General features: G+C 69.1%; 60 protein-coding genes (1 of these 60 only partly in view). 33 read left to right on the plus strand and 27 right to left on the minus strand.

Going from position 1 to position 48,178, the window contains the following annotated elements:
- From ACTWQA_RS38980 to ACTWQA_RS39030, 11 genes are all read left to right on the plus strand, one after another.
- A protein-coding gene (locus ACTWQA_RS38980) for a hypothetical protein (protein WP_443163950.1) crosses the window boundary here: on the plus strand, positions 1–1,200 show its 3' portion. The gene continues 1,560 nt to the left of window position 1, outside the view; 1,200 of the gene's 2,760 nt are visible here — the last part of the coding sequence; the start codon falls outside the window, past its left edge; it ends in the stop codon at positions 1,198–1,200.
- A gap of 13 nt (positions 1,201–1,213) precedes the next feature.
- Positions 1,214–1,447, plus strand: a complete 234-nt coding sequence (locus ACTWQA_RS38985) for a hypothetical protein (protein WP_443163951.1) — start codon at positions 1,214–1,216, stop codon at positions 1,445–1,447.
- 3 nt (positions 1,448–1,450) lie between these two features.
- Positions 1,451–2,371, plus strand: coding sequence for a hypothetical protein (locus ACTWQA_RS38990; protein ID WP_443163952.1), 921 nt, complete (start codon positions 1,451–1,453; stop codon positions 2,369–2,371).
- Positions 2,368–2,832 (plus strand): hypothetical protein, encoded by a 465-nt coding sequence (locus ACTWQA_RS38995; protein WP_443163953.1) that lies wholly within the window; start codon positions 2,368–2,370, stop codon positions 2,830–2,832. The genes ACTWQA_RS38990 and ACTWQA_RS38995 overlap by 4 nt, the downstream gene beginning before the upstream one ends.
- Before the next feature lie 16 nt (positions 2,833–2,848).
- Positions 2,849–3,061 (plus strand): hypothetical protein, encoded by a 213-nt coding sequence (locus ACTWQA_RS39000; RefSeq protein WP_443163954.1) that lies wholly within the window; start codon positions 2,849–2,851, stop codon positions 3,059–3,061.
- Position 3,062: 1 nt separating this feature from the next.
- Entirely contained in the window at positions 3,063–3,212 is a 150-nt protein-coding gene (locus ACTWQA_RS39005) for a hypothetical protein (RefSeq protein WP_443163955.1), read from the plus strand.
- Positions 3,209–4,000, plus strand: a complete 792-nt coding sequence (locus ACTWQA_RS39010; protein WP_443163956.1) for a CHAP domain-containing protein — start codon at positions 3,209–3,211, stop codon at positions 3,998–4,000. Before ACTWQA_RS39005 ends, ACTWQA_RS39010 begins: the two co-directional genes overlap by 4 nt.
- Positions 4,001–4,060: 60 nt before the next feature.
- Entirely contained in the window at positions 4,061–4,300 is a 240-nt protein-coding gene (locus ACTWQA_RS39015; RefSeq protein ID WP_443163957.1) for a holin, read from the plus strand.
- Positions 4,301–4,320: 20 nt separating this feature from the next.
- Complete coding sequence (locus ACTWQA_RS39020; protein WP_443163958.1) at positions 4,321–5,118, plus strand: DUF6338 family protein; 798 nt, start codon at positions 4,321–4,323, stop codon at positions 5,116–5,118.
- Positions 5,119–5,607: 489 nt separating this feature from the next.
- Positions 5,608–5,916, plus strand: coding sequence for a hypothetical protein (locus ACTWQA_RS39025; protein ID WP_443163959.1), 309 nt, complete (start codon positions 5,608–5,610; stop codon positions 5,914–5,916).
- Positions 5,917–6,198: 282 nt separating this feature from the next.
- A complete protein-coding gene (locus ACTWQA_RS39030) occupies positions 6,199–6,453 on the plus strand; it encodes a hypothetical protein (RefSeq protein ID WP_443163960.1) in 255 nt (84 codons plus the stop codon).
- Between the two features lie 650 nt (positions 6,454–7,103).
- On the opposite strand, the gene ACTWQA_RS39035 is transcribed toward ACTWQA_RS39030, so the two are convergent.
- The 15 genes from ACTWQA_RS39035 to ACTWQA_RS39105 all read right to left on the minus strand — a co-directional run bounded on the left by ACTWQA_RS39035 (position 7,104) and on the right by ACTWQA_RS39105 (position 17,525).
- Entirely contained in the window at positions 7,104–7,586 is a 483-nt protein-coding gene (locus ACTWQA_RS39035; RefSeq protein ID WP_443163961.1) for an NUDIX domain-containing protein, read from the minus strand.
- Positions 7,583–8,581: a hydroxymethylbilane synthase gene (gene hemC / locus ACTWQA_RS39040; protein ID WP_443163962.1), complete on the minus strand. Its 999-nt coding sequence runs from the start codon at positions 8,579–8,581 to the stop codon at positions 7,583–7,585. The genes ACTWQA_RS39035 and hemC overlap by 4 nt, the downstream gene beginning before the upstream one ends.
- 134 nt (positions 8,582–8,715) lie before the next feature.
- Complete coding sequence (locus tag ACTWQA_RS39045; RefSeq protein WP_443163963.1) at positions 8,716–8,925, minus strand: hypothetical protein; 210 nt, start codon at positions 8,923–8,925, stop codon at positions 8,716–8,718.
- Positions 8,926–8,983: 58 nt separating this feature from the next.
- The gene (locus ACTWQA_RS39050; RefSeq protein WP_443163964.1) at positions 8,984–9,340 is read right to left on the minus strand and encodes a hypothetical protein; all 357 of its coding nucleotides are present in this window, start codon (positions 9,338–9,340) and stop codon (positions 8,984–8,986) included.
- A 68-nt stretch (positions 9,341–9,408) separates the two neighbouring features.
- Positions 9,409–9,738, minus strand: coding sequence for a hypothetical protein (locus ACTWQA_RS39055; RefSeq protein ID WP_443163965.1), 330 nt, complete (start codon positions 9,736–9,738; stop codon positions 9,409–9,411).
- Positions 9,735–10,589, minus strand: coding sequence for an SAM-dependent methyltransferase (locus ACTWQA_RS39060; RefSeq protein WP_443163966.1), 855 nt, complete (start codon positions 10,587–10,589; stop codon positions 9,735–9,737). The genes ACTWQA_RS39055 and ACTWQA_RS39060 overlap by 4 nt, the downstream gene beginning before the upstream one ends.
- The gene (locus ACTWQA_RS39065; RefSeq protein ID WP_443163967.1) at positions 10,586–10,855 is read right to left on the minus strand and encodes a hypothetical protein; all 270 of its coding nucleotides are present in this window, start codon (positions 10,853–10,855) and stop codon (positions 10,586–10,588) included. Before ACTWQA_RS39065 ends, ACTWQA_RS39060 begins: the two co-directional genes overlap by 4 nt.
- 60 nt (positions 10,856–10,915) lie before the next feature.
- On the minus strand, positions 10,916–12,142 hold the full coding sequence (locus tag ACTWQA_RS39070; RefSeq protein WP_443163968.1) for a helix-turn-helix domain-containing protein: 1,227 nt from the start codon (positions 12,140–12,142) through the stop codon (positions 10,916–10,918).
- An 89-nt stretch (positions 12,143–12,231) separates the two neighbouring features.
- On the minus strand, positions 12,232–12,537 hold the full coding sequence (locus tag ACTWQA_RS39075; RefSeq protein WP_443163969.1) for a hypothetical protein: 306 nt from the start codon (positions 12,535–12,537) through the stop codon (positions 12,232–12,234).
- On the minus strand, positions 12,518–12,823 hold the full coding sequence (locus tag ACTWQA_RS39080) for a WhiB family transcriptional regulator (protein WP_443164011.1): 306 nt from the start codon (positions 12,821–12,823) through the stop codon (positions 12,518–12,520). The genes ACTWQA_RS39075 and ACTWQA_RS39080 overlap by 20 nt, the downstream gene beginning before the upstream one ends.
- Positions 12,824–13,166: 343 nt before the next feature.
- The gene (locus ACTWQA_RS39085; RefSeq protein WP_443163970.1) at positions 13,167–15,344 is read right to left on the minus strand and encodes a hypothetical protein; all 2,178 of its coding nucleotides are present in this window, start codon (positions 15,342–15,344) and stop codon (positions 13,167–13,169) included.
- Between the two features lie 49 nt (positions 15,345–15,393).
- Positions 15,394–16,362, minus strand: a complete 969-nt coding sequence (locus ACTWQA_RS39090; protein ID WP_443163971.1) for a hypothetical protein — start codon at positions 16,360–16,362, stop codon at positions 15,394–15,396.
- Between the two features lie 325 nt (positions 16,363–16,687).
- The gene (locus tag ACTWQA_RS39095) at positions 16,688–16,951 is read right to left on the minus strand and encodes a hypothetical protein (protein WP_443163972.1); all 264 of its coding nucleotides are present in this window, start codon (positions 16,949–16,951) and stop codon (positions 16,688–16,690) included.
- Positions 16,948–17,106 carry a hypothetical protein gene (locus ACTWQA_RS39100; RefSeq protein ID WP_443163973.1) on the minus strand — a complete coding sequence of 53 codons (159 nt, stop codon included), beginning with the start codon at positions 17,104–17,106 and terminating at the stop codon, positions 16,948–16,950. Before ACTWQA_RS39100 ends, ACTWQA_RS39095 begins: the two co-directional genes overlap by 4 nt.
- Before the next feature lie 29 nt (positions 17,107–17,135).
- Positions 17,136–17,525, minus strand: coding sequence for a helix-turn-helix domain-containing protein (locus ACTWQA_RS39105; RefSeq protein ID WP_443163974.1), 390 nt, complete (start codon positions 17,523–17,525; stop codon positions 17,136–17,138).
- Between the two features lie 162 nt (positions 17,526–17,687).
- Between ACTWQA_RS39105 and ACTWQA_RS39110 the strand changes: the two genes are divergently transcribed.
- Entirely contained in the window at positions 17,688–18,008 is a 321-nt protein-coding gene (locus ACTWQA_RS39110; RefSeq protein WP_443163975.1) for a hypothetical protein, read from the plus strand.
- 31 nt (positions 18,009–18,039) lie between these two features.
- The gene (locus ACTWQA_RS39115) at positions 18,040–18,273 is read left to right on the plus strand and encodes a hypothetical protein (RefSeq protein WP_443163976.1); all 234 of its coding nucleotides are present in this window, start codon (positions 18,040–18,042) and stop codon (positions 18,271–18,273) included.
- Positions 18,274–18,428: 155 nt separating this feature from the next.
- On the opposite strand, the gene ACTWQA_RS39120 is transcribed toward ACTWQA_RS39115, so the two are convergent.
- Positions 18,429–18,806 carry a hypothetical protein gene (locus ACTWQA_RS39120; protein WP_443163977.1) on the minus strand — a complete coding sequence of 126 codons (378 nt, stop codon included), beginning with the start codon at positions 18,804–18,806 and terminating at the stop codon, positions 18,429–18,431.
- 335 nt (positions 18,807–19,141) lie between these two features.
- Between ACTWQA_RS39120 and ACTWQA_RS39125 the strand changes: the two genes are divergently transcribed.
- From ACTWQA_RS39125 to ACTWQA_RS39145, 5 genes are all read left to right on the plus strand, one after another.
- Positions 19,142–19,399 carry a GntR family transcriptional regulator gene (locus ACTWQA_RS39125; RefSeq protein WP_443163978.1) on the plus strand — a complete coding sequence of 86 codons (258 nt, stop codon included), beginning with the start codon at positions 19,142–19,144 and terminating at the stop codon, positions 19,397–19,399.
- 1,437 nt (positions 19,400–20,836) lie between these two features.
- Positions 20,837–21,220, plus strand: a complete 384-nt coding sequence (locus ACTWQA_RS39130) for a hypothetical protein (RefSeq protein ID WP_443163979.1) — start codon at positions 20,837–20,839, stop codon at positions 21,218–21,220.
- A 346-nt stretch (positions 21,221–21,566) separates the two neighbouring features.
- A complete protein-coding gene (locus ACTWQA_RS39135) occupies positions 21,567–22,112 on the plus strand; it encodes an STAS domain-containing protein (RefSeq protein WP_443163980.1) in 546 nt (181 codons plus the stop codon).
- Positions 22,069–22,401, plus strand: a complete 333-nt coding sequence (locus ACTWQA_RS39140; RefSeq protein WP_443163981.1) for an STAS domain-containing protein — start codon at positions 22,069–22,071, stop codon at positions 22,399–22,401. Before ACTWQA_RS39135 ends, ACTWQA_RS39140 begins: the two co-directional genes overlap by 44 nt.
- A gap of 226 nt (positions 22,402–22,627) precedes the next feature.
- Complete coding sequence (locus tag ACTWQA_RS39145; RefSeq protein WP_443163982.1) at positions 22,628–22,993, plus strand: hypothetical protein; 366 nt, start codon at positions 22,628–22,630, stop codon at positions 22,991–22,993.
- Between the two features lie 255 nt (positions 22,994–23,248).
- On the opposite strand, the gene ACTWQA_RS39150 is transcribed toward ACTWQA_RS39145, so the two are convergent.
- Positions 23,249–24,529 carry a helix-turn-helix domain-containing protein gene (locus ACTWQA_RS39150; RefSeq protein ID WP_443163983.1) on the minus strand — a complete coding sequence of 427 codons (1,281 nt, stop codon included), beginning with the start codon at positions 24,527–24,529 and terminating at the stop codon, positions 23,249–23,251.
- Positions 24,530–24,701: 172 nt separating this feature from the next.
- On the opposite strand from ACTWQA_RS39150, the gene ACTWQA_RS39155 reads away from it, so the two are divergent.
- The 5 genes from ACTWQA_RS39155 to ACTWQA_RS39175 all read left to right on the plus strand — a co-directional run bounded on the left by ACTWQA_RS39155 (position 24,702) and on the right by ACTWQA_RS39175 (position 26,773).
- Positions 24,702–25,139 carry a hypothetical protein gene (locus ACTWQA_RS39155; RefSeq protein WP_443163984.1) on the plus strand — a complete coding sequence of 146 codons (438 nt, stop codon included), beginning with the start codon at positions 24,702–24,704 and terminating at the stop codon, positions 25,137–25,139.
- 65 nt (positions 25,140–25,204) lie between these two features.
- Complete coding sequence (locus ACTWQA_RS39160; protein WP_443163985.1) at positions 25,205–25,399, plus strand: hypothetical protein; 195 nt, start codon at positions 25,205–25,207, stop codon at positions 25,397–25,399.
- 208 nt (positions 25,400–25,607) lie between these two features.
- Positions 25,608–25,877 (plus strand): hypothetical protein, encoded by a 270-nt coding sequence (locus tag ACTWQA_RS39165; protein WP_443163986.1) that lies wholly within the window; start codon positions 25,608–25,610, stop codon positions 25,875–25,877.
- Between the two features lie 306 nt (positions 25,878–26,183).
- Positions 26,184–26,318, plus strand: coding sequence for a hypothetical protein (locus ACTWQA_RS39170; protein ID WP_443163987.1), 135 nt, complete (start codon positions 26,184–26,186; stop codon positions 26,316–26,318).
- Positions 26,319–26,467: 149 nt separating this feature from the next.
- On the plus strand, positions 26,468–26,773 hold the full coding sequence (locus tag ACTWQA_RS39175) for a hypothetical protein (protein ID WP_443163988.1): 306 nt from the start codon (positions 26,468–26,470) through the stop codon (positions 26,771–26,773).
- A gap of 185 nt (positions 26,774–26,958) precedes the next feature.
- On the opposite strand, the gene ACTWQA_RS39180 is transcribed toward ACTWQA_RS39175, so the two are convergent.
- The 4 genes from ACTWQA_RS39180 to ACTWQA_RS39195 form a co-directional block, all read right to left on the minus strand.
- Positions 26,959–28,638: a tyrosine-type recombinase/integrase gene (locus ACTWQA_RS39180; protein WP_443163989.1), complete on the minus strand. Its 1,680-nt coding sequence runs from the start codon at positions 28,636–28,638 to the stop codon at positions 26,959–26,961.
- 2 nt (positions 28,639–28,640) lie between these two features.
- Positions 28,641–28,895: a helix-turn-helix domain-containing protein gene (locus ACTWQA_RS39185; RefSeq protein ID WP_443163990.1), complete on the minus strand. Its 255-nt coding sequence runs from the start codon at positions 28,893–28,895 to the stop codon at positions 28,641–28,643.
- Positions 28,896–29,191: 296 nt separating this feature from the next.
- On the minus strand, positions 29,192–30,088 hold the full coding sequence (locus ACTWQA_RS39190; protein WP_443163991.1) for a TRM11 family SAM-dependent methyltransferase: 897 nt from the start codon (positions 30,086–30,088) through the stop codon (positions 29,192–29,194).
- Positions 30,088–30,879 (minus strand): hypothetical protein, encoded by a 792-nt coding sequence (locus ACTWQA_RS39195; protein WP_443163992.1) that lies wholly within the window; start codon positions 30,877–30,879, stop codon positions 30,088–30,090. The genes ACTWQA_RS39190 and ACTWQA_RS39195 overlap by 1 nt, the downstream gene beginning before the upstream one ends.
- Positions 30,880–31,451: 572 nt before the next feature.
- On the opposite strand from ACTWQA_RS39195, the gene ACTWQA_RS39200 reads away from it, so the two are divergent.
- From ACTWQA_RS39200 to ACTWQA_RS39245, 10 genes are all read left to right on the plus strand, one after another.
- Positions 31,452–31,865 (plus strand): hypothetical protein, encoded by a 414-nt coding sequence (locus tag ACTWQA_RS39200; RefSeq protein WP_443163993.1) that lies wholly within the window; start codon positions 31,452–31,454, stop codon positions 31,863–31,865.
- Between the two features lie 350 nt (positions 31,866–32,215).
- Positions 32,216–33,151, plus strand: coding sequence for a hypothetical protein (locus tag ACTWQA_RS39205; RefSeq protein WP_443163994.1), 936 nt, complete (start codon positions 32,216–32,218; stop codon positions 33,149–33,151).
- A gap of 299 nt (positions 33,152–33,450) precedes the next feature.
- Positions 33,451–33,873: a pilin gene (locus tag ACTWQA_RS39210; RefSeq protein ID WP_443163995.1), complete on the plus strand. Its 423-nt coding sequence runs from the start codon at positions 33,451–33,453 to the stop codon at positions 33,871–33,873.
- Positions 33,870–35,636, plus strand: coding sequence for a hypothetical protein (locus ACTWQA_RS39215; protein WP_443163996.1), 1,767 nt, complete (start codon positions 33,870–33,872; stop codon positions 35,634–35,636). The genes ACTWQA_RS39210 and ACTWQA_RS39215 overlap by 4 nt, the downstream gene beginning before the upstream one ends.
- The gene (locus ACTWQA_RS39220) at positions 35,633–36,589 is read left to right on the plus strand and encodes a PrgI family protein (RefSeq protein ID WP_443163997.1); all 957 of its coding nucleotides are present in this window, start codon (positions 35,633–35,635) and stop codon (positions 36,587–36,589) included. The genes ACTWQA_RS39215 and ACTWQA_RS39220 overlap by 4 nt, the downstream gene beginning before the upstream one ends.
- Complete coding sequence (locus ACTWQA_RS39225; RefSeq protein WP_443163998.1) at positions 36,586–38,436, plus strand: VirB4 family type IV secretion system protein; 1,851 nt, start codon at positions 36,586–36,588, stop codon at positions 38,434–38,436. The genes ACTWQA_RS39220 and ACTWQA_RS39225 overlap by 4 nt, the downstream gene beginning before the upstream one ends.
- A complete protein-coding gene (locus ACTWQA_RS39230) occupies positions 38,433–40,979 on the plus strand; it encodes a type IV secretory system conjugative DNA transfer family protein (protein WP_443163999.1) in 2,547 nt (848 codons plus the stop codon). The genes ACTWQA_RS39225 and ACTWQA_RS39230 overlap by 4 nt, the downstream gene beginning before the upstream one ends.
- 41 nt (positions 40,980–41,020) lie before the next feature.
- Positions 41,021–42,052: a replication-relaxation family protein gene (locus ACTWQA_RS39235; RefSeq protein ID WP_443164000.1), complete on the plus strand. Its 1,032-nt coding sequence runs from the start codon at positions 41,021–41,023 to the stop codon at positions 42,050–42,052.
- On the plus strand, positions 42,049–43,002 hold the full coding sequence (locus ACTWQA_RS39240; protein WP_443164001.1) for a C40 family peptidase: 954 nt from the start codon (positions 42,049–42,051) through the stop codon (positions 43,000–43,002). Before ACTWQA_RS39235 ends, ACTWQA_RS39240 begins: the two co-directional genes overlap by 4 nt.
- Before the next feature lie 169 nt (positions 43,003–43,171).
- Complete coding sequence (locus tag ACTWQA_RS39245) at positions 43,172–43,885, plus strand: hypothetical protein (RefSeq protein ID WP_443164002.1); 714 nt, start codon at positions 43,172–43,174, stop codon at positions 43,883–43,885.
- An 87-nt stretch (positions 43,886–43,972) separates the two neighbouring features.
- Here ACTWQA_RS39245 and ACTWQA_RS39250 read toward each other — a convergent pair whose 3' ends face one another.
- The 6 genes from ACTWQA_RS39250 to ACTWQA_RS39275 all read right to left on the minus strand — a co-directional run bounded on the left by ACTWQA_RS39250 (position 43,973) and on the right by ACTWQA_RS39275 (position 48,098).
- On the minus strand, positions 43,973–44,443 hold the full coding sequence (locus tag ACTWQA_RS39250; RefSeq protein WP_443164003.1) for a hypothetical protein: 471 nt from the start codon (positions 44,441–44,443) through the stop codon (positions 43,973–43,975).
- Entirely contained in the window at positions 44,440–44,949 is a 510-nt protein-coding gene (locus ACTWQA_RS39255; protein WP_443164004.1) for a hypothetical protein, read from the minus strand. The genes ACTWQA_RS39250 and ACTWQA_RS39255 overlap by 4 nt, the downstream gene beginning before the upstream one ends.
- Positions 44,946–45,563 (minus strand): hypothetical protein, encoded by a 618-nt coding sequence (locus ACTWQA_RS39260; RefSeq protein ID WP_443164005.1) that lies wholly within the window; start codon positions 45,561–45,563, stop codon positions 44,946–44,948. Before ACTWQA_RS39260 ends, ACTWQA_RS39255 begins: the two co-directional genes overlap by 4 nt.
- A 101-nt stretch (positions 45,564–45,664) precedes the next feature.
- A complete protein-coding gene (locus ACTWQA_RS39265; RefSeq protein WP_443164006.1) occupies positions 45,665–46,123 on the minus strand; it encodes a hypothetical protein in 459 nt (152 codons plus the stop codon).
- A gap of 171 nt (positions 46,124–46,294) precedes the next feature.
- Entirely contained in the window at positions 46,295–47,299 is a 1,005-nt protein-coding gene (locus tag ACTWQA_RS39270) for a DUF932 domain-containing protein (protein ID WP_443164007.1), read from the minus strand.
- Positions 47,300–47,438: 139 nt separating this feature from the next.
- Positions 47,439–48,098 carry a hypothetical protein gene (locus tag ACTWQA_RS39275; RefSeq protein WP_443164008.1) on the minus strand — a complete coding sequence of 220 codons (660 nt, stop codon included), beginning with the start codon at positions 48,096–48,098 and terminating at the stop codon, positions 47,439–47,441.
- Between the last annotated feature and the right edge of the window lie 80 nt (positions 48,099–48,178).

Raw genomic sequence — 48,178 nt, forward strand, 5'->3', positions numbered from 1 at the left:
CCTGGCGCGACCACGGGCTTGTCGACGTCGGGCACGCTCACCGCCAACACGGTCGGCCGCGTCGGCGCGCTCATCATCTCGCCCGCCGGCGGCCTCACCAACGTCGCCATCGGCCACCTGTCCGTCCAGAACGTCGTGACGACCCTCTTCGATTTGGGCAGCCAGCTCGACGCGTGGCGCGGCGAGACCGCCGGCCGCCGCATCGAACGGTTGTGCGCCGAGGAGGGCGTCACCTTCCGGGCGATCGGCGACCTGGACGACTCCACGCGGCTCGGCGCCCAGCTGCCGGGCACGCTCGTCGACCTGATCCAACAGGCGGCCGAGGCCGACGCCGGCATGCTGTTCGAGCCGCGAGAGGTGCTCGGGCTCGGCTACCGCACCCGCACCAGCCTGTACAACCAGACTGCCAGCCTGGCGCTGGACTACGAGCAGCACGAGCTGGCCGAGTCGCCGTCGCCGGTGGACGACGATCGGGCGATCGTCAACGACGTCACCGTCACCCGGCAGGGCGGCAGCTCGGCCCGTGCGGTACAGGAGACGGGCGCGCTGTCGGTGCTGGCTCCGCCGAACGGCGTCGGCCGCTACCCGAGCGAGGTCACAGTCAACGTCGAGTACGACCTCGACCTGTTCGAGCAGGCCGGATGGCGGCTCCATCTCGGCACCACCGACGAGGCGCGGTATCCGCAGCTGGTCCTCAACTTGGCCAACTCGGCGTTCTCCGGCGACGCGACACTGACCCAGAACGCCCGCGAGCTCGAGGTCGGCGACCGGGTGACCGTCGCCAACCCTCCGGCGTGGCTGCCCCCCGAGACGATCAGCCTGTTGGTGCAGGGCTACAGCGAGGAGCTCGGTAACTACGAGCAGACGATCACGCTCAACTGCTCGCCGGAGTCGCCGTACCAAGTCGCCACGTACGGCGGCACCGCCCGCTACATGCCATACGACACCGTGCTGAACGAGGCCCTCGACACCACCGAGACCGGGGTGGACATCACCACACCGACCGGGCCGCTCTGGTCAGCCACGGCCAGTGGGTTCGACATCATGATCGGCGGTGAGCGGATGACCGTCACCGCCGTCGGCGCCGCCACCGGGACCGTGCAGACCCTCACCGTCGTCCGCTCGGTCAACGGCGTGATCAAGAGCCACAACTCAGGCACATCCGTCCAGCTGTTCCAACCGGCGATCTACGCACTGTGAAAGGGAGAAGGCCATGGCATACCAATGGAGCAACCAGACGATCACTCCGGCGGGGAAAGTCGGGTTCACCGTCTCCGATGGCACCTATTGCCTGGACTTCGTCGGCGGACCGTGCGGGGAGGGAGTCAATCAGGAGCAGGCGGCCGCCCTGGTGGGGGCGATGAAGGACGCTCTGGAGGCCGCGAACCTGACCGTGGGCACCATCGCGACGTGGGGCGGCGCCAGTTGGACGCTCACCGAGGTGTGACCGATGACGGACACCCTGGTCGGAGCGGTCATCTCGGCCCAGGACTTCCCGCCGGCCGTCTGGGCCAGCGATACCACCGCCAACAGCGACATCAGCAGCACGTCGTATATCGCCGGCACGCCCACGGTCAGCGTGACGTTCACCGCGCCAACGTCCGGCGCCGTGCTGCTATCCGTCGGCGTGGCCGCCAGCGACAACGGCGGCACCAACCGCGTCCACCTCTCCCCGGAGGTGCGCGAGAACAACGTGTCGGGGGCGGTCGTGCTCGCAGCCGACGTCACCAACCGCGGTGTCGGCACCCCCGGGGAGGCCTCGGCCAACACCCACCGCTCTCGGACGACGTTGCTGACCGGGCTCACCCCCGGCGGAACCTACTTCGCCCGCACCATGCACAAGGTGTCTGGCGGCACCACGGCGGACATCGCTGTCCGCGAGATCACCGTCATCCCGACCCCGCTCGGCAGCTCGTTCGCGGGCCGCCCGGTGCGGGCACTCGACTACCCGCCTGCGGTGTGGGCTCAGGACACGACCACGATCACCAACCCGTCAAACAGCTCCTACATCACGGGCACACCCGAGGTGTCGGTGACGTTCATCGCGCCGACGTCCGGCCGGGTGCTGATCGTGGTCGGGGGCGGCCTCGGCAACTCCGCCGGCGCGGACAGGATCTTCCTGTCGCCCGAGGTGCGGCTGACCAACAGCGGCGGCGCCCTGGTCCTGAGCCCGAGCGTGACCAACCGCGGGTTCGGCTCCGACAACAGCAGCTCCGGTTTCCATTACGGGTCGAGGGAGTCGGTCTTGGAAGGTCTTACGCCTGGTCAGGTGTACTACGCAGTCGTCAAATACGTCGTCGCCACGACGGAAGCCGGCGCGTCGGCAGCGGATATCGCGGCCCGTGACGTCACTGTGGTGTCGATCCCATGAGCGACATCGAATCCGGCGACCTGGTGCGCACATTGCCGCCGACGGCGTTCGTGCACGACGACACGACCCAGGCCAACCTGACCAACACCTCGTACGCGACCGGAAGCCCGGAGGTTGGGGTGTTCTTTGTCGCCCCACCGTCCGGCCGCGTGAGGTTGACGATCGGCGGCGGGTTCCGCGACAACGGCGGCTCTGCCGTCGACCGCGTATTCCTGGCACCGAACCTGTTCCGCGACAACAGCGGCGGCACCGAGGTCCTCGCCCCCAGCGTGACCCTGCGCGGCTACCTCAGCGTGGCTGCGGACACCGAGTTCCAGTACGGCTCCCGCGTCAGCCTGATCGAGAACATGACCCCGGGTCAGCTCTACTACATCCGCACCATGCACCTCACCTCAGGAGGCACCGACCCGGACACAGCCGACATCGCCGCCCGCGACCTGATCGTGATCCCGCTGCCATGACCGGAAGGAGGTCGATGTGACCGAGACCGCAGACACCGAGAGGCTCGCCCGTATTGAAGGCAAGCTCGACCTGATCGTGTTGCAGGTGACTCAGGTCAAGGACACCAGCAACGACCATGAGTCGCGGCTGCGTGTCCTGGAGCGGTGGCGCTACAGCCTGCCGCTGGGCCTGGGAGCTGCGGGCGGGGTGGGGTTCGAGCTGATCGCGAAACTGGCAGGAGGAGGGTGAGGTGACCGAACCGCGACCGGAAGCCGAGCTCGTCGCCGAGGGCGTCGACCGGCATGACTGGGGACCGACGGAGGGCGACGAGGAGGCCGTGCTGGAGGGCCTGTACGGGCCGCCCGACCCTGATGGCATCTACCGCGGGGAACCGGCGTGAGCGCCGCCGGGATGCTCGCTCAGATGCGCAAGGCGCTGGGCTGGGGCGAGCCGAATGCCGTGCACCGCTGGTACGGGGCGCGCAACGGCGCCGTGTTCGGCAAGGGGAGCACGCCGTGGTGCCAGATGACCGTCACGTGGGCCGCCTGGCACAGCGGCAACTACGCCGCGGTGTGCCCGCGCGGGGACCGGGCCTACACGGTGTGGTCGGCGGAGGACGGCGAGCGGCTGGGCCGCTGGTACGCCGGCACCGCGGAGAACATCCGCAAGTACGCCCGGCCGGGGGCGGTGGTCTACATCGACTGGGGCGGCAGCGACCGGATCGGCCGGATCGATCACGTCGGCATCGTCGAGGTGAATCTCGGCGACGGCAGGCTCCAAACGATCGAGGGCAACACCGCCGACGCCTGCAAGCGCAGGGTCAGAGGGCCGTCGGTCATCGCCGGCTTCTGGAACCCCGACTACGAGCCCAAGGAGGGCAAGAAGATGACCGGAGAGGCGCTGTTCAAGACGGTGTGGCACCGCGACGCCATCAAGGTGCCATGGGGCACGCCGGACAACCCCACGTGGCAGCCGCAGTCGATCCTCGTGGACAACGGCAAGCGGCTTCGCGCGATCGAGGCCAAGCTGGACGCGCAGAACGCGACGATCCGCGAGCTGGTGGCAGCGCTCGCGCAGCGCGACAGCGAGATCGACGTCGATGCGGTCGTCCAGCGTATCGAGACGGCGATCGCCGGGATCACGGTCCGGCTCGACGTCGGCGACCAGCCGCCGGTTCCGCAGCCCTGACGATCTTCCTATTTTCCGCCCTCAGATGAGGGCGGTCCGTCCCCCACCTGTGAGGTGATCATGAAGAGGCGGCTTTTGACTGGCCAGTTCTGGAGCGACGCCATCGAGCGAATGGTGCGCGCTGGAGCGTCGTCCGCACTGGCCACGATTGGCACCGGCACGATCGGCATCCTCGACATTGCCTGGCCCGCGGTCGGCTCGATCGCCGCTGGCGCGGCTGTGCTCAGCCTGCTCATGTCGATCGTCGCCGGCACCACTGGTGACCCGGCCACCGCCGGATTTACCGTCGACACCCGATAAGTCGCCGCTACCGTTGGCGCATGCCAACGTCATTGTCAGCTCTGCTGCTCTTCGTGGTGCTGCAACTGCCTGGACTCGTCTACGTGCTGGTTTGGGAGCGTAAGGCGCCGCACCGGCGGCCGTCGGCGTTCCGGGAGACGGCGCAGGTGGTGTTTGGCAGCGTGCTGGCCGAGTTGGCCGTCCTCGCGCTGTTCTTCGCCGTCCACGCGGTGGTGCCGGCTGCCACGCCGGACGTGGACAGGCTCGTGCGCGAGGGCAGCAAGTACGCCATCTCGCACTGGGTGTCGCTGACATGGTGGGGAATCGCTCTGCTCACCGCGGCGACGCTCCTAGCCGCGGCTGCCGCCTGGTGGACGGCGGCCCGACCTCACCCGTCCACCCAGTCGGCGTGGTTTCACCTCTTCGCGGATCGCCCGCAGAGGATGGCAGGTGAGTACGGCAAGCTGCCCGAGGCCCGGGTGTGCTGCTTGCTCGATGACGGTTCCCAAATGGAGGGGAAGCTGGCTTGGTTCAGCCGGCTCAGCAGCGACGTCACCGACCGGGACCTCATCCTCCTAGCACCACTGGTTCGCTGGGATGAGACAGGCGGTGAGCAGGCACTGACCAGCCACGCCGTGTGTCTGTCAGCGCGATCCGTGCGGGCCGTGCAGGTCCGCTACGAGTTCCCGGCCGCTCCTCAATCTCCGCTCGTGGCGGGGGCCGGCGAAGAGCCGTCCGTCGACGTCGGCGCCGGGGCTGGCGAGGACGAGGGCTTGACGATCATCGACCCGGGCGGCGCGGCAGGCTCAGGCGCTGGCCAGGCCACCGGTAGCGGATAACCTTCCTTGACCTGGGTCGGACCCGGGGTGGGCGGCTTGGGCAAGGTGGCTGGACGCTCAGCCTTGGGCGGCGGGGCTTGGGCTGTTTCGCGCTGGGTACCATCAGACATCGTCGATCTCCTATCCAGATCGGCCGCGCCCCGGACCGTTGCGAGCGGTGCCGGGGCTTTGTCGGTGCATCACCTTACTCGACGATCAGGCCGCGTACCGCGCTGTAGCCTGGCTTCTGGCACTGAGTGAGCACTCGTCCTGCGGCTACTTCGGGACCTTGCCCGTGCCGCCGCACTGGCGGCAGTTGACCCGCTTCTGCGTGGTCACGTCGACGCCTTCGCCGGCCCAGGTTGTACTCACCGCAGGTGGGAGTGGCCCGGCTTGTGGACGTCGTGGCAGGCGCGGTGTGCCTGCGCAAGTTCTGGCGACCCGAGGTGTTAACTGGCCGTGTCTGATCAACTTCAGACAGTCATAGTCCCGTGTCAGAAGGAGTGCGTTATGGGCATAGCCATAAGGATGACCATCATCGGGGGCGCGATCGCAGCAGCCCTCGCCACGGGGGCCGCTGCAGCCAGCGCGGACTCGGACTCGCCCAACGCCACCGCAAGCAACCAGGTGGGGACCTTCTACGGCAACAACCTTCAGATCCCGATTAGCTTCGCCGTCCCGGTCGGCCAGATGCCAGTCGCTGCGGCCGTCCCGGTCAACCAGGTCCCGGTTACCGCCGCCATCCCGGTCACCCCCTGGAGGGTTGGCATCCCCGTCCTCGGGACGTGGGTACCGGGACTCGGGGTCACGTCCCACTAGCCATAAGGTCGTGGCCCCTGGCGTAACAACGCGCCAGGGGCCTGGAGCAGGCCGGGGCCCCTGCCGGCGTCAGCAGAGCGACCGCGGCAAAGGGCCCTGGCCGTCCGAGGCGCTGACCGGCGCCGTCGGAACCATGCAGGAAACGGCATAACTACACGCATTGGAGAATTTGAGAGCCCGGGCCATGGGGAAGTGGCCCGAGCTGTGGGCGTGGCTTGATCAGGCACCGGGTACCGGTCGAAGGTCCCCCCTTCCGTTCGTTGGGGGAGGCGACCACGCGTCATGACCGCTGCCAAGGTGCCCGTGCATACGCTGGACACCGCCCTGGATGCGCTGATCCGCGCCTTTGCCGACGCGGCGACGGCAATCAGGGCCATCCCTGATGACCAGGCTGCCCTGTCCAGCGCCATCCAGGTCTGTGACGTGCTGAAGGAAGTGAGCACGGCCGCCTCCGGCCTGCGCACCACGATCAGGGTGCGCGTTCGGAGCCGGTTGATCGACTCGGCCGTATGTCGGAAATCGGCCCAGGCGTGGTGAGCTGTCGTTGATCATTGAAGCGACGAAATCAACCGTTGACGTGCCGGGGACGGCCTCCACCCTGAACACCGTCCCCGACTGTACCTCGCCCGGGTGCGAGGCGCTGAGGCCCCGGCAAGGTGTGATCCCGCCGGCGCGGTCTCCGTTTGGTGCGCCTTGGAGGCCGCATAAGCCATCATGCGAGTCGCGAGAGTCGATGTGTAGCAGCCTGGTCCTGTCGCGGTAGACCCTTGTCGAGTTTTGACCCGGGGCGGCTTGTTTCCGGCGCGCGGCTTGCCGATAGGAGGGGCGCGGCGGGAGGGCTGTCTGGCAGGCGCGCCCCCGGTCAGACAGCCCTCGTGCGGGCAAAGGCCCTCCAGCCGTTAGCCCGCCAGCTATACATATCAGTTACTTTCTGAACACGGAGGGCAATCAAGCGGGAAGCCGCACCAGTTCTCCTACTCCGGCACTGGTGCGGCACCCTCAACGAGGAGGCCGATACAGATATGCGTCTGCTGCTGGCCCTCACCTTGATCGCCATCGTGGGCGGCGTGCTGTTCTTCTTCGTCCTCGGGCTGTTGTACCGATAGCCCCCGCCCCTTCGCCGGCGAACGGGAGGCAGAGGGTGGCGGGGCTTCTTCGCGCCTGGACTCAGGTACAGGCCGAACCCACTAAGCGCACGGCTGCTGCTCGATGTAGCGGCCGGGTCCGAGTCTGGCGAGGGTAGACAGGCGTTCGGCCAGCAGCGGGTGCGCCGGGAGGTTCGCCGCTGAGGGGCTGATCAAGCGCCAGGCGTCCACCTCGCTGGTCTGGAGTTCGATCGCGTCCAGGTCGGCCAGCGTCAGCGTCCGCGTGGCGAACAGCAGCGCCAGCCGGTCACGCCTGCCGGGGCGGCCGGGGACCCAGGATGCGATCAGGAATTCGTGCGCCGGCAGGGCCAGGCCGATCTCCTCGCGGGCCTCGCGTTCGGCCGCGGCCCGGGGACGCTCTCCGGGGTTTGCTCGGCCGCCGGGGAGCTGCCAGCGGCTGTGATCGCCGGCAGTGCGGAGGATCAGCCAATGGCCGAGGCGATCGGCGGCCAGCAGATGCGCCGTGATGACGCATCCGTCCGGCCGCTGGTCGGGAGGGGGCTCGGCGGGTGGGCCGCTGCTCATTTCCGGGTGGCGGTGATCAGATGGCGGGCGCCCTGGTGGAGCAGGTCGGCTGCGACGCGAGAGCCCAGCGTGGCCGGATCGGAGGGGTTGCCCCACAGGTGAGCGCGGACGAAGGCCGAGCCGTCGCGGTTGAACACCATCCCGTACAGGCTCATCTGCCCGTCCGGGGTGGTGGAGGCGTGGCCGGCGATCGGGGAGTTGCAGTGGCCGCGCAGCATGTGCAGCATGGTGCGCTCGGCCAACATGTGCGCGGCCGTCGCAGGGTCGTTGAGCTCGTCCAGCAGCCGCATGATCGGGCTGTCGGCGGTGCGGGCCTGGATACCGATCACGCCCGCGCCGACGGCCGGCACCATGGACACGATGCCCTCGTCGACGGGGTGGAACTCGAGCGGCAGGACCTCGATGTGCCGGTCCAGGGCGTCGATGCGGCCCAGCCCGGCGCGGGCCAGGATCAGCGCCGCGTAGGCAGGGTCCTCGTCGAGCTTGGCCAGGCGGCTGTTGACGTTCCCCCGGATACGCTCGCTGCGCAGGTCCGGCCGGTGCATGTGGAGCTGGGCGCGCCGCCGCACGCTGCTGGTGCCGATGACCGACCCGGCGGGGATGTCAGCCAGCGGGGTGCCGTCGCGGGTGACCACGACGTCGTGCACGTCCTCGCGTTCCAGGTAGGCGCCGAACGCGGTCCCCTGAGGGAGCGGGACGTCGCCGGGCACGTCCTTCATGCAGTGCACGGCGATGTCCACCTGCGCCGACATCAGGGCGCGGTCGATCTCCTTGGTGTAGTTGCCCTTGCCGCCGAGCTCGGCCAGGTCGCCCGGCCACAGGTCGGCGCTGGTGGTCATGGGCACGAGCTCGACGTCCAGGCCGGGCACGCGCTTGCGGATCCGGTCGCGTACGTCGTTGGCTTGGTGCAGGGCCATGGGTGAGCTGCGGGTGCCGATGCGCAGCGGCCGGTCGACGAACGTGTCGCTGATGAGGTCGATCAGGGCGTCGGTCATGATGGGTTCTTCCGGTCGGTCGAGGTAAATGGCGAGCTTATGGCTCCTGGAGGGTGGGCGGCCGGCGAACGGCCGTGAGGCGGCACCCCCGCCCGGGCACCCCTCCACTTTCCTGTGGCGCCGGGCGGGGCGGTCTATGCGCCGGTGGCGAACACTCGCCGCAGTCGGATGACGCTGAGGACCAGGGCGACCGTGGTCATCGCCACAGCCCCGGCCGCCGCCTGCCAGGGGATCATCGGCACATGCCCGCTCACGACCCAGCCGAGTAAGCCGATGGCCAGGGCAAACATCGTCAGCATGCAGAAGAAGTCCACCTTCTCTCGCTGCTTGGATTTCTTTGCCACGATTACGTCCTTCCTATCTATCCGCAGGTGAATGCCCAGGTCCTGGAGGGGCCGGGGTTCATGCGCCGATTCTTCGGCGTCGCTCAGGCGAGCAGCGGTGCTGCGCGGTCAGCCCGTTCCACACCTCGACGGCCTGGGCGTACACGCCGCGCCCGGTCTCCTCCTGCTTGTCGCTGTCGCCGGTCCATCGCAGGACGAAGTACTCGCCGCCCTCGGCAGCCAGCTCGTACTCCCCGCAGCAGGACGTTGCGTGGATGCGCAGGCGCGCGGCTCGGGGAGCGTACGGCCTCCACTTGTACATGGCCACTCCTGATTGAAGGGCCGGGGCCGCGCGGGTGAGCGCACGGTCCCCGGCCGGGGCCAGGGGCGCGGCGGCGGGCACCAGGGCTGCGGAGTCACCGCCGCGCCAGCTCATGGGGTGGTGCCGGGGTGGAACCCCGGGCCCGCCGCGGTCCGCGCAGTCGCACGACGGGCCCAGGGGGCTCAGTACGGGCCGGTACGGGGCCGGGCGTCGTGCAGCAGCGCGAACTGCCAGGCCAGCGTGGCGGCGAGCGCGATGGCGTCGCTCTGCCGGATGGTCTGCCGGATTCCGGCCGCCGCTAGCTCTGGGGTCATCGGCCGGCGCAGCGCGGCTGTCCACCACGCCTGGCCGGACGCATCCTGCTCGCGGCCGATCTCCCACGCCGGGTAGGTGTTGCGCAGGACCGACTGCTGACGGCCGGCCACGTCCAGCAGGAGCGCCGCCTGCGCCAGGACCTGGCGCGCGTTCCGGTCGGCGGCCCGGACGAGAGCATGCACCTGAATCGCGGTCATCGCTCCTCCGGCAGGAGGCCGACACCCAAGCGTGGGACCGGCACGATGCGGGCCACGCCCGCGTACAGGTGCGGGGTGCCGTCGTCGTTGACCGCCCGCGTGATGTCGTCCGGGTCGTCGGGCCGCCAGGCATACGTCTTGACCAGCCCGGGCGAGATCAGGGCGCACCCGGTGAGCAACTGCAGGATCTCCTGCCGGGTGCGCAGCACGACTGGGCTGACGTGCTCGGTGTACACCTTGACCGCGGCCGCCACCTTCTCCTCCAGCAGACCATCGCGCCGGCCCACGCTGAACACCAGGTGGCTGCCGTGCGCCAGCCGCTTACGCAGCCGGCCGATGAGGTGGGTGACCTCCGCGTCGGTCATGAAGTGCCACACCGCGCCCATGATGACCGCGGTCGGCACGCGCGGCTTGATCACCGCGCGCAGCTCCGGGTCGTCCAGGACGGCGTCGATGTCACGCAGGTCGTGCTCGATGGTGACCACGCCGTCCCCCCGGCACAGGGCGCGCAGATGGCAGCACACGGTGGGGTTACGGTCGACGTAGGCGAAGCGCGCCCCGGGCTCGGCCACCGTGTCCAGGTGCGGTTCGGCCGGGTAGCCGGCGCCGAGGTCGACGAACTGGTAGATGCCCGCGTCGGCCAGGTGCCGCACCGCGCGCCGCAGAAACTCCTGGTTCGCTCGGGCGGCCTGCGGCGCCCCGGGGAAGATGCGCCGTATCTCGGCCGCGAGGTCGTGGTCGGGGCCGAGGTGGTCCTTGCCGCCGTACAGCGCGTTGTAGACCTCGGCCTGCCTGGCCGGCTGCACCGGGGCGGCGTCATCGGCGCGGCCCTGCGGGCGGGTGTCGGTCATGACCCGACCACCCGCAGAACGTGCAAGATGCGGTCAGCCACCGCCTGGACGTCGTCGGCGGGGCCGATCTCGGGACCCCAGACCCAGTGGTACCGCTCGCCGATGTGGGCGATCGAGTCGTTGAACCCTGCGTCGGCCGGATTGCGCACGTGCAGAAACGGCCGGGCATCGGTGCCGCGGTGGTCAGCGAGCCATCCGCGGCTCTCCAGTTCGGCGCGGAGCAGGTCAAGCTGCTCTCGGGCGCTGATCGCCGTGTCGGTCTCCATGACCACAGACGGTAAGGAGCATGTCACGGCTGGATTCCGCTGGAGCGGAATCACCTAGTGTCAGTGCGGGACGCCCATCCGCGCCGCCATCCCGCGCAGCTCCCGGCCCCCTGCGCTGCTGGTCGCCTGCTGGAGGAGAACGGCGACCGTCTCCCGCACACGGGCGTCGTTGCGGATGCGCTGAGGAGCGACGCCCTCGGCCCGCCGCAGGTACCTCACCGCCAGGTCCCGCGTCGCCCGATCGCGCGCCAGGCCCCGCCCGACGTCGGCCAGGAACGACGCCCGGCGCGACCCCACGGGCGCCAGCTTGGTCTCATCCACCCGCTGGGCGAGCTCGGCCACCGCTCGGCCCGACACCCCGGACTCCACCCCGACACCGACCCGCCACACGCCCACGTTCGTCGCCGAGAACTGCATCCACGCCGAGCTTGGCTGATCCTGCACCTGGCCGGCGAGCTCGTCGGCCTCGTCGAGCCAGTGAGCCGCCGCGGTGTGGTTGTTCACCGCGGCGGCGGCGAGCGACGCCGTCAGGGTGATCATGCCGAGCACGTGGATCCCGACTGGGCCCGAGGCGTGGGGAGCGAGCGCGTCCGCGGCCCTTTCGGCGGCGGTCAAGGACCTGGCCCACGACCCAACCGAACCGACCTTCGGCATGGTCAGCACGGAGACGAACGCGGCCTTGCCCTTCTCCACCGGCGCGTCCAGGCCGGCGGCGGCTTCCCAGGCCCGGCGGGCGGCCAGGTGGGCGAGGTCGCCGTATCCCAGGTTGCTAGCGAGGTGGGTGGCGGCCACGCAGGCGTCGACCATCGCCCTCAGCGCCAGGGCGTGAGCGGCTTCGTCCTCCGGGTCGGCGGTGTGGACGTGCAGCTCGTCGACGACGTCCGGCAGGCGCTCGCCCAGCGCATCGTAGTCGCACCGCACCCGCAGCCTCTCGATGACGCCCAGCTCGGCCACGAGCTCGGCCAGGGGGCGGGCGCGATCGCAGAGGGGGTTGTCGAGGCTGTTGGTCTGCAGCGCCATACGGAGGTGCGGGATCGCCACGTGGGGGCCGGCCTGGACGGGGTCGGCGGTCAGGTGGGGGCCGCCCACGATGTCGGTCTCGGAGACGCGCAGGGCGGCGGCGAGGCCAGCGATGTAGGAGCGCCTGTCGAGCGCTTTGAGGCCGCGTTCGATGTCGGACAGGTGGGTCTTAGAGAGTCCGGCCTGGCCGGAGAGTTCGACCAGGCTCATGCCGCGCCAGCGTCTAAGGGTCCTCAGCCGGGCCCCGATGGTAGTCTCGTCGTACACAGCCCTGCACCTCCTGAACGGGTCGCACCTTCAGGCTACGGTGTGGGGCTTTTACTGTGCCATGGGATGGCCGTATCTCCCGCGCACGACTACTTCGGGAGTCGCCCGGAGCCGCCGCATGGCCGGCAGCCAACCCACTTTCGGGTGACGACCTCTCCACCAGAGGGGGTCTTTACCTTCACGTCCTCGTACCAGCCGCCAGCGCCCCGGCACTGGCCGCACAGCTGCTTCGGGGTCTCTTCCTTCGCGGCGTCGATCTTCGGTGCCGGGTCGGCGGTCGGCCCGTACTGTTCGGCGATGTCCCGGGCTTCGTCCTGGGTGAGGAAGGGGAAGTGCACGGTGCTGCCTCGCGGCGTGGTGATCGTAGCGAAGTGATCACGCTCTGTGGGGTCCATGACTCGACCGTAGAAGCGTGAACGCGGTTCGGCCAGCGACTCCTGGAACCTGTCCCGCTGCGGCGTGCACGCGCCTGAACCGTCGCCGCTCCAGGAGCGTCAGCCCGCCCCACACGCCGAACTGGATCTCCTCGGCCAGAGCGTAGTCGAGGCACTCCTGCCGGACCGGGCAACCGGCACAGATGACCTTCGCTCGACGCGGCGACTCGCCCCGCTCCGGGAAGAACACCTCCGGATCAACCTCCGCGCAGAGCCCCCACGACATCCACGACGTGGCGGTGGCCATGTCCTGTAGATCGGCCAGCGCATCGGTCAGCATGATGCCTCCTTGGTCACGGTCTGTAGATCACGGATGTCCACGGGATGCCCAACGGATCTTGCTCGGGATGTCCACGGGCGACGTCCGACAGGCACACACCCCCCGCGCGTACGCGCGTGTGGAGTATGGGGGTGTGTCTCCGTGGACATGCGGGCATGCTCGGGTGTCCGGTCACGGTCTGTAGCTAGATCGCCGGGCCGCCCGGGGTGATCGTCCGCCCACTCCCCCGGACCGCCCGCCACAGGCCCTCTATCCCGCGTCACCGCATGATCCACTACCCGTATCCCCTGGTCACGGCAGTGGGTTCCGGTCATAGCCCCTCCTCCCCTCGCGACGACCTCCGTGCCTTGAGCGCCCTCTCGATGCGATCCACGCCCGCCGCGAGCGCCTCAGGCGACACGATCGATTTCCACTCCCCTTTGCTCGGCTGCTCGAGCAATCCCCCGTCGCGCCACGCCGCCAGCCGTTCGCTCACCCACTGCCGCGACCGGCGCGGCGCGACAGCGTCAATGGCTTGCGCGGTCGTCACGACGGCGCAGCCGTCTGCCTCCCCGGCGGGGGAGCGGACGAACAGGCCGCACAGGGTGCGCAGTGACTCGTCTTCGAGATCGTCAACGCTGGTGACCTTGTCGGGGATGGTCTCCGACACCATCACCCGCGATCGGCGCGCGGCAGCCGTACGCAGCGGCCTCACGTTCACCTGCTCGGCGGCCTCCACGCGCGCCCGGGCCTCCTCGACCATCCGCCGCTGCTCGTCCGAGCAGTAAGGGAGCAGATGATCGGGCAGGCGAGCCCACCTGTCCGCGTAGTGAGGCAGCTCGGCCGCGGTGGACTCCTCCAGCCGTGGCGCAAGGTGCGCCGTCTCCGCCGCCGCGGCGGCAAGGTCGGCGTCGGCGATCTCGGGCGTGTACAGCAGTGTTGGATGCGCCGAGCCGGGGAGCTGGATGTAGAACGCGCCCGTGGGCAGCAGGGTCGTGTCCACGCGTGTCCAGTCGCGCAGCACGAATTGGGCATCGGCCTTGTGCCGTGTCCCGCCGCACGCGTTGCGCGTGAACAACGGCCGCAGGTCGGGGTGAATAGAGCCCTGTGACAGGTACTGGGAGGCGATCTCCGCGCCCCACCCGGTGGCCCGCCCTTGCGAGAAGGCGATCTTCGCCGCCTCGATGGCCTGCTGATTCGCTCGTTTCTTCCCGAGCTCCTCGCTGAACTCGTCGTACAGCACGATCACGCCCGGGATCTGCGGTGACAGCGGCAGCACCTGGTTGTGCTCGGGCTTCAGCAGACGCCCCCGCAAGGGGATGCCCGCGGCCATGGCCTGCAGGACGCGAATGGCCTCGTCCCGGTCGGTCGCAATCCAATCGATGCGGGGGAGCAAGCTGGCGAACGTGCGGCCGGAGTTCTTCCGGTCGATGACGATGAGCAGATAGTCCGGGCAGTAGGCCAGCAGCCTGCCGATGTGCCGGAGAAGGTTGGACTTGGCCGAGCCGGGTTCGCCGCCGTACAGGCCGCGTGTCATGCCGGTCTTCGTGTACAGGTCGACATACACGTCGCGGCCCTGGTCGTCCTGCCCGAGCCACAGCGGATCGGCGTGCGTCGAGGGCAGTCGTGAGGCGTCGAATCTCACGACGCGAGCGCTGATCTGCCCGTCCTGCCAGATCACCAGCACCCTCGCCGCGCTGGAGTGGTCAGGGTCTTGGCGGATCTCTTTGATGCTGCCCTCGGGCCAGTGCATGCCGGCCTCGATCTGCTGGCGGAGCTTGTCCAGGCTGGCGCGGGTGACGCGCACCGGCAGGCGCAGCGGGAACAGCACGCGCCCGGTCGGCTCGACGGCCGGGCGGGACGCCACGACGACACCGGCCGCGCCGAGTTCGGCCAGCACGGCAGGCAGCGCGCTGACCCAGTTGCGGACCCGTAGCCGCAGATTCCGCCACGCTCGCAGGTCTCGGGGGATCCACCAGGCGGCGAGTACGGCGGCGGTGATGGCGAGCCATGCCGCGTTCGTGATGGTGGTGGGCCCCCCAGCGGTGGCCGCGGTCGCCCACACGCCGAGCACCGCGGCGGCACCGGCCACCGTGTCCGGCGGTACGGGTAGCACGCCTGTGCGGTCGGCGAGCAGGCGCGCTGCCGCGACCATGGCCGCCATCACGAGTGCTGTACCGGCCCACGGCGCCCGCAGGCCGTAGGCCGCGCAAGCCGCGGCGTACGCCGCCGCGCAGGCCCACCACGGGGCGTGCCACTCCCGGTGCCGCCACAGCCTCCTGCAGACGCGCTTGACCACCCACCAGACGGGGACCCGCAGCACCCACCACGCCGCACGGACCGGCCACGGCAACCTGCTCTTGCGCTCAGGCGGCGCGGCGGGGACTGAGACCGGTTCGCCGGCCGTACCGCCCTCGCGGTGCACGGCCAGCGTGCCGCCCGAGCGGCGGCGCCGGGCCACGTTCCAGGTGACGCCGAGGGCGACGACCAGGAGCAGCGACAGGAGCATCAACGGCCACCGCGAGCCACGGCGACAAGAGGGCTACGCGTGGTGACGCTCACCGGGACGTCTCCACCAGCTGGCCGAGGTACGCCTGGAGGCGGCGGGCCCGGTCTGTACCTACGTCCATCCGGTCCTTGATCGTCCGGACGGTCGGGGGCTCGCCCTGGACGACGTCGGAGAGGAAGTGATTCAGGGCCAGCGGGTAGTACGGGGCGTCGCGGTCCGGCGCTGTACCGGCTTGTACCTGGCCGTTGATCGCGGGCTCGTCGTCGCCCTCGGCCGGCGCCGGGATCGGGGTAAGCGGTGTGCCGTTGACCTGCGGAGGTACACCTGTGAACGGGTCAGGTACAGCGGGCACGGCGGGTGCCGCGGACGGCTCGTCATCCTCGCGCTGGTGGTCGGCCGGCGGGGTCTCCGCGTCCTCCTGGTCCTCGGCCGTGATGGCCGCCGGCACGGGCTCAGGTACACGATCGAGCGCCACCGCGGCGGCGGTCTCGGTGGCCCGTGCGGCACTGACGAACGCCGGCGATTCCCGCAGGAGTTCGTGCAGGGCGGCGAGCGCCATGAGGTCGATGATGATGGAGAAGAACACCGCGGGCTCGTGCAGAGGTACACCGGGGATGGGGTCGGGTACGGCGTGCCGCAGCAGGTCGTAGATGCCGAGGAAGGACAGGCCGAGTCCGCCGAGCACGAGGGCGAACGTCAGGGTTCGCCGGAAGGGGCCGACCTTCTCCTTTCGGAGGGCGCGTAGGGCGACGGCGTGGGACTGCATGGCGGCCAGGGCGACGGGGGTGACGCCGTACAGGATGGCGAGCAGCTTGGGCAGGCTGGTCGCGGTCCAGGCGTGCCAGGTGTTCATGCTCATGGACACGACCGCGGCCAGGACGAGCACGCCGATCGCCCAGAAGCGGCCGGGCGGGCTCGGCGGCGCGAGATCCACAGCACCCTGAGACGGCGGCGCGGCCGTGACGGGCTCGGCGGGCTGATGTTCACGGCGGATGCGCCGTGAGAACCTCTTGAACACGATCGATCTCCTGGGATCGGTTGAGGTCCCCGGCCGGCGGTGAGGTCGCCAGGCCGGGGACCGGCTTATGGTCAGCGCGTCACTTGAAGATCAGGTGGCCGATCGTGATCTGAGCGACGTTGGCGAGCAGGATCACCAGCGCGATCACGATCATGTTGAAGAGCATGGGTCGCATGTCATCTCCGGAGGGCTGGGGGTGGCAGGGGTCAGCCGTCGTAGTCGGCCTGCTCGATGAAGCGGTACTCCCACTCCGTGGCGCGGTCGAGCTCGGCCCCTTCGCGCCACGGGATGGGCTGCTCGGGGGCGGTGGCGAGGTCCGGCATCGTCAGGCCTCCCTCTCGAGCTCGGCGAGGTGGTCGCGCTCGGCCGCGTCGTCGTCGGCATACAACTCGGCCACGCCCGCGAGCGCCAGAGTCTCCTCGCACCGGTGGCCGTACACCACCGCGCGCGGCGAGACCGGGTTGTTCGACTCGCACGCCAGGTCATAGGCCATTCCGGTGCGCCACCCGCACGGGGTGTGGGTCAGGTGCGCGAGGTGGCCCCAGTAGCCCGTACCGGGCTCGGCCGTCCAGTCCGCGGGCAGCTTCACGTGGTCTTCCCCGTGAGCCTCTCGGCCGCCTTGGTCGCGTCGTCGAGCGCCTTGCGGGCCACGGCGCTGGTCTCGGCCGCGGCCTCCTTGTGCTTGCCGGTGCGCGAGAGCGCCTCGGCGGTGGCCAGGTGCGGCTTGGGCTTCTTGCTGTTCATGGTGCGTAGCGCTCCTTACGTTCGGGTGGTCAGGCGGCGCGGCGGGCCGTGACGGCTTCCAGCAGAGCGACGGCGGCGCGGTGGTAGCACGGGTACTTGCCCCGCTGCCCGGCCGGGCAGGTGCAGCCGGCGTGGTGGGTGAGGTAGGTGGTGGTGCCGTCGCTGCTCACCGCGGTGTAGAGGCCGGGGCGGCTGGTGGGGAGGATGCCGCCGTCCTCGATGAGGGCCCGGGCCTTGTCGATCGCCTGCGGCTTGAAGCCGTCCAGGCCGGGCGCGGCGAGGGTGATGACCCACCGGCCGCCGACCTTGGCGGCGTTGAGCTTGCCGTGCTGGGCGTGGCGCTGGGCGGTGCGGATGGAGACGCCGAGCGCGGCGGCGGCCTCGCGGGTGGTGACCTGGATCTCGCTGCTGGATTCCATCCTGAACCCCTCCTAGCTGGGCTTCCGCCGGGCTTGCTTACAGTCCGATCTTAGGGGTACCCTCTCACATAATGCAAGAGGGTACCTCTAAAGACTCGCGAGTCGCCAAGGACGGGTTACGAGGTGACCTCTACACTGATCGACATGAGGAGGCCCGCCACCGTGCTGCGCAAACTGATTGAAGACCTCCGCGCAATCACAGATCCCGGCGAACGCGCCGCCATGGCGACCGAGGCGCTCGAACACGTAAAGGCCGTCAACGCCGAAGTCGCCGTAATCCGGCAGGAAGCCGCCAAGGAACTCCGCGACCAGGGCCTCACCTACAAAGAGATCGGCGAGCGCATCGGCCCCGAGGGCCGACCCCTGCACTTCAGCCGGGTCTCCCAAATCCTCAAGGGCGAGCCCACCGGCCGTTGGGCCCGAGCGGCCCGCAAGGAAGGCGAGCAGGAAGGGCAGGCCGGCGACGACGCCGAGTCCTCCTGATCTCAGGGCTTCCTGGAGGAGGATGGCGTGCATGGAATCTGCACGCGTGATCCTCGAAGTGGTGGCCGGCCTCGTTCCCGGGATGCCGCAACCGGAAATGACCCGTCGGTGGGTGCTCACCAGCGAGGACTGGGAGGGCCTGAGCGACGAAGCCAGGGGCATCGCCTTGGCCGAGCTCAACGGGAAGGCTCAGGGGTACGCCGGGTGGCTCATGCTCCAGCCGGACCGGCTGAACTGGGTCCGGCTCGACTGGCTATGGCCCTAGGGGGCGGTGCGCCGGTCCCGCCGAGCAAGCCGGGGCCGCCGCCCGCGCCTACCTCAGCGGGCGGGCCGGCCGTCACGTGGAGGTTAGCCTCGCCGCGGCCCCGGCGTGGGGAAGCACCGGGCCTCATCTATCCGATGTACGGAGCGAGACTGTGTCTACGACGGGCTGTCCGGTGTGCTCTGGCTGCGGGATGCGCGCCTTGCCGATCTTCCGCGAAGCATTGCGATGATGGCCCCGAGCACGAGCGTGGCACCAAGTAGCACTCTGACCCAGGCCCAGAACAGGACGGACTGAATCGGGCCGGACGCAAGCCCGCCGAAGGGGTTGTCGCGCAGCGATTCCACCTTCTGGAGGAGTTCGCTCGTGCGGACGACGATCACGACGGCCGGGTCGCCGATCACGGTAGTCCCCAGCATGGTGAGGGACACGGGCCACAACAGCAGCAGCGCCCCGATGACGATCGCGCTCCACAAGGCGAGGCGCTTCATGAAGGTCCGGTCGATGGTGATGTTGACGCTGGGCTTGTCGTTCATCACACCGCCTTTCGGGTCTGGCCTCGGCTGGTGAGGCCAGCGGCGAGGATACGCATGATCACTCCTTGGGATGGCGTGTGCACGGAGTGTGGACGTATCCCATTGCACCGCGGTTGACAGCCGCTGTCTCAGAAGACGAAGCGGTACATGCCCGCCCGCTGTGGATGGCCACTGCGCGGGACGCGTGAGACCACGGGCTGTGCCGCGGCCGCTGGCCGGCGCGAGTCCGGCCGCCAGCAGACGGTGGGGCCTGGCTGGCGGCCGGAGGCTTCACCTTAAGTGGAGACGGGTATCCCGATTGAGAGCGGGCGGGTCCGGCACTACGTTTCGTGATCATGACGGTGGACCACTACGACCCGACGCCGAAGTTCGTCCAGATCGCGAACATCGTGCGCGCCCAGATCAAGGCGGGTGAGCTGGCACCCCTGGACCCGATCCCGTCGGAGTCCCGCATGGTGCAGATGCACGGGGTGGCGCGCAAGACCGCACGTATGGCGCTCCGGTTGCTGGCGGAGGAGGGGTGGGTGTTCACCATCCAGGCGCGCGGGACGTTCGTGTCCCCGCGGGAGCGGTGGCCTGAGTCGCGGGAGTAATGGCAGACCGTTGCCGGACCGTGGCAGACCATTGCCAGACCCAACGGTCAGGCAATGGTCGGCTCTCACCGGTCGTAGTCGGTAGCGGAATATGCGGGCCGACCAGTTATTTCGGTACTCCACGATCATGACCAGCATTAGGCGATCATGGACAGGAAGGCACTTTTAATCCGTAGGTTCCGGGTTCGAGCCCCGGGCGCCCTACCACTCCACACCCCTTCCGACCTGCACTTTCTCGATTCTCGGCCCTCTTTTCCGAGGTGGAGATGGCCGAGTTCATGCTCGTCACATGCTCTTCGGCACGCGTCCGGCACATCGGCGGGCCGACAGCGAGATCGAAATGAGCCGGTTCGCGCTGCCGGGTATCGGCCACCCCGGGCCGGACTGTAAAGCCAGCCCTGAGCGGCACCCAATCGAAGGGCATGGCGGAAGGGTCAGCGGGTTAGACACACCCGGTATGACCGTAGACCCGTCCAAGCAGTGGTCAAGCTGCCTTCGGCCGCGTTCGCGGGCCATCACGCGGCGGTCGTTCATCTTGCAGAGCTCGAATCAAACTGCACTGACCTGCACCCCGGCAAGTGCGCGGATCTTGATTTTTAACGCTTAAGCAGTTGCTCGAACCACTCACTGCTGGTCAGCGGCACCGGGCACCACCGGGGTACGGCCCCGTCGCCCACAGGTCAGGTTCTCGCGGGCTTCGGGCCGCCGGTGGGATGGCCTTCTCGGCTACAAGGTGCGGCCAGATATCCGGGTCAGGGATAGCGGCCTTCGCCTTTCGACCGCGCGCCGGGGCGCCCCGGCGCTGGCGCCCGCGTCGCAACCTTCGAAGAGAAATGGACAGAAAATGACTTTATGTCGGACTTAGGTAACCCTTAGTGACACGCCCGGACATACGGGACGGCCATGACGTGACCTGCGACAACGTCGGATAGCCGGTCTTCAACTTGCGTTCATGGTCTCGCGTTTCTACGGTTGGATCACTACATGTAGTGGTTACAGCGATGTAGTTCACCACAAGTTGTGTTTCGGCGTCCCCTGGTCCTGCTGGGAAGATGGCGTACACAAAGGGTGGGGGGAACGCGAGAGCCCGGAAGGCGATCCCAGCGCCTTCCGGGCTCTCGACCAGGCAATACACCGGGACCAGACACTGGATCCGGGCGCTAAGTACCTGCTACATCCACCTGCAGGGTAACCAGTGCTCGGACTAATAAGCAAAGTATTCAATCCAGTGCACAACCTGATTCCCGGTGCCGGACGGCGGCGTCAGATGGTCTGACCTGCCAGAACGCGGAAGGGAACAAGATGCCCAACAGTCGGGGGAAGAAGGAGGCGGCTGCAGTCGCCTTCTGTGAGGAACGACGCGTCGGCTGCGGCGAGGGGCCGCTCGACCCGGACACCGCGGCCGCTGGCCGGCCGGGTGGTTGGTAAGGGCCGGGCGTGGCCGCCGTACCGGAGAGCTCCGGCGGCGCCGGAGCCTCGCCGCTCACGAGCAAGGCGTTGTGGACCCGGGTCGCGGGCGCGGTAGGCGTTAGCGGCACCGCCAGCGCCCTGGCGCTGAGTGGCGCGCTTCTGCTAGCTGTGGCATTCCTCGGGGCACTCACCGTGCTCGCATGCGTCGTAGTCGCGATCTCGCTCGTGCGTGACGATCCGCGCATGTTCGCACGGGTGGTGTGCCTCACTGGGCTGCTGCTGGGCCGCCGGGTCCAGGGCTACCTGACCGCCTTGCGCGAGGCGGACGGTACCGTCCCCGTCCTGATCAAGATCGAAGGGGTCGAACCGGCGCCGCTGCCACCAGCCCAGCCGAGCGCCGAAGACAGATAGCCCAATCGCCGGGTCCGGGTGCGCGAGACCCCGGCACCCGGCGATTCGGTTCGTGAGTGCCGTTGGGGGACAACGGCGTCGTTGCGAGGAGAACGGCACTACCCGCCACGAACTCGGCTCCGCATGCCGTTGATGCGGTATCGCATATTGACAACGGCAACGGCTCTTGGCTTCCTCTCTGAGAGCCGTTGCGTTTCGAAATCGTCAACTTCCACGAGCTGAGGTCGACGTAATCGCCCGGCTGCCCCGACGTGTGCGAAACGGATACAGCTGACTACCCCAAGTCCATGTGGCGGTCTGGCTTTCCTGCCTCCGAGTTCAGCTCTGGGCTCGACGGTGACGGCATGTGGCCGCCACATCACTCCGGCCGACTCCCCAAGACGGTGATGATCTCCATCGCTCCGCCTTCTACGCCCCGAACTTCGGCGAGGCCATGATGTCGCCCCTGAGCCTTAACTGCCAGCCGTTCACTGCAGGCGTGGTGATCATCGTGGCCGGGGAGCTCGATGCCACCAACTCTGACGATCTGGAAACCTATATCGGCCGGGTGCGGCAGCCCGGCCGACCCGTGGTCCTCGACTTGGGCGAGCTCACCTTTATGGACAGCACCGGCCTGCACGTCCTGCTTCGCGTGCACGGCGACGTACGCCAGCAGGGCGGCAGCTTACACCTAGCCGCCGTCCAGGATCTGCCCGCTCGCCTGCTGCAGATCACCGAAGTGTGGGATGCGCTCGACATCCATCCCAGCGCGCAAGCCGCGATCACGGCTCTGCTCCGTCCCCTGCACCGTCGCTGCGCCTGCGGAGGCTGCCATGAAGCTGACCCACCGCTACCAGAACGGCGCGTGTGTGATCACGATCGCCGGCGAGGTGGACGTCACCACCTCCCGTGAACTGGAAACCTACCTCGACCTGGTACGCCGCAGCCTGGACGACCATCTGATCATCAATGCCGGCGCCCTGGCCTTCCTGGACAGCTCCGGCCTGGCCGTGCTGCTCGCCGCCGCGGTGCTCGCCCAGGCCGCCGGTGCCGCCGTACACCTGGTTGGGCTGCAACCGAGGGTGGCCCGGATCTTGGAGATCACCGGCGCCATGGTCGCCATCCGCACCCACGAACACATGGAGCAGGCGCTGACCGCGATCGAGAGCATGAGCGGGGCCGGAATCGCCGAACCGGCATGAGTACTCACCGTGAACCGCCGACGCTCACAGCACACCCGCTGAGCGCAAGGAGGTCGGCGCCACAGTAGCTGGAAGACCAGGTCCGCCGCAGGCTTCACGCAGTTGATGAGGTGGCGACCAAGTGTTGATCAAACTATGTCGCCAGCCCAGCTGACGTGCAGGAGCTTGCAGTTCCTGAGGTCCAGAGTGACACCGTTGCCCAGCCCTTCACCGGAACGGTTCGCTCATGCCCGCTCGCCTTCCCCTGGCGGCTGCCGCCTTCGCCATCATCGTTCTCGCCCCTTCACCCGCTTCCGCACAGCCATCTGGCGGTTGGCAGGATGACGCGGGGTGGGGCTCGGTCACTGTCTCGGCCGATCGCACGCACATCGAGGTGTGCGATCTGCAAGACGACGGGCAGGCCGTGCGGGTCGAGTACGCAACCACCTACCTGCAGAAGTGGACGGTTGTTGACACCAATGGAGCCCGCTGGGGCTGCGGGACCGACTCCACCATGATCAGCCGCATCACCGTCTTCAAATTGTGCCAGGGACGCACCTTCGGCACCTGTCGTCCCTCCGTGTGGGTATCCCGCTCCGGCTACCTGGGATGAGGCCTCTTAGGCCGGCGGCGAAGGCCGCGAGACCCACGTTGGACGCCCTCTGCAGGACCTTACTGAAGTCGCGCGCATGGCTGAGGCAGGTGTAGCTGACGAGATACATGTTCCAGCGGGCCCCGGCAATGGCCCGGAGATCGCCGCTCGCGGTCGCCGCGCGCTCCGACATCTGGTCGTGGGTGCTGCCATGGCGGTATCGGCCGTACACGGACCTGCAGACAGGGAGAGGTACACGCGGCATTTGCGGCGCCGCTAAGCGTCGGCCGCCGGTCTGGCCGCCAGGCTGCGCAGCTCGCGAGCGGCCTCAAGCTCACGCCCCTTCTTCGGCAGCGCATCCAGGATGCGGCCGAGGGTGCGACAACGGATCGTGCTGATCGGCCAGGCATGCGCGGTGGTCACGGCATGGCCGAGCCCGTGGTCGATGTCGCCTTCACCAACGAGTGCGAGAGCACGCACGAGCTCGTAGTGGTTGATGTTCCCGGTGAAGGTAGGCGGGCAGACAGCGATCGCCCTGTCGACGGCGGCGGTTGCCGGCGTCGTGTCCCCGATCAGGGCCAGCGAATAGGCGTTGGCCCAGGCAGCGTCGCGTTCCGCGAAGCTCCACAAGGGTGTTGTCCGTTCGCTGGTCGCGTCGCCGGGCAGCCGCTCGTACACATCCCGCAGCTCGCCGAGGGCGACACGTACCGTGTGGACGTCGCCCTGCGATGCGGCGACGAACGCCCGCGCTCGCAGCGCCTCGGCCAGGCCGGCGCTCGCCGCGCCCTGGGCTATGTGCACGGCGTCTTCAGTCAGGCGGGCAAGGACAGGGGCGGGCCGCCCGGCCCAGAACCCGTATTCGGCCTCCCAACCGCGTACCCACACCCGCAGCTCCCGATCTCCGGTCGCGTCGGCGGCGCGGCGGGCCACCTGCCACGATTGGCGTGAGGATCTCAGCTCTCCCACATCGCTCATCTCCATGCCCATGAGGACCGCGAGCTGTGCGCTGACGCGGAGCAAGCCTGTACGGGCCACCGCGGAGGAGGTGCGTTGGAGGAGCCGGGAGACTTCGGCCAAATCGGCGGCTACTGCGTGAATGAGCGTACCTGGCGCCTGCGTGTAGTAAGAGAATCCGTGCTCCCACGCGATCTCTTCCCAGTCATCGGCGTGAATTCCGCGGTCGGCGACGGCATTGTCGATGCCGGAGAACAACGTTTCCAGGGTGCCTGGTGGAATGGCCACTCCTGCGCCCAATGCGGCGAGCAGTCGCATAGCAGCACGCCGATGCATGTCATCATCCTCGGCAAGATCGCTGGCTTCTTCGGGGACGACTTGGCGAAGTCGGTCGAACTCGCCAGCAAAGGCACGCAGCGCCTTTAGCCGTCCCTGTGCACCATACAACGCATCCAGCCGCTCTATTACGTCAGGCAGCACCTGCGCCTGACCGCGCTCCCATCTGGACAGGTCGCCATGGTCGCAGAGCGCTTGCGCCGCCGCCTCGCGCTGGCTGAGACCGCACACCTCATCGCGCCAGTGACGCAGCTCCGAGCCCAGCAAGTGCCAGGGCGACGCGGAGGGATCAACGGCGTCAGGGCGGCGAGGCATTCGGATCGATCTCCTCGTTGGTGGGATTGGTGGGAACGCATATTCCAACATCCACCCTCTTGGATGTCCCCGCTCACTCTTTCACTATGACACTGCGCTTTCTCCCGGAAACGCGAGAACCCCTGTGCGCTGGTATCCGCTGATCAGGAAGGCCATGGCGATGAATACCGACATTGACCTCAAGTCGACCGCAGAGATTGAGCGCACAGGAGCAGTGGCCAATATGAACCTCATTGGCGCGAACGCAAGCGCGCTCATGCAAGTCGCCATCGAGGACACTCCGATGGGGGCATGGCTACGGCTCGATGTGCGGGACCGTCAGCTCGCAGTGCTGCGCAACACCTTCCCTCCGTGGCGGATCACCTACGGCCTCACTCCAACGGGCCTGGGCTGGAGAGCTGAGCCGTCTTGGCGGCTCACGCTGGAAGAGGTGACGGTTGGGGTTCGGCGACTCTTGGAGTGCCGCAGTCCCATCGACCTGATGGCGGAGCTGACCGATCAGGTGGCAATCATCCAGCGCCTGGCCCGCCCGGCCCGTGAAGCCCCTGTCCCGCCAGGCTAGCCGGGCACCCAGGCTTGGTCTACATGCCCGGCGTCATCGAAGAACCAATGCGAGGGAGAACCCCCATGACAGCCAGATTGCTACAGCCCGACCTGTGGGCGGTCACCTCGGGAGAGGCCACGTTCACGCTTCTCGACGGCACGGGTATCGAGTACACAGCGATCGGTGACGGCGACCACTACGCCATTCGCGATAAGGACCGGCCGCAGGTCGAGATCCGGCCCGGCAACGACTGGCGCAAGCGCGGCGCGGTCCTCTGACACCGCCCAAATGAGACACCCGGCGCGCGCTGGAGATCTGCCCGGGACCCGACCGGCGCGGCGGCGATGCGGCCCACCCCGCACGGCCTTCCGCCGCCGCGCCACTGAAAGTGATCACTTTGTTCATTCCAGAACCGCACACTGTCGGCACGGGAGGCCGGCTGTGACCTTTACCGGCCCGAGCACGTGTACACGGTGCCACGCCGACGTGATCGTGGTTCGACTGCTCGAAACGCACCGCACGATCGTTCTGAACGCCGAGACCATCGCAGGCGGCGACTACACGATCTGGGCGAACGGCAACAGTGCCGGTTACACCTGGATCGGGCGTGCTCGCCCCGCACAGGTCCGCCCTCCCAAGCAGGGCGCACCTGCCGGGTGGGACGCCCGAGCCGAGGCCGACCGGCGCTTGTGGTGGGTCGAGCACCAGCACAACAAGACGTCCCAGCAGATCATGGAGATGCGGGAGCCTGCATGACTCGTCCGTTAGGCCACACGCGGCACGCCCCCACCGTGCTGTGCCTGGACACGCCAGACCAAGGTGCTGCGCAGCACCCGAGCATAGGCAGGCGCGGCGGCGCCTTCCTCCGACCGATCCCGCCACCGCCTCGTACGTCCGAACTCCTCGACAGCCGAAGCTGCCTCGGATCTCACCGAGTATCGGCACCGCGACATGGCCGAAACCGCCACGGCAGCAGCTTCGAGCACAGCCTGCCCGAGCCCCGCAACACCCACACGCCCTGGCCACCCGACTACTACGTCCCCCATGAATGGAGCACCCGTCGTGTCTCGCCACAAGATGATCAGTGCGTTGGCTCTGCTGTTGACCGCCGGCTTCCTCACCTTCGCCTTGCTGGCCCCCGCCAGTGTGACCAAGCCGATCAGCCAGGCTCTGGTCGTGGGCCTGCTGATCACCTGACTCGTGACCACCCTACGGAACGTCTACCTGGCACGGCGAGTCGCCAACCGCACCCGCCCCGAACCCCCGCGACCGCCCTCCCCACCCACCCCGTAGACAGCAGTCCCTCCCCCTGCCCCGCAGCCATCCACCACCTACCGGAGTCAGCCATGTCCGACCCCATCGCCCCTGCCGTGACCGCCGAAGCCGCCACCCACCTCAACGAGCTGCAGCAGGCGCTGCAAAGCCTCGGCCTGCACGCCCGCCTGCTCACCCAGGACGACCGGCTACCGCGCCTGCGCGTGATCAACCCCAAAGCCACCACCCTGACGGAAACCATCTCCGTCGCGCAGAAGCACGATCAATGGCTGTTCTGCTGGTCCTGGAACGAACCCATCACCGAGGTCGCCCACCTCGCCACGGCAGCCGAGCGCATCCGCTACGTCCTGGCCGCAACATCCCCCAACACCGCATAGTCCCGCTCAACGCGTTCCCACAACCTGGTGGCAGGCCGGTGCTCTACATTCCCCGGTCGGTCACCCACGCGGCGATGATCACGGCGTCTCGCTGGATGTCTGATCATCGCCGGGGGGCGGTCCCTCGCGTTAGGGACAATCGCGGAAACCCAGGGCCGCGATGCGAGGACCGCCCCCACGAACGACTACCTGGGCGGCATCGGGATCACTGACCCGCCTGCCTTCCCCTGACCTCTCGTTCCGGGCCGGGCGATGCCTGGCTGGGGCGGCACCCGCCCAGGCGCGGGCACGGCAGGGGCTGTGAGAAGAGCAGCGGTCGCCTCGGCCGCCGCAGCCGCCGCTTCTGGGTAGACGCTGGTGTAGGTGTCGCGGGTGAACGCCGAGGACGTGTGCCCGAGCGTCTCTTGCACGATCTTGATGTCGACCCCGGCCGCGAGCATCGCGGTGGCCGCGCCGTGCCTGAGGTCATGGAGCCGGATCGGTGGCAGGCCCGCCTCGTAGCACAGCCAGTAGAAACGGTCGGTCACGTGCTGCGGATGCAGCGGACGCCCCATTTCATCGGTGAAGACGAAGCCTGAGTCGACCCAGTCCTCGCCCGCGGCCAGCCGCTCCCGGGTCTGGCACCTCTTGTGCTCCTTCAGGATCGCCATCGTCTCGGCATCCACCGCGATCTCCCGATCGCTGGCGTCGGTCTTCGGAGTTCCCTGGATCGGGTCCCAGCCGAGCTGGGTGATCTGCCAGTGCACGCCGATCCGTCCCTTCTCGAAGATGACGTCCGGCCAGCGCACGCCGACTCCTTCACCGCGCCGCAGGCCACGTACTGCGATCAGCCGGTACAGGGCGAACAGCCGATCCCGGCGGGCGTAGGCGAGAAACTCCGAGGTCTGCTCGGGACTCCACACCATCACTGGCGACGGACGCACCGTGCCGATGTAGGCGGCGATCGGGTCGACCCGCTTGCCTTCGCGGGCCCGCTTGAGCCGATCCACGTGCCCGGCGTGGTCTTTGCGCCACTGGGCGACCTTCTCTTCGGTCCAGATGACCGGCTTGGGCCGGACGGCGGGGGCCAGCTCGACAACGGCAGCGGGGTTGAAGTCCAGCAGCCGGTCTTGGCAGATTGCGATGTTCAGCGCGTGCCGCAAGGTCGCTCGGATGCGGTGCAGGGTGGTCGGGCCGACCGGGCGGCGGTAGCGGACTGAGGCCACCCGGGACGGGTCGCCGCTGGCGCGTTCGGTGGCGATGATGTCGTTGAACTCCTCGATCGCGTCGAACATGCCTGCGATGTCGGAGACGCGCAGCCGGTCCAGCCGGATGTCCCCTAGATACGGCTTCAAATAGAGCCGGACGTGGGAGGCGTAGGAGCGCTTGGTGGTCTCCTCGATCGCACGCTTGCGCTTGAGGAACTCCTCCAGCCACTCGGCCACGGTGATGTGCCGGTTCAGGTCCTGGCGGGTGCGGACCTTACGCCGCACCTCCTCGGTGTCGGGCAGGCTCTTGGTGTCCTTGAGCATCGACAGCATCAGCTTGGTGATCTGCCGCCGGACGACCGGGTCGGTGTCGAGCGCGAGCAGGCCGCGGGCATGGTCCAGTTCGGCCGCGGCATCCTCCAGGGTGGCGAACCCGCTACGCCGCAGCGGGTTACGTCGCTTGCCGTCCGCGTGCGGGGGCAGCTCCAGCTGGTAGCCCCAGGTGCCGTGCGTGGTGTTCCACCGGGCTCCACCGTCACCGTGCGGGCGGCGCAGCTTCGGGCAGCTCTTGCCGAGCCGCTTTCCGGTGGCGGGGTCCTTACAGGTGCAGCTCTTGAACGTGGTGCCCTTGGCGACGCCGGGCTCTCTGCCGGTCGTGCGCGGATCCTTCGCCATCATGGTCATCCTTCCTCGCTGGCCGGGCGGCTGATCGTGCCGTCCGTGCTGGGATGGTCGAGTAGCGCCCGCAGCCCGCGCACCGGCACCGCGTACCGGCCGCCGATCCGCAGTACCCGGCACGGGAACTGCCCCGCGCGGGCCAGGCGGTAGGTCGTAGTGCGGCCTAGGCCGAGCAGCCGTCCGGCCGCGAGCAGGCTGATCACCTCGGGCGCTGCCTGCTGCGCCGGGTGGCTGGCTGAGGTTGTGCTGCTGGTCATGCGTCACCTCCGTGAGCGTTGATGAACAGGCCATGCGGCCCTTTCGGGCCGCGCGTTCCCGGCGGGCTGTGGTGGGCGCTACGCCCCCGATCCGCCCTGTCCGGTCTCCAGGGGCGGGTGTGACCGGCCGTTCATCGACGGGCGGCCATAGCCCCTGACCGGGGTCCGGTACGGGCGGATGGGTGGCGGGCGGTATCGACGCCCACCTCCATGGCCCGCGTCAAGCGAAATCCGTAGGTTCAGGCCGCGCCCCAGCGCCCGGCCCTGTGCGGAGCCGGGAGCCAGGGGGCGTGTTGCTACTCCAGCTCGCGGACGGTGGCGAGAGCAGCGCGAGGCTCGGCGTCGGACGGCGTCTGCGGTCGTTGGAGCACAAGGAGGTCCTCGTGCGCGATGGCATGGATGGGCACCCCGCGCGCCCATCCCTTGCGCGCCTCGTGCAGCTGGAAGAATGATGCCCGGTTGAGAAGGTGGCCGTCGCCGAGCCCGCACAGCAGGCACACGATCCGATCGGCGAACACCAGCCCGGCCTTCTCGGCCAGCTGGTGGACGTGACCGGGCAAGTCGATCAGCTCGCCTCGCACCCGGTACGGCCGTACCGTGATCGCCACCACGCCGCCCGGCCGCAGCAGCTCCACGCAGCCGACCAGGATGCGGCCGAACCCCTCCAACAGGTGCGGGAGCTGCTGGTGGGCGAGGTTGTCGCGGTCGGACGAGTAGCGCTGGTTCCACTTGCGTACACCTGGCTCACCGGTGTCGCGGGTGGAGCGGATGTGCCCGTGCGTGGCGGCCCCGTACGGGGGTGAGGTGAGCACCAGCGCTGCCCGCCCGAGTAGGTCGGGCAGTAGCCGAGCGATGTGCCGGGAGTCGCCGGCCATCACGCGCCCGAAGCCGGGCGCTCCCTGCTGGCGGGCGTGACCGAGATTGGCGACCGCCAGGCGCGCCCATCTCTCCTCGTACTCCACACCTGCGGCGTGCCTGCCGAGATGAGCGGCCTCGACAAGGGTGGTACCGATCCCGCACATCGGATCGACCACCAGCTCCCCTGGCTCGGTGTAAGTCTCGATCACCCGGGCCGCGATCGAGGGCAGCATCTTGCCCGGATGCCGCATCGACTCTGGCACGTACCGGCCCTTGCGCTGTACCCGCGACGGTCGCTGTCCCGTCGCCCACACCGACGTCGTCACCTTGGACATCAGGCCTCGCCCCCATCCCACTCGATGGAGCCGGCTCCGGCCGGCGTGCTCGAGTCGCCGCTGGAAGGCATGGCCGTGTCGCAAGACGGTGATGGCCTGCGTCCGGTGAAGATCAGTACGTCGCTGTGCGCGCGACTGCTCGCCGGCAGCCCGGCGCATTCCGGCAGGTCCCCGATCGCGGCCGCGGTACGGCGGGAATGATCCGTGTCGATTCTCTCTCCGCGCACAGGATGCCGCAGGGCCACGATGTGCTGCAGATACACCAGCCCTGCGTCGCGAGCACGGACGACGATCTCCGGTACTGGGTCGACCACACCGCCTTCCCGACGCAGCCCAGTGACCACCACTAGATGCCCACCCGGCTTGACCAGCCTCGCCGCACCAGCAAGGTCGAACACCTCGCCTTCCACATCAGGGCGGCCGATGAAGTCGCGCTGGCAGGTCTGCTCGACGACGACCAATCCAGCGCTGCCTGCGAGATCAGCCAGCAGCGAGGAGTCCTCGTCAGGATCGGTGATGCGCAGCTCGGTGACCTCCAGGTCGTCGTTGGCGTGGGTGCGGGCCAGGCAGGTCCAGGACACGCCCGCCCGAACGGCGTCAGCGAAGACGGCCACCGGCAGGCAGCCTGCCGTCAGCGCAGCCGAGACGAGCTGATGATCGCTCGCGCCGAGGTGGACCACGGTCTCGCCCAGCCGCGTGCACGCCGCGACCAGGTGACGGGCCAGCGGGCCACTGATCGGATGGCAGCATCCCGCCGGGCAGATGGCGGGTGATTCGGCGTCGGATGCCACCGCCCATACCGACAGCGGCAGATGCCCCCGGCCCGAATGGCGATCCGGCCGGAGAGAAGCGTCGCCGGGCTGAGTATCGGGTTCGGCTGTGATGGTCGTAGTGGGCCCGGTAGCGGTACAGGCGCTGGTGGATGTGCATGTGAAAGCAGTTGAGGTAGGCGTCGTGTGTTCGGTCATGTGGGTGTGGCCCGAAGTGCCGGCCACCGAACCCTGTCACTGTTCCAAATACCTGCCGCACGACCCGAGTTAGGACAGGCCGTCCAGCAAAGATTCGGCAAGACCACCAGCCGCATCCCACCCGGACTCCGCCGATCGGCGACTCCCAGCTTTTCATCCACAGGCTGTGGGCAGGCTGCGCTGCGGCCGCTCACGAGACCGTCGAGGTCGGCACGCAGGGCCTGCGCCCCTCGAACGCAACCACTCCCACGATGGTCGTTTTTGCAGGTCACAGCGTTTCCGTACACGTTCCGAGCAAGATCCGTCATCGACCCCGTACGGGTGGCCACCTCCGCCGGCCGGTGCGACCTACCCTGTAGGAGGACACACCCAGAGGGTGAGCGGAGGCGGTCTACATGCCGAGTCAGAAGGATGAACTGGCCGAACGCCGCTTCGCCAAGCTCGTCGATCAGATCAGGGCGATGATGTCCGACAGTCTCAAGCCGGAGTACCGAGGCTTCTACGGCCAGCTCATCCTCACCCAGCAAACGGCCGCGGAAATGGGCGAGCCCGCCGACGTTCGCCGAGCCGCACGGGCGGCAGGACGCCGCCTCGGCTGGCGGATCCGAACCCACGCCACCGACGACGGCACGCTCTTCATCATCGATGATCGCGACCCGACCCAGGAGGTCCGCGACCTGGCGGCCCGCCGTTCCGCCGACGCCGTCTCAGCCTTGATCGCCAGCGTTCGGGCCGAGGCCCGCATGCGACGCACCAGCGCACCAGGAACGCTTCCCAGCGGTCCGCGCGGCCCAGGCCAGGACGTGTGAACGAACGCGCCTGCGGGCCCAGCCTTGCCGAAGCGGTTCCAACCGCCAGGCTCCAGGCTCGGATCCATCGCTTGACGCAAGCTTGACCCAGGACTTCCGGCCACGCCTCATCACCGCAGGCCAGAAGGGCATTCTCGGGAGCGCGCGGCTGCTCGCGCCTTCGTATCTCCTGCCGGACACATTCCGTACTTCTCGGCGTTTTCGCAGGTCATCCATGGTTCCGGCGCGTTATCCAATGGCGGTGGGATCTTTGCCGTGCCCGATGACTGATCATTTTGTGTCCGGTTCCTGCCCGGGCTCTCTGGCGACATGGCGACGTCCGAACCGACCACGCCTTTCGGAGCGTCGCCATGTCTCACTCTTCGGTCCAGCTCTCCACGGACGCCACCACCAACTCGACCGTCACAAGCCCACCCGCCGGCCGCACCGACCTGGACGGCTCGGCCACGACCCGCCTGACCTCCGCCGAAGCGTTGTCTACCGCAGACCTCGACGTGGAGATTGCCCCCACCGACGAGGGGCTCGGCGACTGCCGGGGACTGGGCGGGTCGCTGCCGCTGGATGTGGCCGAGCGCGCCTTCACCCTTCTCATGCGCGGTCCTGAACCGCTGTCGGTGGACGGCGCACAGCTCGGATACGGGCTTCCGGCCCGGCCGATCCCGCTCAGTGAGCTGCGCGAGATGCTGCTGCACCCGTCCTGCTCCCGCGTCACCCGTGACCACGTGTGGCGGCACCTGATCGGCCAAGCACGCGACCACCGAGGAGCGTGGATGGTTGCCGCCGTCACCATGGCGATCCCGATGCTGCGCCGCCTCATCACCGCCCTCGCCGACACGATCCCTGCCGAGCGGATCGACCGAGAAGACCTGGAAGCCGACGTGCTGACGGCTTACATGCAGGCCCTTCTCCGGGTGAATCTCTCCTGGTCACATCCGCTGCTGCGGCTGTCACGGCTGACCCGCATCGCCGTCCTTCGCGCTCACGCCACCGATCAGCCGGGCCTGCTGGCCGACCCCGACCTGTCCGACCGCACCGACAGCAGCCAGCAGACGCTCACCTACCCGGCCGGCCACCCCGACGTGCTCCTGGCCCAAGCCGTCGCTGAAGGGATCATCTCCGGCCTGGAGGCGGAGCTGATCGGCGCCACCCGGCTGGACGGTGTTCCGCTCAGCGCCTACTGCCGCCGCCGTGGCCTGCTCTACTGCACCGCGCTCAAGCGCCGGCAGCGCGCCGAAACCGCCCTTCGTCAGGCGCTCCAGCGCGGCGACCTGTCCAGCAGCCTGTAGCGATCGCACTCGCGGTCAGCGGCGAGCAGCCAGCAAAGGCTCCGCAAAATCCGCTGGCCCTCATGTCCTAACTCGGCCTTTCACCCAGGTCTTTTACCCGGTGAGAAGGCAGCGCGGAGGGCGCCCGGCCCGGCAGCGAGACCCGTACCTGTTCACCGGTCCCTGTCACCCGGTCCAGCCCATCCAGCACCCGCTGAAGGAGGACGCCCACCCGGTCCCGTGATCGGGCCGGCACCTCCGCGCCGTCCTCACCACCCGCCGTCATCCGACCTGCACCTGCCACTGCCTGGAGGCAGCACATGACATCCCGCCAGCGCCGCACCACCGCATCGTCCCAAGCCCACAGCCTCAAGATCGCACTCGTCGCCCTGATCACCCTCGGCGGCATCGTCCTGGGCACCCTGCTCGAATACGCCCTCGCCCACGCCGCCGCAAGCTCCGCCTTGGCCGAGGTCTCTGTTCCTGTCACGGGCCATGTCGTGGCTGCGCCGGCCTCGCTGAATGCGGTGATCGACAACCTGCGCAACGTCATCGTCGGCCTGCTGGTCGCCCTGGCCACCCTGTTCCTCACGGTGGGCGGGGTGCGCTACATCCTGGCCGGCGGCGACCCGGGCGAGGTCGAGGCGGCCAAAAAGACCCTGCGCTACGCCGCCCTCGGCTACGGCATCGCGGTCCTGGCGCCGCTGCTGGTCAGCGTACTCAAGGGCATCGTCGGAGCTTGACCGTGACCCGCCACCCGCCGCCTCGCCCACCCACGGCGAACATGCTCCGGCCCGTCCCGCGCCGCTTGGCGCAGATCCTCACCATCGTCGCGATCACGCTCACTGTCACCGCCATCCAAGCCGCCGCCGAACCGGACCCGCCGTCAGCACCCTCGCCCACGTCGAACTTCCGGCCCACGCCGCCCGCCATACCTGCTCCTACCTCGACGCCGTCCATGTCGACGGGGCCGATGCTCACGCCGCCGCCGCCGCACCCGCACCCGAGCACCGGACCCACCGCTCCGGCCTCGGAGCAGCCGCCCGCCACCGAGCCGGCGCCGCAACCGGACGGCGGGGCGGAGGAGTGCGGGTGGCTGGACTTCGGCTGCAAGATCAACCGTGCGTTGAACGGCTGGTTCGGGTCGATCGTGACCGAGGCGATCCAGCCCGCCTTCCAGACCATGGGCACGCTGCTGCTGTCCTCGCCGCCGCCGGACATGGTGCAGCGGGTGCAGGAGCTGTCCGCGCACGTGCGGGTGGTGGCCAACGCGCTGCTGGCGCTGTTCGTGCTGGCTGGTGGCGTGATCGTGATGGCGTACGGGAGCGTGCAGACCTCCACCACCGCGGCCGAGGTCGCACCCCGCGTGGTCGTTGCCGCCATCGGGCTCAACTTCTCGCTCACCGTCTGCCAGTACGCCGTCGAGCTGGCCAACGGCCTGGTCGCCGCGCTGCTCGGGGACGGTGTCGACGGGCGGCGGGCCGGTGACCTGATCGCCAACAAGCTCGCCAACCCGGTCGGGCAGCTGGCGGCTCCGCAGATGTTCTTTATCTGGATGGTCGCGATCGCGGTGGTGATGGGTCTCATCCTGGCCTTCATCGCGGTCGTGCGGATCGCGCTGCTGCTGTTCCTGATGATCGCGGCGCCGCTTGCGCTGCTGTGTCACGCGCTGCCGCAGACCGAGCACATCGCCCGGCTGTGGTGGCGTGCCTTCACCGGCGTCCTGGTCATGCAGGTGCTGCAGGCGCTGGTGCTGATTCTGGCGTTCAAGGTGTACTTCACCGACGCCGCCGACGCCTTCACCACCGGCCCCGACCAGCTGGTACTGGCGGCAGTGAAGCCGATCGTCATGCGGGCGATCGACACCCTGGTGCTGATCGGCCTGCTGTTCCTGCTGATCAAGATTCCCGGCTGGGTGGCCCGCTCCGTCTGGCAGCCCGCCCAGCCCCAGCTGCTGACCCGCCTGGTCAAGGGGCTGATCGTCTACAAGACCCTCGGCCTGGCCAGAACCGCCCTGGCCAAGGGCGGCAGAGCTGCCCGCGTCGGCACACGTACGTCGGTCACGCGTCGTCGGCCGCCGGGTCCCGCAGGCGGGAGCCGACGCCGCCCTACCCGGCCGCGCCCCGGACCACCAGCAGCGCAGTCCAGGAGCGGACCCACGCCCAGCCAAGGAGCACCACCCGTGAACACGCCCACCTCGCCGGGACAGCGCGGCCACCAGCAGCTTCAGCTACCCCTCAACCTCCCGGCCACGGCAACGAGCGCGGGATCGCGGCGGACAGCATCGGCCACCGCGCGGGGACGTCAAATGGCCCTGCCGTTTCCGGTCACCCGCGTGCCCCGCCCGCCCACACCGCCCTCTGCGGCACCACCGAGCGGCCCGTGGATCCGCCCGAAACCGCCCTGGACCCAGCCGATGCTGCCCGGCATGCCCACCCGGCCGCCCCGGCCCCGGCAACTCCAGCTCCATCTTGATCCGCCGCGCCGCCGGAGAGGTGGCCAGTGAACGAGCCCGATCCACTGACCACGAACATTCCCGCCGACCTCAACCGCCCTGACAAGATCGCCTACGGGCTGACCTTTCGCCAGATCACGATCATCGCCCTGACCGGCGGTGTCGCCGCCGCTATCTACTACCTGTTCCACCATCTCCTGCCCGTCGTCATCCTGGCCGCCATCGTGCTGCCGCTCGCGGCGCTCGGCCTGGCCATCGCGCTCGGCCGCCGTGACGGGCTCACCCTGGACCGCCTCGCCCTGGCCGCCCTGCTCCACGCACGCGCCCGCAAACGGCTGGTGTCCGCGCCCGAGGGTGTCGTCGAACCGCCCCGGTGGTGCCGGTTGCGCGGCAAGCTGCCCGCTCCGCTGCGCCTGCCGGTCCGGGCGATCCGCACCGACGGCGCCCTCGAGCTCGCCGACGGCGGCGTTGCCGTCCTCGTCGAGACCAGCACCCTGTCCTTCCACCTGCGCACCACCAGCGAGCAGGCGGCCCTGGTCGGGGTGTTCGGCCGGTGGCTGAACTCGCTCGAAGCACCCGTGCAGATCCTCGCCCGGGCTCGCCCCGCCGACCTGTCCGACCTGGTCGCGACCGTCCAGCAGCAAGCACAGGAGCTGCCACACCCCGCGCTGGCCAACGCCGCCCGCGAGCACGCCGAGTATCTGGCCGAGCTGAACAGCCCGCACGAGCTGCTGGCCCGGCAGGTACTCATCGTGCTCCGCGACCACCCGCCCAGCACCCAGGGACGCCGCTCGGTACGCCGGGACGCCAGCGCCAGCGTCGTCCTGCGGCGCGCCGCCGACGCCGAACGCAGCCTGGCGGCGCTCGGCATCGCCACTCGGGTGCTCGACGCCGGCCAAGCCAGCCAGGCGCTGGCCGAATGCCTCGACCCTGGCAGCCAACACCCCGCCGGCCAGGCCCTGCCCGACGAGCTGATCACCTCAACCACGGGGAGTACGCCGTGAAGCTACGCCGCCGCGACCATCAATCCAGTGCCCTCGCCCATCCAGGGTCGGCGCACGTCGGCATCCGAACTCTGACCTTGCCCAGCGCCATCTGCGCGTCGTTCACCATCACCGGCTACCCGCGCGAGGTCGGTGCGGGATGGCTCGAACCCTTGCTCACCTACCCCGGCCACCTCGACGTCTCCCTGCACATCGAGCCGATCCCGCAGCAGGTCGCCGCGATGCGGCTGCGCCGCCAGCTCGCCCGCCTGGAATCGGCCAGCCGCTCCGACGCCCAGCATGGCAGGCTCGCCGACTTCGCCGCCGAAGCCGCCGCCGACGACGCCACCACCCTGGCCGACAGCCTCGCCCGAGGCCACGGCCGGCTGTTCAAGGTCGGCCTCTACCTCACCATCCATGCTCCTTCCGAGCCGGAACTGGCCGCCGAGGTGGAGCGGGCCCGGGCGCTGGCCTCGTCGCTGCTGCTGGATGCGCAACCGGCGACGTTTCGCGCCCTGCAAGGCTGGACGACCAGCCTGCCGCTCGGCGTCGACTCCCTGGGCGCGACGCGGACGTTCGACACCACCGCGCTGGCCGCGGCCTTCCCGTTCACCTCACCCGACCTCGCCCCACCAAGCGGCGAGACCTCAGTGCTGTACGGACTGAACGCCACCAGTACCGGCGTCGTCGTCTGGGACCGCTACGCCCAGGACAACCACAACTCCGTCGTCCTCGCACGATCCGGCGCGGGCAAGAGCTTCTTCACCAAGCTAGAAGCCCTGCGCCTGCTGTATCAGGGCGTTGAGGTCGCCGTCGTCGATCCCGAAGACGAGTATGGGCGCCTGGCGCATGCTGTCGGCGGCACCTGCCTGCGTCTCGGCGCCGCCGGGGTGCGGTGGAACCCCTTCGACCTGCCCGCCAACCACGGCCCCCAGAACGACGTGCTGTCCCGGCGTGCCATGTTCCTGCAGACCCTGATCGCCACCATGCTCGGCGGCACGCAGCTCACCGCTCAGGCGCGGGCGGCCCTGGACTCGGCGATCATCGCCACCTACCAGGCCGCCGGGATCACCCGCGACCCCGCCACCTGGACCCAGCCTGCGCCGCTGCTCGCCGATCTGGTCGCCACGCTTACCAGAAAGGAGTCGGGAGGGCAGGCGGGTGCCGAGCTGGCCGCGCAGCTCGCCCCGTACGTGACCGGCTCCTACCGGGAGCTGTTCGACGGCCCCACCACCACCCACCCAGCCGGGCATCTGACCGTCTTCTGCCTGCGGGACCTGCCCGAGGAGATGAAAGCCGTCGGCACCCTGCTCGCCCTCGACGCGATCTGGCGGCGCGTGGCCAACCCCCGCGACCGCAAGAAGCGCCTGGTCGTCGTCGACGAAGCCTGGCTGCTGATGAAGGAACCCGAGGGCGCCCGCTTCCTGTTCCGGATGGCCAAGGCCGCGCGCAAGCACTGGGCCGGTCTCGCCGTCGTCACCCAGGACGCCGCCGATCTACTCGGCTCTGAGCTGGGCCAGGCGATCGTGGCCAACGCCGCGAGCCAGGTCCTGCTCCGCCAAGCTCCGCAGGCTATCGGTGTGGTCGGCGACGCCTTTGATCTGACCGACGGCGAACGCCAGTTCCTGCTCACCGCCGAACGCGGCGAAGCCCTCTTGGTCGCCGGCCCGGTGAGCCGAGCAGCCATGACCGTTGTCGCTTCACCTGCGGAGGCGGCGCTGGCCACGACCGATCCGAAGGTCCTCGCCGAACTCGACCTGCACGATCAACACCGCCCGCTACCAGCACAGGCAGCTCAACCGCCAAGCCCGCCCGGCTCCACCGGGACCGCCATTGACAACCAGGACGAGGAAGGCGACCCGCTATGATCAACGCCCCATCGGCCCGCCAGGATGGGCCGTGCCTGCTCTGCGGCATCGACGACCAGGACGTGCAGACCGTCCTGGACTTCCTGGCCGAGCTGCCCGCCCGCCTGCCCGACCTCGCCCTCACCTACGGCCCCCGCCTCGCCCTGGCCCTCATCGCCGTCTGGACGGTGACGGCCGCCGTACGCTACCTGCTCGGCTGGCTCCATCACGCCGACATGACCCCCGAAGCCCGGCTGATCGAAATCTCCAGCCCACCCCGCAGCGATCCCGAGGGCGCGCTGGTGCTGTGGCGACAGCTAGTCGGCCTGCTCCGCCCCGCATGGAAACGCACCTTTGTCGGCCAGCCGCACCTGGTGTGGGAGTACTGCGGCAGCGACGCAGGCGTCCGCATCCGCCTATGGGTGCCCGGCACCATCCCACCCGGCATCGTGCAGAAGGCCATCCACGCCGCCTGGCCCGGCGCCACCACCACGACCAGCCCCGCCACCTCGCCCCTGCTGGCAGACACCGAGGTCGCGGGCGGATGGCTGGTGCTGGCCGCGCCCGAGCACCTTCCGCTCAAGACCGACCACGACCACGACCCCGTCCGCTCGCTGCTGGAGGTTATGGGCGGACTCCGCGAGGGCGAGCACGCCGTCGTGCAGGTCTTGGCCCGCCCCACCACCGGTAGGCGCTTGCGCCACGCCTACCGAGCCGCCGCTCATCTGCGCGGAGGAGGAAGCCGCCGCCTGTTCGGCCGCGTCTGCGACGAGCTACTCCCCCTGCCGGACTCCCGCGACCACCACCGGCCCAGCGACCTGGCCCGCGACTTCCCCGAACGTGCCGAACAAGTCCGCGCCATCCTCGCCAAGGCAGGCCAGCCCCGCTACACCGTAGCCATCCGCTACGCCGTCGCCACCAGCCACCAACCCATCTTCACGACGCCGGTCCGCCAGGAGCCTGCCGAGCTGGCCCGTGGCTGGCTACGCGGCCACGCGCACACCCTGGCCAGCGTCTTCGCCCTCTACACCGCAAGCCACCAGTACCTGCGCCGAACCCGCCTCTGGCACGCCCGACGCGTGGTCAGCTCGCGCCGCCTCGACTCCGGCTACCTGCTGTCGGTGGCCGAGCTGGCCGCACTCGCCCACCTGCCCTGGGACATCGACGCCCCCAGCATCACCCGCGCCGGAGCCCGCCCGATAGCGCCGTCCCCCGCCGTACCGCGCACCACGCAGGGCGGAAACGCCCGCATCCTGGGCGACGCCGACAGCGGCCCCCCACGCCCCATAGCGCTACCCGTGGCCGACGCACGCCACCACACCCACGTCCTCGGCGGCACCGGCGTCGGCAAATCCACCCTGCTCGCCAACCTCATCCTCACCGACGCAGCCGCAGGCCGAGGCGCGCTGGTCATCGACCCGAAGGGCGACCTGGTCACCGACATCCTCAACCGGCTCCCGCAGCGCGCCGTCGGCAAGACGGTGGTGTTCGACCCGCAGGACCCGGCCCCGCCGCCGTCGATCAACATCCTCGCCGGGCACGACCCCGCCTTCGCCGTCGACTCCGTCGTCACCATCTTCCACCGCTGCTTCTCCACCGCCTGGGGACCACGTGTCGATGACCTGCTGCGCTCCACCTGCCTCACCCTGACCAGCGTCCTGGGCCGCAAGGCAACCCTGGCCGACGTGCCCCGGCTGCTGACCGATGCGGCCTTCCGTGCCCGGACCACGGCCGAGCTGCGCGATGAACTGCTGGCCGGCTTCTGGGATTCCTACGAAGCCCTCACCCCAGCCGGGCAAGCGACCGTCATCGGCCCGGTGATGAACAAGCTGCGCGCTGTCTTGCTCCGCCCGTTCGTCCGGCAAGCTCTGGCCAGCCCGGATACCACCGTGCCGATCGGTCGGCTTCTCGATCGAGGCGGGCTGGTCCTGGCCCGGCTGCCCAAGGGCATCTTGGGTGACGACGCCGCCCGGCTGTTCGGCTCCATCCTGCTCGCCCACACCTGGCAAGCCGCCACCCGCCGCTCCACTCTGACCGAGTCCGACCGGCCGGACGCCTCACTCGTGATCGACGAGTGCCATAACTTCCTGAACTTGCCCGGCCACATCAACGACGTGCTGGCCGAGGCGCGCGGCTACCGCCTGTCCCTGGTGCTCGCTCATCAGCATCTGGACCAGCTTCCGACTGACCTGCGCGAAGCCCTGTCCGCCGACGCTCGCAACAAGATTTACTTCAACGCCTCGCCCAAAGACGCCGGCGAGGTGAAGCACCACACCGGGCCGCTGATCGGCCCGCACGACCTCACCCATCTCGGCGCTTACCAGGCCGCCGCCCGCCTCATCATCGACGGCCAGCAGACCTCCGCCTTCACCCTGCGTACCCGACCCCTGCCCGCCGCAGTCGATGGCCGCGCAGAGGAGATCCGCCAGGCATCTCGCCAGCGGTTCACCGGACCGGCGGTTGCCCGGCGAGCAGGCCAGGCGCCCGAATCGGCCGCAATCAGAGCATCCGGCCACGCCTCTCGCGAAGGCGAGCCCGGCGCAACCTCCTCCACCCGTCACTGACCGACCCGCGCCCTGGCCCGACCACGTCACGGAGGTTCACCATGTCCGACAAGCCCTGCGGTTGCTCGTGCACCTGCCAGCCGGCCAAGCAGCCCGCCACCCGCCGAGCGGCAGCGCGCAAGCTGCCCCGGTTCACGATCCAGCCCATCCCGGCAGCCCAGCCCCGGCTCGATCACACCGCGTTGATGATGCTCTCCGCGCGATTGACCGAGCGCGACTACCAGATCCTCGACCACCTGCACCGCCACCGCGTCCTGACCACCCATCAGCTGCAGCGCATGTTCTTCACCATCGCTCAAGCCACCCGCGCCCGCATGACCATCCTGTTCGAGCTCAACGCCGTCACCCGCTTCCGGCCCTGGGCCGGATACGGCGCGGGCTCGGCCCCCATCCACTGGGCCCTCGGCAAAGCCGGAGCCGCCGCCCTGGCCGCCCGCCAAGGCATCAGCCTCAAGGAACTCGGCTACAACCCCGACATCCCGGTGGCCGTCTCCTCACGACTCAACCATCAGGTCGGTGTCAACGACTTCTTCTCCCACCTGCACAGCCGCGCCCGCCGCACCCCGCACGCCACCTTGAAAGCCTGGTTGTCAGAAAGACAGTGCGCCATGCAATGGAGCGACCTGGCCCGCCCGGACGCCTACGGGTTCTGGTCGGAGAACAGCCATCAGATCGACTTCTTCCTCGAACACGACACCGGCACCGAAACCCTCAAACGCGTCGCCGACAAGCTCCACGATTACCGCAACCTCACCGAAGCCACCGGCATCACCACCCCGGTCCTGTTCTGGCTGCCCAACCCCACCCGCGAAGCCAACCTGCGCAGACTTCTCACGGCGAGCGACGTCCCCGTTGCCACTGCCGTCCATACCACCGACCGCGACGGCCCCGCCGGTCCCGTCTGGCTTCCCGCCCCAGCCGAGGCAGGGCAGACACGGATGCGGCTGGCCGACCTCGAACAGGGCTGGCCCCACCTCACCCTCGGCCAAAACCCTGAGCAACCGGCCAGCGCCGATGACAACGATGAGGAGTTCCTGGACCGTATCTTCGACGAGGAGGAGCCAGGCAGGTGAAGGCCGCCGCGGCCGGCGCTGCCCTCCTGCTGCTCATCATCTGTGCGTTCATCGCGGCCGCCACCAGCATCCTCACCGGCTCCGGGACACCCAGCGGCCTGGCCTGCGCGATCACGCCCGCGACGATGAGCAGCACGGCGGGCGAGCCGGTCGCGGCCACTTTGATCTTGGACGTCGAGCAGCAGGCTCACGCCGCCCTCATCGTCCAGGTCGCCGTAGAGCGCGGCCTACCCGCACGGGCCGCCGTCATCGCGATCGCCACCGCTCTGCAGGAGTCCCACCTGCGCAACCTGCGCTACGGCCACCTCGATTCGCTGGGCCTGTTCCAGCAACGCTCCTCCCAAGGCTGGGGAACTCCTGAGCAGATCCTCGATCCCCGATACGCCATCAGCACCTTCTACGCGCATCTGGTCAAGGTGCCCAGTTGGGAACGACTCCCGCTCACCCGAGCCGCCCAAGCCGTCCAACGCTCCGGCCGTCCCGACGCCTATGCCCGATGGGAGCCCTTCGCCCAACGCACCGTCGACGCCCTCGCCGGAACCTGCGTCCCACTCATCCCGGGCGAGCAGGCCGCCGCCGTCCTCGCCTACGCTCACGCCCAGCTCGGCAAGCCGTACCTATGGGGCGCCGAAGGACCGAACAGCTTCGACTGCTCCGGGCTGACCATGCGCGCCTACCAAGCAGCCGGCATCACCATCCCCCGCGTCGCCGCCGACCAATGGAGACACGCACCACCCATCCCAGCCGGACACGAGCAACCAGGCGATCTGGCCTTCTTCCGCATGGAAGCTGACGGCCCCGGGCACGTCGGCCTCGTCCGGGGTGGCGGCCAGATGATCCACGCCCCCAACCGGCACACCGTCGTCCAGATAGGCTCTTACCAGCGTGAGGACCTGGTCGGCTTCGCCCGCCCCCGGCATCCCGCACGCCTTGGTGGGCCTTTGGATTAGGCACCCGCCACAGGACGCCCCCTCGTACAGGCGGGTGCTATGACGGCCAACTCGTAGGTGAGCTGCGCATTTCTCTCCCGAACCAGCAGTCACATACCGCTATATGGCCGATACTGTCCGGGAAGGCATGTAGCGGTTGTGCAGGTGAAGGAGACGCCTGGTGTGTGCGATGCGGTTCGCCCCGTCCCAGCTCGTCGTCAGCTTCTCCTACGACCTCAACAACCCGATCAAGATCCGCGCCAAGCACAAGGTCGCCGGCATGCTCCTGCTCGACCGCGACCACGCCAACCGCCTCGAGTACGGCTGGAACGTTCCCGGCGCTTACATCCTGCTCGACCGCCCCGACTCGCAGGGGCGGTGGGGAGCCTATGTCGGCAAAGCCACCCACCCCGGTCTTCGCCATCGTGTGCTCAAGCAGCTCAAGGACCGCGACCACTGGTACCGGGCCTTGCTGATTCGCTACGAATCCAACGATGATGAAACCCTCAACAGCAGCGAGGCAGGGTGGCTGGAAGGACGGCTCTACGAGCACCTCGCCAACGCGGGGCAAGTCGATCTGCATAACCGCAACCGGCCCCAAGACCTCACCCTGTCAGACGACGACGAGACCAGCCTCATCGACTACCTGCTGCCCATTGAGGCCGTGCTCCGGCTTATCGGGCACACCCTCCATCCCCGCCCCGTAGGTGCGCCCGACGGCGGGGAACCCATCGTCAAAGAGATCAAGCGCAGGCCCGGGGAGAGCAAGGCCGCCCCTCACCTCAGCCCGCTCTCCTCACCCGTCAACACCAGCCCGCCGTTGGGCCCAGTAAAAGACGTGAAGAAGATCATTGCGCAGATCAAAGCGGGCACCTTCGTGTATCGGGCGCCGATAAGCCGCTAACGTCATGAGACCCGGTGGCGAAGGAGGTGTGCCCCGGCCAGCGCAATTTGCCTGTGCTGGACGGGGCGCACCCCCTACGCCACCGGATCAGGCGCTACCGAACATGACCTCGTCCGGTATGTCTTTCCCTACCTCTGCTTCTTCCTCGTTGTCGTCGAAGATCCGGCAGGCAAGCTCCTCCTCGCCTGTGAGAACCACGGCGAACAGCTCCTCAACCCCGAGGGTCAGGGCCTTGCACAGGCGGTGCCAGCCGTCGATGATCAGCATGCCGCCGTTCGGGACCGTGGCCATGATCAACGGCTCGGACAGATCCACCTGGGCCGCGTGCTCGGCGTCAATGGCGACCAGCTGAATCATGCCCGCCCACGACTGGGGCACGATCCACCCATCCGGGGCACGGCCCTGGGTGATCCTCTTGGCCTCGGTGATGTCCCAGCGCCAGCCGAGCATCTGAAAGACCTCCACGCCCGTACTATCCGCCCGGTCCGATCCGGGCCTGTGGGCGACCGGTGGGCGTGGCGTGGACATGGGGTTGCCGGTGGGGTGGGGGTGGGTCATGCCGTGGCCTCCTGCCCGGCCGGAGCGCTCGCAGGCTGCTCGGCGCAGCAGGCCGGCGCGAGTGTCTCCGCTTGGGCGAGGAAGGTGCGGGCGGCGCCCTGCCGAACGAGGGCGAGGCTGTGATTAAGGTGCGCCAGGGCGTGCTCCAGCTCGCCGTCCTGCCCGCGCCCCCGTACGGCCTGGCTCTGCTCCGGCGAGGTGGGATCGTCGAGGTAGGGGGAGATCCAGGAGACGAACCTGGCGACGGACTGGGCCGGACTCAACTCACCGCCGTCGGCGTGCTCGATGTGCCGGGCCACCAGACGCCACCACGTCCTGAGGGTCTGCGCGTGCAGGGTGTCGTAGATCTGCTCGGCGCGCAGCCGCTCGCCCCGGCCAAGCCGCCGGATGATGTCGTCGAGGTGATGCTGCCAGTTGTGCTGGGTCTGCTGGATGATCGCGCCCATTGAGGCGGGGATCTCCTCGGGTGATGCGCCAGTGGTGAGATGCCGCTGGAGGCTGTTCATGACAGGGTGTCCTTCCTCTGGAGGGTGTTGCCAGCGCCGGGATGCGCTGGCGCGGTCGGCTGGCCGGTCATGGCCCCGCCACCGTCGAGGCGGGCAGGGCGGTCGTGGTGCACCGGTGCGGCCGTGGCCGGGGTGGCGGCCTGATCGATGAGGTGCTGGGTGAGGAGGTGGCCGCTGTCGGTGAGAAAGTCGCGGGCGGCGATGCGTGCCGCGTGGGCGAGGGCGTAATCGAACAGCGTGCCCGGGCGGGCAGCTGGAGGCTCGCCGGTGAGGTAATGGCGGGCCCAGGAGCGCACCCGCCGCATCGCGTGATCGCAGGTCAGCCTTTTGCCAGTGATCTCCTCATCGACCAGGTCCCACCAGGTGCGTGAGGCTTGGGCGTGGGCGGCGGCGAACGACTGCTCTCCGGTGAGGCGTTGCCCGTTCTGCAGGGCGAAGATCGCCTGTGCTGCCGCCGTGTAGAAGGCGTGACGGACGGCGGTGATCTTCTCCGTGGTCAGCTGCTCGCATGAGCGCCGTACCTGCTCGGCCGGGGGCGCGCTGACGTCCCAGGCGGGGGTGATACTGCTCGGCTCCCCGGGCGGCGGGGGGCTGGGTGGGCATAGGTCATTCATCGGGTGTCGTCCTTTCGCTGAGTGACAGGGACTGGTGAGGGATGGGGTCACGGGGTGACCGCCCGGCTGGCGCCTTGAGACCACATCCGCCGAGCGCGGCGTCACGACCGGTGTCCATCGACCGAGCCCGAGTCGGTCGCGGTGGTCGGCATGGCGGTGTGGTGTGGCCGGGTGTCGTGATCGGTGGGGAGGGCGAGTGCTTCGGCGAGCTTTTCGGTCGCGTCGAGGAAGGCCCGTGCGCCGCCTCGGCGGGACTCGGCCATGGCCAGGACGAACAAGCCGCCGTTGGTCGCGGGGCGCGCGTCGATCAGAAACTGCTGGGCCCGTTGCCGTACGGTCAGGAGCGCGGTGCCGCCGTCCACGGGTTCCTCGCTGTCGTGGGTCAGGTCGGTGACCTGCTGCCACCACGACAGCCGCTGGTAGGCGTAGGCGATACGGCCCAGATCCTTGTCGTGCAGGGTGCCTTCCTCGTCGAGGGAGGCGATGCGGGTGAGCGCCTCGTTGAGTTCCCAGCGGGCGGCGTTGGCGTTGTGGATGGCCAGGTCTTCGAGTCGTCCCATGACGCTCTCCTTCGAGGCTCGGTTCATGACGGATGTGGGCGGGGTGTCTCGGCCGGGCGGCAACGGACCGTCGGCCGGGTTTCCGAGGCGGGCTCCGGCACGGTGCCGGGTGGCGGTGTGGGGGCCGGTACGGCCCGCGCTCGGGCCGTACCGGATACCCGGGGCGGTGTGTCAGGCGGTGGACAGCAGCCGGAACGCGCGGGTCTTGATCTTGGCGTGGTCGTGGTCGTCGAGCAGCGCCCGCTCCGCCCGCACGGCCGCCACGTCACGGCTGCCGAACACCGGGCTGCGGTGGTCCAGCCGCTCGGTCACCGCGTTGTAGGCGGCCCAGCGGGTGTTGCGGATCGGCTCTTGCGTGGCCGCCTGGGCGAACAGGTGCTCCAGCTGGCGCAGGGTCAGCTCGCGGTTCTTGCGCGCCAGGTCCTTCGCGCCCGCCGGGATCGGGTACAGCACGTTGGTGAACTGGCGGAACTCGGCGAAGTCCATCGGGGTGGCGTGGAGCTTTTCGGCTTCGGCGGCGAACGCCTGGCCGTGCTTCCAGGTCAGCTTCAGCGCATCGCGTGCCTCGGCGATGCGCCCGGCCATCCGGCCGGTGTGCCGGACAGTGAACTTCGAGGCGTGGTTGGCCAGCGCGGCCCGTTCGGTGTTGGCGCACACCACCCGGACCGGGGTCGCCACGGTCACGAACGACCCCCACCCGTCATGCCGGGAGAACGCCGCCAGGTACAGGTCGATCTGATCGAACCCGCCGACCATGAGCGGCTCGGGCAGCCGCATGGTGACGAAGATGCGCCGCCCGTTGTTCAGCGACCCGCCGGTGTCGAACACCGCCCCGGACTCATCCACCAGGGTCTGCAGGAACGCGGTCACCTCCTCGTTCTGCAGCACCTCATACTCCCGGCCGACCCGGCCGAGCCGCTCGGGCTGCCCGGTGACCGGGTTGGTGCGCACCACCAGGAAGTCCTCATCCGTGGTGACCGGCTGGCCGGTGAGCGGGTCGGTGACCTGGCCGACCGGCACCTTGCGCACGTTCCACCCGGCGAGCTGGGCGTTGGCCAGCAGGTCCTCGGCGGTCATCGGGCCGGGCGCGGTGTAGCCGAGCCCGTGCCAGCCGGGCTTCCCGGCGGCGGCGAACCCGGCCGAACCGTTGGCGAAGATCTCGATTTCGTGAGCCATGACAGGGCCTTTCTGCGGTGTGGGCAAGCGAAACAGACGCGAAGACGGAGGGGGTTGTGATGCGAGTGCGGTCCGGCCCCTCAATGCGCGGGGCCGGGCGGGCGGGCCGGTGGGGAAACGGCCCGCCCGCACATCCCGTTCAGGCGTCGCTGGCCGTGTCGGCGCAGGACGCGTTGGGGGTGAGGGCGAACCGGCGGGGCCGCTCACAGGTCAGCGTCGCCTGGCCGAGGTTGACGAGCCGGTCCAACGCGTTGGCCACCGCGCCGGACGAGGCGTCCAGCACCTTGCCGATCTCGTACGGGGTGAAGTCCTTGTCCGGGTACTCGGTCAGGTGCGCGTGTACCCGGTCCCGTAGCGCGCCCGGCCGTACCCCGCCGCCCGCGCCGCCACCGGTGCCCGGACGGGCGGCGGTCCCGCCCCGGGCCGGGGCAGCGTCGGTGCCGGTCAGCACCGCCCGCGCGTTACGGTGCGCCGAGGCGACCTTCGCCATCGCCATCTCCAGGCACCCCAGCGCCATCACGGCGTTACCCTCGTCCTTCGCCGAGATCACCCCGCCGAACAGTTCGATCAGTTCCGTTAGGTCCGCCCGCGTCTGCGCCCATGCCGGATCACCGACCACCTGCTCCGATCCCGTCTCGGACATGTCGGCATCGGGATCCGAGTCGGATTCGCCGCCCGGCTGGTCCGAACCGTGACCGGTCGTGCCGTCGAAGCTCAGGCCCTCCGGCTGGCCGCCCGGCTCCTCAGCCAGGTGTAGGACGACGTTTTTTCTGAGCATGTAGGGCCTGATGAGCGACATGGACGATGTCCATGATCTTCAGGGCTGGTTTTGGGGTTGGCCTGGTTCGTGCCCGGCGACAACGTGAGCGTCAATCGTTC

The sequence above is a fragment of the Nonomuraea sp. 10N515B genome, from assembly GCF_052245915.1.
GTDB lineage: Bacteria > Actinomycetota > Actinomycetes > Streptosporangiales > Streptosporangiaceae > Nonomuraea.

Excerpts from the sequence above, each read along its gene's own strand:
- ACTWQA_RS39270 (WP_443164007.1), bottom strand. The coding sequence starts at position 47,299 with ATGGCTCACGAAATCGAGATCTTCGCCAACGGTTCGGCCGGGTTCGCC.
- ACTWQA_RS39050 (WP_443163964.1), bottom strand. The coding sequence starts at position 9,340 with ATGAGCTGGCGCGGCGGTGACTCCGCAGCCCTGGTGCCCGCCGCCGCG.
- ACTWQA_RS39085 (WP_443163970.1), bottom strand. The coding sequence starts at position 15,344 with ATGCTCCTGTCGCTGCTCCTGGTCGTCGCCCTCGGCGTCACCTGGAAC.
- ACTWQA_RS39245 (WP_443164002.1), top strand. The coding sequence starts at position 43,172 with ATGCGGTTCGCCCCGTCCCAGCTCGTCGTCAGCTTCTCCTACGACCTC.
- ACTWQA_RS39060 (WP_443163966.1), bottom strand. The coding sequence starts at position 10,589 with ATGACCGACACCCGCCCGCAGGGCCGCGCCGATGACGCCGCCCCGGTG.
- ACTWQA_RS38985 (WP_443163951.1), top strand. The coding sequence starts at position 1,214 with ATGGCATACCAATGGAGCAACCAGACGATCACTCCGGCGGGGAAAGTC.
- ACTWQA_RS39160 (WP_443163985.1), top strand. The coding sequence starts at position 25,205 with ATGACAGCCAGATTGCTACAGCCCGACCTGTGGGCGGTCACCTCGGGA.
- ACTWQA_RS39075 (WP_443163969.1), bottom strand. The coding sequence starts at position 12,537 with ATGGACCCCACAGAGCGTGATCACTTCGCTACGATCACCACGCCGCGA.
- ACTWQA_RS39055 (WP_443163965.1), bottom strand. The coding sequence starts at position 9,738 with ATGACCGCGATTCAGGTGCATGCTCTCGTCCGGGCCGCCGACCGGAAC.
- ACTWQA_RS39210 (WP_443163995.1), top strand. The coding sequence starts at position 33,451 with ATGACATCCCGCCAGCGCCGCACCACCGCATCGTCCCAAGCCCACAGC.
- ACTWQA_RS39205 (WP_443163994.1), top strand. The coding sequence starts at position 32,216 with ATGTCTCACTCTTCGGTCCAGCTCTCCACGGACGCCACCACCAACTCG.
- ACTWQA_RS39065 (WP_443163967.1), bottom strand. The coding sequence starts at position 10,855 with ATGGAGACCGACACGGCGATCAGCGCCCGAGAGCAGCTTGACCTGCTC.
- ACTWQA_RS39100 (WP_443163973.1), bottom strand. The coding sequence starts at position 17,106 with ATGAACAGCAAGAAGCCCAAGCCGCACCTGGCCACCGCCGAGGCGCTC.
- ACTWQA_RS39260 (WP_443164005.1), bottom strand. The coding sequence starts at position 45,563 with ATGAATGACCTATGCCCACCCAGCCCCCCGCCGCCCGGGGAGCCGAGC.
- ACTWQA_RS39080 (WP_443164011.1), bottom strand. The coding sequence starts at position 12,823 with ATGGCCACCGCCACGTCGTGGATGTCGTGGGGGCTCTGCGCGGAGGTT.
- ACTWQA_RS39035 (WP_443163961.1), bottom strand. The coding sequence starts at position 7,586 with ATGAGCAGCGGCCCACCCGCCGAGCCCCCTCCCGACCAGCGGCCGGAC.
- ACTWQA_RS39235 (WP_443164000.1), top strand. The coding sequence starts at position 41,021 with ATGTCCGACAAGCCCTGCGGTTGCTCGTGCACCTGCCAGCCGGCCAAG.
- ACTWQA_RS39125 (WP_443163978.1), top strand. The coding sequence starts at position 19,142 with ATGACGGTGGACCACTACGACCCGACGCCGAAGTTCGTCCAGATCGCG.
- ACTWQA_RS39175 (WP_443163988.1), top strand. The coding sequence starts at position 26,468 with ATGTCCGACCCCATCGCCCCTGCCGTGACCGCCGAAGCCGCCACCCAC.
- ACTWQA_RS39250 (WP_443164003.1), bottom strand. The coding sequence starts at position 44,443 with ATGACCCACCCCCACCCCACCGGCAACCCCATGTCCACGCCACGCCCA.
- hemC (WP_443163962.1), bottom strand. The coding sequence starts at position 8,581 with ATGACCGACGCCCTGATCGACCTCATCAGCGACACGTTCGTCGACCGG.
- ACTWQA_RS39020 (WP_443163958.1), top strand. The coding sequence starts at position 4,321 with ATGCCAACGTCATTGTCAGCTCTGCTGCTCTTCGTGGTGCTGCAACTG.
- ACTWQA_RS39185 (WP_443163990.1), bottom strand. The coding sequence starts at position 28,895 with ATGACCAGCAGCACAACCTCAGCCAGCCACCCGGCGCAGCAGGCAGCG.
- ACTWQA_RS39200 (WP_443163993.1), top strand. The coding sequence starts at position 31,452 with ATGCCGAGTCAGAAGGATGAACTGGCCGAACGCCGCTTCGCCAAGCTC.
- ACTWQA_RS39265 (WP_443164006.1), bottom strand. The coding sequence starts at position 46,123 with ATGGGACGACTCGAAGACCTGGCCATCCACAACGCCAACGCCGCCCGC.
- ACTWQA_RS39120 (WP_443163977.1), bottom strand. The coding sequence starts at position 18,806 with ATGAACGACAAGCCCAGCGTCAACATCACCATCGACCGGACCTTCATG.
- ACTWQA_RS39275 (WP_443164008.1), bottom strand. The coding sequence starts at position 48,098 with ATGTCGCTCATCAGGCCCTACATGCTCAGAAAAAACGTCGTCCTACAC.
- ACTWQA_RS39180 (WP_443163989.1), bottom strand. The coding sequence starts at position 28,638 with ATGATGGCGAAGGATCCGCGCACGACCGGCAGAGAGCCCGGCGTCGCC.
- ACTWQA_RS38990 (WP_443163952.1), top strand. The coding sequence starts at position 1,451 with ATGACGGACACCCTGGTCGGAGCGGTCATCTCGGCCCAGGACTTCCCG.
- ACTWQA_RS39190 (WP_443163991.1), bottom strand. The coding sequence starts at position 30,088 with ATGTCCAAGGTGACGACGTCGGTGTGGGCGACGGGACAGCGACCGTCG.
- ACTWQA_RS39030 (WP_443163960.1), top strand. The coding sequence starts at position 6,199 with ATGACCGCTGCCAAGGTGCCCGTGCATACGCTGGACACCGCCCTGGAT.
- ACTWQA_RS39115 (WP_443163976.1), top strand. The coding sequence starts at position 18,040 with ATGGAATCTGCACGCGTGATCCTCGAAGTGGTGGCCGGCCTCGTTCCC.
- ACTWQA_RS39255 (WP_443164004.1), bottom strand. The coding sequence starts at position 44,949 with ATGAACAGCCTCCAGCGGCATCTCACCACTGGCGCATCACCCGAGGAG.
- ACTWQA_RS39025 (WP_443163959.1), top strand. The coding sequence starts at position 5,608 with ATGGGCATAGCCATAAGGATGACCATCATCGGGGGCGCGATCGCAGCA.
- ACTWQA_RS38995 (WP_443163953.1), top strand. The coding sequence starts at position 2,368 with ATGAGCGACATCGAATCCGGCGACCTGGTGCGCACATTGCCGCCGACG.
- ACTWQA_RS39105 (WP_443163974.1), bottom strand. The coding sequence starts at position 17,525 with ATGGAATCCAGCAGCGAGATCCAGGTCACCACCCGCGAGGCCGCCGCC.
- ACTWQA_RS39230 (WP_443163999.1), top strand. The coding sequence starts at position 38,433 with ATGATCAACGCCCCATCGGCCCGCCAGGATGGGCCGTGCCTGCTCTGC.
- ACTWQA_RS39145 (WP_443163982.1), top strand. The coding sequence starts at position 22,628 with ATGCCCGCTCGCCTTCCCCTGGCGGCTGCCGCCTTCGCCATCATCGTT.
- ACTWQA_RS39015 (WP_443163957.1), top strand. The coding sequence starts at position 4,061 with ATGAAGAGGCGGCTTTTGACTGGCCAGTTCTGGAGCGACGCCATCGAG.